The following is a 44,980-nucleotide window of genomic DNA, read 5'->3' on the forward strand; positions in this document are numbered from 1 at the left end:
GACCCCAGGCACGCCGTTCTCCTGTCACCGGTTCCTGTTCTTCGACAGCTCAGAAACCTAGGCAGGGAGCGGCGTGCCGCCACGACAGGCGCGCTCACCTACCCACAGATGTGTCAGGAGAGCCGGTCAGCCGGGGATCCCTGACGACCAGGATCAGCGGGCGTACGCCGCGAGCTCGCCGGCGAGGTCGGCGTTGGCCCGGCCGACGACGAGCGTCCCGTCGCCGGTGTGCTCCAGGGAGCCGATCTCGGCCTCCTGGTGGATGCGGTTGACCAGGTCGCCGCGCTCGTAGGGCAGCAGCACGTCGAACTCGACCTGCGGGCGCGGCAGCTCGGACTCGATGGTCCGCAGCGCCGCCTCGATGCCCTCGCCGGTCTTCGCGCTGACCACCACGCTGTGCGGCTCGCGGGCGCGCAGCCGGCTGATCACCAGCGGGTCGGCGGCGTCGGCCTTGTTGATCACGATGATCTCGGGGACCTTGTCGGCGCCGATCTCGGCGAGCACCTCGCGCACGGCCGCGACCTGGCCCTCGGGGTCGGGGTGCGACCCGTCGACGACGTGCAGCAGCAGGTCGGAGTCGGCGACCTCCTCCAGCGTCGAGCGGAACGCCTCCACGAGGCCGTGCGGGAGGTGCCGGACGAAGCCCACCGTGTCGGACATCGTGTAGATGCGGCCGTCACTGGTCGTCGTGCGCCGGGTGGTGGGGTCGAGGGTCGCGAAGAGCGAGTCCTCGACGAGCACGCCGGCGTCGGTGAGCCGGTTGAGCAGCGAGGACTTGCCGGCGTTGGTGTAGCCGGCGATCGCGACGCTCGGGATGTGGTTGCGGCGGCGCGACTGCCGCTTGACCTCGCGGGTCCCGCGCATCTCCTTGAGCTCGCGGCGCAGCTTGGCGATCTTGGTGTTGATCCGGCGACGGTCGGTCTCGATCTTGGTCTCACCGGGGCCACGGCCACCGATGCCCTCGCCGCCGGCGGCGCGACCGCCGGCCTGGCGCGACAGGTTGCCGCCCCAGCCGCGCAGGCGCTGCTTCATGTACTGCAGCTGGGCCAGCTCGACCTGCGCCTGGCCCTCCTTGCTCTTGGCGTGCTGGGCGAAGATGTCGAGGATCAGCGCGGTCCGGTCGACGACCTTGACCCTGATCTTGTCCTCGAGGTTGCGCAGCTGGCTCGGCGCGAGCTCGCCGTCGCAGATGACGGTGTCGGCGCCGGTGGCCTGGACGATCTCGCGGATCGCCTCGACCTTGCCGCGGCCGATGTAGGTCGCCGGGTCGGGCTTCTGGCGGCGCTGGAAGACCGCCTCGAGGACCTCGGAGCCGGCGGTCTCGGCGAGCAGCGCGAGCTCGGCCATGGAGTTCTCGGCGTCGGTGACCGACCCGTCGGTCCACACGCCGACGAGCACGACCTTCTCCAGGCGGAGCTGGCGGTACTCGACCTCGGTGATGTCCTCGAGCTCGGTGCGCAGGCTCGCGACGCGACGCAGGGCGTGGCGCTCGGCGAGCTCCTGCGCGCCGACGGTGAGCTCCTCGGGGTCGGCCTCGTCGTAGTCCTCGTCGGCGTAGCCGGACTCGAAGCCGTCGTCGAGGTCGTCGTCGAGGTCACCGTCGGAGTCGGGCTCGCCGGTGTCGAGCAGCTCGTCGTCGAGCTGGATGGTGTCGTCGTCCCAGCCGCGGGTGGCGTCGAGCGCGTCACGGAGGTTGAAGTCAGGTGCGTTCGTCATATGCCGTCAAGGGTAGGTCGGCGCGCCGACCTGCGCGAACGACTTTGCTCCGTACGTCTCCCGGTGGACGCCGCGGGTCGGGTCAGCGCCGCACACGCACCTTCGTCGAGCGGCTCGACGCGCACTCGGCCACCCCGGGGGCGTAGCGCCCACGCACGACCACGTAGTAACGGCCCGCGCCGCGAGGCGCGCGGGTGCTGAAGCGTCCCGAGGACCTCGTGCGCAGCACGACCAGCTTGGGGTCGCGGCCGCGCTTCGCGCGCTTGAGCACCACCTCGGCACCGGCGTGGCAGGCGGTGGCGCCGGAGCGTACGCGCCCCTCGAGCCGGCGCCCGTCCTTGGCGAGGCGCACCTTCGTCCCGGCCGCCGGGCACCCGGTCGCCGTGGTGGCGGCGACGAGCCGGCAGCCGTCCACGGTGTCGACGCGGCCGTCCCCGTCGGTGTCGCCGTCGCAGGCGTCGCCGATCCCGTCGGCGTCCCGGTCGGCCTGGTCGGGGTTGGCCACGCCGGTGCAGTTGTCGGTGTGGTCCTCGGCGGCGTCGTCGTCGGCGTCGCACGCGGTGTAGCTGATCCGCACCGACCAGGACTCCACCCGACCGCGGAACCCGGCCCAGTTGTCGACCAGCAACCGCCACTCGCCCTGCGCGGTCGTGCCGTCGTGCTCGGCCAGCGGCTCGTCGGGCCGGTAGGTCCCCGCCAGCGACTCCGGGCCGTACGCGGCTGGCGCCTCGTCGTCCCACGTCAGCGGGGCCACCTGCGGGCCGCTGCCGGTGAAGCGTCGCTGCAGGATGCTGGTCGTGACGTGGGCGAGGCGCACCCTGACCTGCGAGGCGTTGTCGTGGACGAGCGACACCTCGACGTCTACGTCCTCCACGCCGGCGGTGGACGCGGGCGCGACGAGCACGAAGTCGGTCGTCGTGAAGGAGTCGCCGGCGGCGGCCACCGCGCCGCCGGTGCCGGTCGTGGTCACCACGCAGGGCACCGGCGCGGCCACCGCCGTCGGCGCCGGGGTCACGACCGAGACGAAGCCGGCCACCAGGCCGGCCGCGGCCAGCCGGGTCATCAGGGGACGCATCGCGTCAGGCTAGACCTGACCGCGGGCCACAGCCACACCCGCGAGCGGTTCAGGCGCGGTGCCGTCCGGCCGGTGCGGTCGGCTCGCCCACCACGGACGCCTGGTCGAGGAACTCGTCGCACGCCGACCGTACGGCATGGGGTGTGTCCGCGGGGCCGACCACGAGCACCCGTACGCCGGCGCCGTGCAGTCGGTGCACGAGCGGCAGCATCGAGGTCATGTCACCGGCGAGGACCACCTCGTCGACGGAGGCCTCCCGGGCGATGTCGACCGCGTCGATGGCCAGCGCCACCAGCGCCTGGTCGTCGTCGGCGGTGAACTGGTGGAACGAGTGCATGCCCTCCCGGCGCAGCCGCTCGACCCACGAGCCGAGGTCCGCGCGACGCCAGTCGCCGTAGGCGCGGCACACGTTGACCGCACCGCGGTCGCCGAGCCGGGCGAGCAGTCCCGCGGCGACGTCCTCGGGGACTCGGCGGGCGTCGACCAGGACGGCCAGCCGCGTGGCGTGCTCGGTGTCCTCCCCGCCCGGACGGTGCGGCAGGGACGGCGTACGCGTCGCTCGGTCGGACGGCGGGTCCGGGGCGGGCTCGGGCTCGGCGGCCGCCTCCGGTCGCGGCTCGGGCTCGGGCTCGGGCGCGCTCTCGACCGCGTCGTCGCGGTCCTCCGGGTCGTCGGGCGTGCTCAGCGGTGGCGGCGCGACCCGTACGACGGCGCGTCGCGCGCCCACCCAGCGGCGTACGAGCGCGGCCAGCTCACCGTCCCTGGCCGTGCTCTCGACGAGGTCAGGGCCCGCGCGGTGCGGCTCCGCCAGATGTGCCATCGTGTGCCCCCCACAGGCCGGATGCGATGAAGACGTGCCCCTGCACCCTCCACCCTGCTCGCGCTCCGGGGGACCGAATGGCCCAGATCGTGGACGTCGGTCTGGACCAGCAGGACCTACCGCCGCTTGACGCGCACGGTGCGGGACCGGTCCGCCGCGCACAGTGCCTCAGCCGCCGAACCGACGGTCACGTAGTAGCGACCGGAGCGACGCGGTGCCCGGGTCCGGAAGGTCCCGTTGGTGCGCGTGGTCATCACGACGAGCTTGCGGTCCGCCCCGCCGCGCTTGCGCCACAGGGTCACCGGCACCGACGAGCGGCACCCGGTGGCCGGCGACTCGACGACACCGCGCAGCCGGTTGCGCTTGACGCGCTGTCGCAGCTCGACCGTGCGGGCGTACGCGCAGCCGACCGTGCAGCCGGGGGCGGTCGCGGCGGGACCGGTCGGGGTGCCCGGGGCGGTGGGCGTCGTGGTGGGTGTGGGGGTCGGCGTGGGGGTCGCCGGAGGTGCGGCGGGGTCCGTGCCAGGCGCGGCGTCGCAGGCATTGCCGGCGCCGTCGCCGTCCCAGTCGGTCTGGTCGGGGTTGGCGACCGAGGGGCAGTTGTCGACACTGTCGGGAACGCCGTCGCCGTCGGACTCGCAGTCCGTGGCCGTCACCGTGACCTCGAACATGTCCAGCCGGAGGCCCGTACCTCCGAAGCTCTCGACCCAGAGGGTCCAGTCCTCGTCGATCGGACGACCGTCGAAGCGCGACAGCGCCTCACGCGGTTGGACGGCGCCTCCTGTCATGTAGGGGGTCCACCACCCACTGGCCTCGTCGTCGAACGTGAGGTCGATCGAGGCAGTCGACTGGGGTGTGCCCTGGAACAGCTCCGCCCCGGCGCCGAACGAGCTGAGCCCCATCGTCACCATGCTTCCCGAGTAGGCCTCGAACCTGACCCGCACGTTCACGTCGGCCACCATCGCGCCGGGCACCGACGGTCCGTAGGAACTGAGGTTGTACTGCTGCGAGCCCATGACCCGCTCTCCCACGGTCCGCGTGTAGGTCTGCGTGCACGGCACCGCGGCCACGGCCGGCGTACCCGTCGAGACGACGGCGACGGCGCCCGTGAGCACCAGTCCGAGCACGAGTCCGAGCATCGCGCCTGCGCGCGTCAGCATCCCCATGACGTGGGGACTACCCCGTTCGGGCGGACCTCAATCCTGCCCGGTCGACGTCATCCGGGTGGTGTCACTTGGGGGGCATCCGGATGCCGCCGTCGACGCGGATGGTCTCGCCGTTCATGTAGGAGTTGGTCAGGCACTCCACGACCATGCTGGCCAGCTCGTCGGCGCGGCCGAGGCGCTTGGGGAAGAGCACGTTCTGCCCGAGGTTGGCCTTGAACTCGTCGGGGTTCGGGAACGCGTCGTAGATCGGGGTGTCGATGAGCCCGGGGGCGACGGTGTTGAGGCGGATGCCGGCGGCCGAGAGGTCGCGGGCGACGGGCAGGGTCATCCCGACCACGCCGCCCTTGGACGCGGAGTAGGACGCCTGGCCGATCTGGCCGTCGAAGGCGGCGACCGACGCGAGGTTGACGATGGCGCCGCGCTGGCCGTCCTCGTCGGGCTCGTTGCGGCTCATCACGGTCGCGGCCTGGCGGGTCACGTCGAAGGTGCCGATGAGGTTGATCTCGACGACCTTGCGGAAGGCGTCGAGGTCGTGGGCCTGCTCGAGCAGCCCGTCGCGACCGATGGTGCGCTGGGCCCAGCCGATGCCGGCGGAGTTGACGCACGCGCGCAGCGGCGCGATCTCGGCGGCCGCCTCGACGGCGGCGGTGACCTGCGCGGTCCGGGTCACGTCGACGGAGGCGAAGACGCCGCCGATCTCGGCGGCCAGCGCCTCGCCCTTCTCGGCGTTGAGGTCTGCGACGAGGACCGTCGCACCCCGGGCGGCGAGGGCGCGGGCGACGGCGGCACCGATGCCGCTCGCGCCGCCGGTGACGATGGCGGTGGATCCGGTGATGTCCATGCCGCGAAGCCTAGGCGGCCGGCGGGGCCGTGCGAGCACCGGCTCCGGCGGACTTGATTGACGTCAATTCAATCCATGCGGGACTGCTCAGAGGTCGGTCGTCCCCTCCGCGACCAGCACGGCCGGGCCCGTCATGAGCACCCGGTCGTCCTCGGTCCACTCGACGCGGAGCGTGCCCCCGGGCAGGTCCACGCGGTAGACGGTGCCCCGTGGGGCGCCGTCGGCCAGGGCCGTGGCCACGGCGACCGCGCACGCGCCGGTGCCGCACGAGCGGGTCTCCCCCGACCCGCGCTCGTGGACGCGCATCGCGACGTGGTGCTCACCCCGTCGTACGACGAACTCGACGTTGACGCCCTCGGGGTAGACCGCGTCGTCGTGCTCCGGGGGCTCGAGGAGCGGGCCGGCCTCGGCGAGGTTGTCGACGAACGCGACGGCATGGGGGTTGCCCATCGAGACGTGGACGGCGGGCCACGAGCGACCCATCACCGACACCGACGTCTCCCCCAGCACCTGCGGGCGGCCCATGTCGGCGGTCAGCTCGTCGCCGGCGCGGTCGAGGACCTTGACACCGTCGCGGGTCTGGATCCGCATCGGGAACGGCTCCCCCTCGTGCTCGTGGAGGTAGCGCGCGAACACCCGGATCCCGTTGCCGCACATCTCGCTGACCGAGCCGTCGGCGTTGCGGTAGTCCATGAACCAGCCGTCACCGCGGCGTACGGCGCGCAGCACCCCGTCGCCACCGATGCCGGCGCGACGGTCGCACAGCGCCCGCACCCGCTCGGCCGACATCTCCCCGTCGGCACCGCCGTGGACCGTGCCGTCGGGGTCGGGCAGGACCACGAAGTCGTTCTCGGTGCCGTGGCCCTTGAGGAAGCGGTAGCTCACGCGTCCAGTCTGGCAGGTGCCCGGATCAGCGCGGGTCGACCACCTTCGCCGACCCCTTGCCGCGACGACTCGGCTCGGCCACCGCGGTCATCCGCTTGCGCGGTCCGAGCTCGATGGCGGTCGCCGCCCCGATCTCCGCGGCGCTGGTGAACGCGTCACCCGCCGGCACGAGCGTGTGCCCAAGGGCGGTCAGCGCCGGACCGTACGCCGCGATGAACGCCGGCTCGGCCGTGACGTTGGCGGTGTTGCGCTGCGTGGCGCGCGGAGCCGCGACGGCCTCCTCGATCGTCATGCCGAGGTCGATGCGGTTGACCAGCACCTGGATCACCGTCGTGATGATCGTCGAGCCGCCCGGCGAGCCGAGCGCGAGGAACGGCTTGCCGTCCTTGAGCACGATCGTCGGCGACATCGAGCTGCGCGGCCGCTTGCCCGGCTGGATGCGGTTGGGGTCGGCCGGGTCGTAGACGGTCGAGAAGTCGGTCAGCTCGTTGTTGAGCAGGAAGCCGTGGCCCGGCACGACCATGCCCGAGCCGCCGGTCTGCTCGATGGTGAGGGTGTACTCGACGACGTTGCCCCACCGGTCGGCGACGGTCAGGTTGGTGGTGGAGATGTTCTCGGTGTCGGCGTCGGTCGTGCCCTTCGCCGACGACGGCGAGCACACCCCGTCGTACGACGTCACGTCACCCGCGGCGACCGGCTTCTTCGCGGCCTTCGTGGGGTCGAGCGAGCAGGCGCGCTCCGCGGCGAACCGGTCGTCGAGCAGGCGCCGGGTCGGCACGTCGGTGTAGGCCGGGTCCCCGAGGTACTTGCCGCGGTCGGCGAAGGCCAGGGCGCTGGCCTCGAGGTAGTGGTGCAGTGCCTGCTCGGGGGTCATCGCCGACAGGTCGTAGCGCTCGAGGATGTTGAGCGCCTCGCCGACGGTGGTGCCACCGGAGGACGACGGAGCCATGCCGTAGACGTCGTGGCCGCGGTAGGACGACCTCGTCGCCCGCTGGGAGCGGACCTCGTAGTCGCGCAGGTCGCGCGGGGTGAGGTAGCCGGGCGGCACCGGAAGGTCGGTGTTCTTCGTGGTGCGCGGCTCGCGCACCACGTCCGACATCAGCCGTGCGAGACGACCGCGGTAGAACGCCTTCGTGCCCCGCCGTGCGATCGCCTCGTAGGTCTCGGCGAGGTCGGGGTTGCGGAAGATCGAGCCGACCTCCGGGGCGTCGCCACCGCGCAGGAAGAGCTTCCTGGTGTCCTTGAACGCGCGGAAGCGCTCCTCGTTGTCGAGCGTCTGCTGGCGGAAGGTCTCGTCGACCCGGAACCCGCGGCGGGCGACCTTGGTGGCCGGGGCGAGGGACTCGGCCAGCGACCACGTGCCCCACCTCTCCAGCGCCTTGTCCCAGGTCGCCAGGGTGCCGGGCGTGCCGACGCTGACTCCGCTGGTCACCAGCTCGGGGGTGAAGGGGTACGGCTTGCCGGTGTCGGGGTCGATGAAGGCGTCCTGCGGCATCTTGCGCGGGGCGGTCTCGCGGCCGTCGATGGTGCGGACCTTGCCGGACCTGGCGTTGTAGAACACGAAGTAGCCGCCACCGCCGATGCCGGCGCTGTAGGGCTCGGTGACGCCGAGCGTCGCGGCCGCGGCGACGGCGGCGTCGACCGCGTTGCCACCCGCCTTGAGCACCTTGAGCCCAGCCGCGCTGGCCTCGGGGTCGACCGTGCTGATCGCGCCGCCCTTGCCGACCGCGAACGGGTCCTTGACGGTGGGGCGCTCGGACGAGGCGGTCGGCGCCGACGAGGCGGGCGCCGGCTGCGCGGGCGCCGGGGCGGCGAGCAGCGCGGTCGAGACGGCCAGGGCGCCGCCGGCGGCGACGACGGCGGTGACCCGGCGGGCCAGCGGGGACGAGGGGTGGGACGAGGGACGTGACATGGAGGGACCTCCCGAGAGTCGGTCCGCCCACCCTGCTCCTGGTCCGGCGTCTTGTCCACGCCCCCTCGGGTGCGCCTCAGCGCACCACGGCGTAGCGCCCGCACATGAAGTCGCGGTTGCGGGCGACCTCCTCGAGGCGCAGCTCGACGTGGCGCGGCAGGACGGGGGCGCCTCCGCCGAGGGTGACCGGGGCGCACTGGAGCCACACCTCGTCGAGCAGGCCGGCGTCGTGGAGCTGGCCGACGAGCTCACCCCCGCCGACCACCCAGAGGTCCTTGCCGTCGGCGGCCGCGGTCATCTCGGCGTGCACCCGGCGTACGTCGTCGCGGTCGAACCGCACGCTGGGCGGTGCCTCGGGGAAGGTGCGGTGGGTCAGCACCCACGTCGGCAGCGGGCCCCACGGGTCGTCGTCGTGGTCGAGGATCCACTGCCAGGTGGTGGCGCCCATGACGCACGCGCCGATCCGCTCGCGGAAGCCGGGATAGGCCATCGGGCCGTCCTCGTCGAGGTCGCGCGAGGTCAGCCAGTCGAGCGAGTGGTCGGTGGTCGCGATGAAGCCGTCGAGCGAGCAGCCGGTGTAGTAGATCGTCGCCATGCCGTCAGCGTGCCACCGCGCGCCGGTCGTACGCCTGACCGTGCTTGCCCTCCCGGCGCTCACCCGCCGAGGCGTTCGACCGCCTCCACCGCCTTGTCCACCCGCTCGGGGTCGTCGTGCGCGACCCACACGATGCGGGGGTCCTTGCGGAACCAGGAGTCCTGGCGCCGCGCGAAGCGGCGGGTGGCGACCGTGGTCTGCTCGATCGCCTCGGCCAGGCTGCGGTCGCCGGCGAGGTAGCCCATCACCTCGCGGTAGCCGATGGCGCGCGACGCGGTGCGGCCCTCGGCCAGTCCGCGGGCCAGCAGCGCCTCGACCTCCTCGACGAACCCGTCGGCGAACATCTGCTCCACCCGGCGCGCGATCCGCTCGTCGAGCGTCGGGCGGTCGATCTCGACGCCGATCTGCACGGTCAGCGGGTCGGCGTACTCCAGTCGCGGCAGGCTGGCGCTGAACGGGCGGCCGGTGAGCGCGACCACCTCCAGGGCGCGTACGACGCGGCGCCCGTTGTCGGGCAGGATCTGCGCCGCGGCCTCCGGGTCGACGCCGGCGAGGCGCTGGTGCAGGGCGTGGCTGCCGAGGCGCTCGAGCTCGGCCTCGAGCTCGCGGCGCAGCGAGTCGTCGGTGCCGGGGAAGTCGAAGCGATCGACGATCGCACGGGTGTAGAGCGCCGAGCCGCCCACCAGCACCGGGGTGGCGTCGCGCCCGCGGATCTCGGCGATCGCCTCGCGCGCCCAGCCCTGGAACAGCGCGACGGTGGCGGGCTCCGTGACCTCGAACAGGTCGAGCAGGTGGTGGGGGATGCCGCGGCGCTCGGCCTCGGGGAGCTTCGCGGTGCCGACGTCCATGCCGCGGTAGACCTGCATCGCGTCGGTGTTGACCACCTCTCCCCCGAGCCGCTCGGCGAGGTCGAGGCTGAGGCCGGTCTTGCCCGAGGCGGTGGCTCCGACGAGGGCGACGACCGGTCGGGGCCTGGGACGGGACATGCCCCGATTGTCGCAGCGTGGCTAGTCTCGAGGTGTGCCGGAGTCACCACCCGTCGGGGTGGGACGGCTGATCGCGAGGAGGTCCTCATGAGTTTCCTGGACAAGGCGAAGGCCAAGCTCACCCAGGCGGTCGACGAGCACGGCGACAAGATCGCCGAGGGCATCGACAAGGCCGGTGCGTTCGCCAACGAGAAGACCGGCGGCAAGCACGCCGACAAGATCGACAAGGCGACCGGCAAGGCGCGCGACGCGCTCGACTCCCTCGACGGCAAGGACGACGACATCCCGCCGACCCGTCCGTGACCGACCGCTTCGCGCTCGTCCCGGCCTCCTACGTCTACCTCCTCCGCGAGGGCGGCGACGGCACGGAGGTGCTCCTGCAGCAACGCGGCCCGGTGCCCTACATGCCGGGGCACTGGGCCGCTGCCGCCGCCGGCCACGTCGAGCCGGGCGAGACGGCGTACGACGCTGCGCGCCGCGAGGCGCTCGAGGAGCTCGGCATCACGGACCTGTCCCTTGACTTCGCGTTCACGATGCAGCGCAGCCGGTTCGGGCCGGCGGTCGAGGAGCGCGCCGACTTCTTCTTCACCGCGCGGTCGTGGAGCGGCGAGCCGCGGATCGTCGAGGCGGAGAAGGCCACGTCGCTCGGCTGGTTCGGCCTCGGCGCGTTGCCGGAGCCGATGGTGCCGCACGAGGCGTACGCCCTGGCGCACCTGTCGTCGGGCGTCGGCTACCTCGCCTACGGGTGGGGCGACCGCCCGACCGGGGGTGGCCACGCCCCGGCGGCCACGGCAGGATCGGACGGATGACCCAGGGAGGGGAACGATGACCGACAGCGACCTGAGCCCGATGCCCGAGCCCTACGCCGAGGAGCCCCAGCTGGTGCCCGGCGGGGTGGACGCGATCCACGACGACCCGGCCGACAACGGCCTGGCCCGTGACCTCGACCCCGACGGCAACCCCGCCGTCGACGACGTCCTGCCCGACGAGATCTCCGAGCCGGACGACAAGCCCCAGGCCCCGGAGGGCGAGGCCGACGACCAGGAGGCCGCCGCCACCGACGAGTCCGGCGACGGTCCGTCGGCGGGCCAGGAGGCAGAGGACGGCTCGCCGGAGCCGCCGGCCTGAGGTCCCGTACGCAGATCGTGGAGTCCGTGCGTCGGATGTCGGCTCACGGACTCCACGGTCCCGTCGGAACCACCGGTTCACCGGTGGTTCGCACCGACGGGCAGCTCACGCCGCCAGCCCCGTCCACGCGCAGCCGCTGCCGCACGGACGCCCGGGAGGCCAGCCCTCCCGCTCGAGGACGAGCGACACCTTGGCCGCCGTGCTGCACGGCCGGCCGACGACCTGGCCCCACGTGAGGCGGAGCGTGTCCTCGCCGTCCACCGCGGCGTCGAGGTCCCGCTCGAAGTCGCGGTCGCGCTGCTCGGCCGTGTCGTGGAACAGCCGCCCGTCGAGCTCGATGAGCCTGTCGCGCAGCGCGACGTCGCGGTAGACCACGCCGCTCGCGGTCCCGGCGCGCACCTGGCGCCGCCCCGCGGGGAGGCCGTGCGGACGCTCGACGCGCGTGAGGTAGGCGTGCTCCAGCACCGAGCAGGTCCCGTTGGCGACGTCGGCGAGGACCGCCTCGAGGAGCTCGCGACGCGGCGCCCTCCGGCGTCGCGCCAGGGCCTCCTGCATCCTCTCGGCCGTGGTGTGCCTGCCCTGGACGGCGCGCGCGATCGCTCCGACGGCGTCGAGCTCGCCGGCCGTCACGAGCGCCACGTCCAGGGCGGCCTCCTCGTAGCGCATCCGTGGCGGACCCACGTTCCACAGCACCCGGCTCCCGAGGTCGAAGGTCCGCACGACGGTGATGCCGGCGGGCGCGAGCACGCGACGGTCGCGTGCGACCGCGACCTGGATCGGTCCGGCGTCCTCACCGCGGCCGGGGCCGTCCGCCGCCCTCATGGCCGAAGCGCCGTGGAGGGCTGCACCCAGGTCGTCGGCGCGCGGTGCCTCGAGCCGCCGCCGGGTCCCGTGCGAGGCGCAGAACAGCACGGCGGCCCACGCCTGCTGGATCCAGCTCGGCGGGCCGGTGTGGTCGACGTACACACCGGGGAACAGCGGCGTCAGGTCGCGGCGCCGTACGAGTCGGCGCAGGTCGTGTGGCGCGAGGCCCGCGCCCTCCACCTGGCGCCGCGAGATCACGCCGGCCTGCTGGGCGAGGGTCGGTCCGAGACGCTCCATGCCGTACGACGATCCCCGGCGGCGGCGGGCCGCGCGACCCCGTACGCACGATCTGTGGAGAACGTCATCGTGGAGTCCGCGTTCCGAATGCCGGCTCACGGACTCCACGTTCCGGGTGGAACCACCGGTTCACCGGTGATTCCCACCACCCGGGGACCGCGGGCAGCCCTCAGCCGCAGGCAGGCGCAGGAGGCAGGGGCGCAGGTACGCCGACCGCGGGCATCCCGAGCCCCACGGAGGAGGGCGCGGGCGGGGCGGACGTACGCCGCTCCCAGGCGTCACCGGCGCGGGTGCGGCGCACGGACCGGACCGGACCGTCGGCGACGAGGTGGTGGGGCGCGGCGTAGGTGATCTCGACGGTCACCATGTCGCCGGGACGCACGGAGTCCTCGGGCACCTGGGAGAAGTCGGCGGCGAAGTGCACGAGCCGGTTGTCGGGCGCGCGGCCGGACAGGCGGCGCGTCGCAAGGTCCTTGCGGCCCTCGCCCTCGGCGACCATCAGCTCGACGGTGCGCCCGACGAGCGCCTTGTTCTCCGACCAGGCGACGTCCTCGACGACCTCGACGAGCCGCTGGTAGCGGTCCTTGACGACGTCGGCGGGCACCTGGTCCTCGAGCACGGCGGCGGGGGTGCCTGGGCGCTTGGAGTACTGGAAGGTGAAGCACGCCGAGAAGCGCGCGGCCCGCACCACGTCGAGGGTGGCCTGGAAGTCCTCCTCGGTCTCGCCGGGGAAGCCGACGATGATGTCGGTGGTGATCGCGGCGTCCGGGATGGCGGCGCGCACGCGCTCGATGATGCCGAGGTACTTCGACTGGCGGTAGGAGCGCCGCATGTCGCGCAGCACCTTGTCGGAGCCGGACTGCAGCGGCATGTGCAGCGACGGCATCACCGTCGGCGTCTCGGCCATCGCCTCGATCACGTCGTCGGTGAACTCCGCCGGGTGCGGCGAGGTGAAGCGCACCCGCTCGAGGCCCTCGATCTCGCCGCAGGCGCGCAGCAGCTTGGAGAAGGCCTGGCGGTCGCCGAACTCCACGCCGTAGGCGTTGACGTTCTGGCCGAGCAGGGTGACCTCGGTGACGCCCTCGGCGACGAGCGCCTCGACCTCGGCGAGGATGTCGCCGGGGCGGCGGTCCTTCTCCTTGCCGCGCAGCGCCGGGACGATGCAGAAGGTGCACGTGTTGTTGCACCCGACCGAGATCGACACCCACGCGGCGTACGCCGACTCCCGCTTGGTCGGCAGCGTCGAGGGGAAGACCGACAGCGACTCGAGGATCTCGACCTGGGCCTCCTCCTGGACCCGCGCCCGCTCGAGCAGCACCGGCAGCGAGCCGATGTTGTGGGTGCCGAAGACGACGTCGACCCACGGCGCCTTCTTCGTGATGGTGTCGCGGTCCTTCTGGGCCAGGCAGCCGCCGACGGCGATCTGCATGCCGGGCCGCTGAGCCTTGACCGGCGCGAGGTGGCCGAGGTTGCCGTAGAGCTTGTTGTCGGCGTTCTCGCGCACGGCGCAGGTGTTGAAGACGACGACGTCAGGATGGTCGGCCTGCCCCTCGGAGCCGTCCTTGTCGAAGCGGACGTAGCCGGCGTCCTCCAGCAGGCCGCTCAGCCGCTCGGAGTCGTGGACGTTCATCTGGCACCCGTGGGTCTTGACCTCGTAGGTGCGGGCAGCGACGGCTTCCGGGGTGGCGGCGGGTGCAGTGCTCATAGCGGGTCAAGCGTACGGCGGCGTGCGGAGGTGCCCCGCATCGTGCCTGCACGACCGCGCGGGGCGACGGCGCCCGGCACGCGTCCGGACCATCCCGTCTAGTCCAGTCGGGCCATTTCCTCGGATTTGCCACATTGCTCGGTCGAACTTGCCCAAGATCCTCTCGTCAGATACACAAGGCGGTAACACCCGGCGCCCTCCCCCACGGGGCGCCGGGACCGTCCACCGGCCCAGGGAGCCCGCCGTGCAGCTCGAGAGCCAGGCCGACCGTTCCCCGGTAGCCCGCGGGCTGCTCGTCATCGGCCTGGTCGTTACCGTCCTGTTGCTCTCGCTCCTCCCCTCCGACGTCCACGCGGCCGGCAAGAAGGGCGGCAAGCAGTCGACCCGCAGCGGCGCGGTCCGCGCCACGCTTGCCTCGCTCCCCCCGATCGTGCAGCCAGGCACCTCCCCGACGAGCCCGCGCAGCACCGGCAGTCTGGTGGCGACCTTCAGCCCGGCCTCGCCCGGCCAGAAGGTGACCCTCGAGCGCCGCACGGGCAGCGCGTGGAAGGTCGTCGACACCGCCCGCGAGGACGCGTGGGGCTCCGCCGCCTTCGCACCCCGCGCCGGGACCTACCGCGCGAGCACCACCTCCGGCGGCCGCACCTGGACCACCCGCGCGGTGACCACGAGGCGCTGGTCGCCCGCCTTCGAGGACACCTTCTCCGGCACGGACCTCGACCTCTCGGTGTGGAACGACCAGAAGCGCGAGCACGAGAGCGTGTACGCCCCGCGCACCTGCGCCCGGGTCGACCCCGCCGCCCGCCGCGTCGGTGGCGGCGTGCTGCACCTCGGCGTCGCCCTCGACCCCGCGCGCAGCGGCCTGCCGTGCTCGTACACGCACCCCCGCAGCTCGGGCACCAGCCCGTACCTGCTCAACAGCCAGGTCGCGACCGAGCACACGCGCTCGTTCCGCCACGGGATCGTCGCCGCGCGCATCAAGCCGCAGCGCGCCAAGGGCATGCACTCCGGCTTCTGGATGCTGCCGCAGGGCACGACGTACGTCGACGGGGTGCCCGCCGGCGGCACCGAGATCGACGTGATGGAGTTCTTCGGCGAGAACGGTCGCGGCACCGAGACCGTCGGCTCGCACATCCACTACTACGAGCCCGGCTGGAACAAGGTCAGCCTCGGCGACATGTTCCCCAGCCTGCGGCGCTCGCTCAGTGCCCGGCGCTCGTGGTGGCAGGAGTTCCACGTGTTCTCCGTGGAGTGGACCCCCACCGAGTACGTCTTCCGCATCGACGGCCGCGAGTACTACCGCGAGGCCAAGGCCGTCTCGCAGACCCCGCAGTACCTGGTGCTGTCCAACCTCACCTCCGACTACGAGCTCGGCGACCTCACCGCCGACGAGCTCGGCGACACCGCGCAGGTCGACTGGGTGCGGGTCTTCGACGCCACCTCCCACGAGACCTCGCGCGTCACCCACGGCCGCAAGGCGTCCTGACCGCACGGGTCGCCCCCGTCCCTGGGCCCCGCCCACCTAGGCTCACGGCATGCCCCGCCTGCACGCCCTCGAGCTGCTGCCCGACGAGGCCGGGTGCGAGGTCGTACGCCGGCAGTGGCAGGCCCTGCGCGACGCCGGCCTGCCCTCCCAGCTCGACCACCGCGGCGCCACCAACAGCCCGCACGTCACGGTCCTCGCCGCTCCCTCGATCGGCCCCGAGGACGAGCACCGCGCCCGCGAGCTCGTCGCCCCGCTGCTGCCGGCGGACGTCCGGCCCGCAGGCGTCGCGTTGCTCGGCGGCAGCCGCGTCTCGCTCGTACGCCTCGTCGACGTGCCCGACGAGATCGTGCGCGCGGTGCTCGAGCTGCGCTCCCACGTGCCAGGGGTGCAGCACGCCGGATGGCTGCCGCACGTCACCCTCGCGCGGCGCCTGCCGCGCGCCGACGTGGCCGCCGCGCTGGACGCCGTCGGGCACGAGGACACGGTGCTGACCCTCACCGAGCTGCGCCGCTGGGACCCCGAGGCGGGAATCGTCACCACTTTGTGATGGCCCCGACGGGCCGTGGACGATGGCCCGACAGGGCCACGTGCCGATAGGTTGCGGCCATGACCGCGCAGGAAACGGCCCCCGTCAGCGCCGGCCGGGGCGAGCCCCTCGTCGTGCTGAGCGGCGTCCAGAAGCACTTCGGGCAGCTGCACGCACTCAAGGACATCGAGCTCACCGTCACCCGCGGCGAGGTCGTCGTGGTGATCGGTCCGTCCGGGTCCGGCAAGTCCACGCTGTGCCGCACGATCAACCGGCTCGAGACGATCGACGAGGGCACGATCACCCTCGACGGCAAGGACCTGCCGCAGGAGGGCAAGGCGCTCGCCGCGCTGCGCGCCGAGGTCGGCATGGTCTTCCAGAGCTTCAACCTCTTCGCCCACAAGACGATCCTCGAGAACGTCACGCTCGGCCCGATCAAGGTCCGGGGCATGAAGAAGGAGGCGGCGGAGAAGAAGGCGCGCGAGCTGCTCGAGCGCGTCGGCGTCGGCCACCAGGCGGAGAAGTACCCCGCCCAGCTCTCCGGAGGCCAGCAGCAGCGCGTGGCGATCGCCCGCGCCCTGGCCATGGAGCCCAAGGTGATGCTCTTCGACGAGCCGACCTCCGCGCTCGACCCGGAGATGATCAAGGAGGTCCTCGACGTCATGGTCGACCTCGCCCAGCAGGGCATGACGATGATCGTCGTGACCCACGAGATGGGCTTCGCCCGCACCGCCGCCGACCGCGTGGTCTTCATGGCCGACGGCGCCATCGTCGAGGAGAACACCCCCGAGGAGTTCTTCACCAACCCCAGCTCCGACCGCGCGAAGGACTTCCTCGGCAAGATCCTCAAGCACTGAGGACCCACGCACGACCACGCCACAACCACGGGGGCCGGAAGTCATTCCGGCTCGGGACAGAAGGAGAAGCAATGCGATTCATCAGGACCAAGGCGCTCGTCGCCGCGACGGGTCTGGCCCTGTCGCTGGCCGCGTGCGGCGGCGACGACGAGGCGCCTGAGGTCGAGGTGGCGAGCGACACCGACTTCGAGGCCGGCACGACCATGGCCGAGATCGCGGAGGCCGGCACCGTCACCGTCGGCACCAAGTTCGACCAGCCGGGCTTCGGCCTGCAGAACCTCGAGGGCGAGCCCGAGGGCTTCGACGTGGAGGTGGCGAAGATCATCGCCGGCGCCATGGGCATCGCCCCCGAGGACATCGAGTGGAAGGAGAGCACCTCCGACATCCGCGAGCAGGTGATCGAGGACGGCGAGGTCGACTTCGTCGTCGCCACCTACACGATCAACGACGAGCGCAAGGAGCGGATCACCTTCGCCGGCCCCTACTACGAGGCCGGGCAGATGCTGATGGTCGCGGAGGACAACGACTCCATCGAGGGTCCCGAGGACCTCGCGGACAACCCCGACGCCAAGGTCTGCTCGGTGACCGGGTCCACGCCGTCGGAAAACATCAAGGAGTACCTCGCGAGCGAGGACCAGCTCGTGCTGTTCGACGTCTACGACAAGTGCGCCGACGCTCTCGACAACGGCCAGGTGGACGTCGTCACCACCGACAACGTCATCCTGCTCGGCTTCGTCGACGAGTCCGACGGCGCCTTCAAGCTCGTGGGTGAGCAGTTCACCGAGGAGCCCTACGGCATCGGCATCGAGAAGGGTGACGTCGCGTTCTGCGAGTTCATCAACGAGACGCTCGCCGAGAACGAGGACGCCTACCTCGAGGCCTGGGAGGCCACGGCAGGTCAGGTCGAGGGCACCGAGACGCCCGAGCTGCCCGAGCCGGACACCTGCGCCTGATCCATCCACGGTGTGCCGGGGCGGAGGTGTCCGCCCCGGCACCCGTTCGACGTAGAAGGACCTGATGTGGACGCCGTCTTCGACAACCTGGACCTCTTCTGGTCCGGATTCCTGAGGTCGCTCGGGATCTGCCTGTGGGGCATGGTGGGATCGCTCGTGCTCGGGACGTTCATCGCGGCCTGCCGGGTCTCCCCCATCCCCTCGTTGCGCTGGTTCGGCACCTCCTGGGTCACCCTCGTCCGCAACTGCCCCCTCACCGTGGTGCTCTTCTTCATGGCCTTCGGCCTGCCGGAGATCGGCATCAACCAGTCCTACTACGTCTTCGGCGTCGCGGCGCTGGTCATCTACACGAGCGCCTTCGTCTGCGAGGCGATCCGCTCCGGCATCAACTCCGTGTCCGCCGGTCAGGCCGAGGCGGCCCGCTCGATCGGCCTGACCTTCAGCCAGTCGCTCAGCCAGGTCGTGATGCCGCAGGCCTTCCGCAGCATCGTCCCGCCCCTGGGCAGCGTCATCATCGCGATGTTCAAGAACTCCGCGGTCGTGGGTGCGTTCGGCGTCGGCGGCGACCTCTGGTCCGTCTACAAGAACCTGACCAGCGCGCAGGGCTACGACGGCCTGCCCGTCATCACCGGGGTCGCCGTCGGCTACCTGTGCATCACCCTCCCGGCCGCAGCCTTCCTTGCCTACACCGAGCGAAAGGTGGCGATCGCGCGATGAGCAACGTCCTCTACGACGAGCCCGGACCCAAGGCCCGCCGCCGCGCCGCGATCGGCACCGTGGTCGCCGCAGCCATCCTGCTCGGGCTGACCGGTGTCGCCGTCTGGCGGCTGGCCGACCGCGGTCAGTTCGACGCCGAGCTCTGGTCGCCGCTGATCAACCCCGGCGACGACAACTTCGTGCTCGTCTGGCGCCTCCTGGGCAAGGGCCTCCTGGCCACCCTCACCGCGGCCGTGCTGGCGATCTCCCTCTCCCTCGTCATCGGGACCCTCCTCGGGGTGGCCCGGATGATGCTGGGCAAGGGTGGCCGCATCCCCGTCGTCGCCGCGATCGAGCTCTTCCGCGGGCTACCCGTGATCATCTCGATCTTCTACGTCTACATCCTGATCCGGTCCACGGGGATCGACATCTCGTTCCTGCCCGGCAGCGACGGCCTGTGGTTCCTCGTGATCGGCCTGACGCTCTACAACTCGGTGATCATCGCCGAGATCGTGCGCGCCGGGGTCAACTCGCTCCCCCGCGGCCAGAGCGAGGCCGCGCTGGCCATCGGCATGACCCGGTGGAAGTCGATGAAGAACGTCGAGCTGCCGCAGGCCTTCCGGACCATGCTGCCGGCGCTGATCAGCCAGCTGGTCGTGATCCTCAAGGACACCTCGTTGGTGGCCGTGCTGGGGCTCTACACCGAGCTGCTCCGTCGCGGCAACATCATCTCGCTCAACCTCGACAACCCCATCCAGGTGCTCTTCGTGGTCGGCGTGATCTTCATCGTCATCAACTACGGCCTCTCGAAGCTCGCGGAGTTCGTCGAGCGTCGGCTGTCCACCCGCGGCCAGTCCTCCGGCGTACGGCTCGAGACGGGCGCCGCAGCGGCCTGACGCGCAGGCTCAGCGCCTCGGGCTGATCCACAACCGGATCTCGCCCTCGACCACGACGGTGCCGTCGGTGCGTACGCCCCGCACGCGCACCGGCAGGTCGTAGCCCTCGCCGAGCTCGGCGGTCCACTGCTCGGGGTCGGTCTCGGCGATGCAGGTGATGTCGGTGGTGGCCTTGGCGATGTAGTCGACCTCCATCCCCTTGGGGATCCAGCGCCGGTCACGCGGGATGGTCGACTCCGCCAGTGCCCCCATCGCGGCCTCGAGGCCGTTGCACAGCGCGATGGCGTGCACGGTGCCGATGTGGTTGTGCACGCCGCGCCGCTTCGGGATCACCAGCTCGGCGTGGTCGGGCTCGATCACGGTGAAGCGTGGCCGGATGGTGGCGAAGTAGGGCGCCTTGCGGCTGAAGGCGAGCGAGAAGACCCGGTTGCCCATCGGCAGTGCGGAGGTCTTCTTCCAGAGGTCCAGGACGGCAGGCATGTCTTGGATGTTACCCGCCAGTAGGAGATATCTGAGGACGGGGTGGCCGTCCGTCGCCCGGTTTCGCGTCCACCACGTCCTCAGACATCACCCAGCCAGGCGAGGATGCGGTCGGCGGCCTCGTCCGCCGCGAGGTCGGTGTTGTCGACGACCAGGTGCGGCCAGCGGGCGAGCAGGCGCTCGCCCGGCGCGTCGTGGCCGGGCCCCGAGGTCATCCGGTAGTCGGCCTCGAGCTCGCGCACGTTGTTGTCCGACCACTCCACGTCGCGCTTGGACTTCTTCTCGGCCAGGCGGTGCTCGGTGCGGTTGCGTGCGAGCCGGGTGTCGAGGTCGGCGACGAGCTCCACGACCGCGATCCGTTCGCCGTACGGCTCGACGAGGCGCGCGAGGTAGTCGGCCTCGCTCTGCTCGTCCATGCCCATCACGAAGGTGAAGACGAGGTCGGTCCCGGCTGCGGCGGCTTCCTCGACCACCCGCCGGCGCACCTCGGCGTTGAGCGTGCGGAAGGGCGGCGTGCCGTAGTCGAAGACGTCGAGCAGCATCTCGATGCTGTGGTGGTTGTGGAACAGCCGGAAGCCCGACCGGTCGGCGATCGCGCGCCCGACGGTCATCTTGCCCACGGCGGGAGGCCCGAGGATCAGCAGCAGTCGCACCGGGCCGATCGTGCCGCAGGCTGCGCCCTCTCGCACCCTGATATCCGAGGGACGTGACGAACGCGATCGCACGCGGATCCCGTCCACCACGTCCTCAGGTGTCGGCGGAGAGGACCTCCACCCGGTTGCCGTGCGCGTCGTACGTGTGCAGCCGGAGGTGGTCGGGGAAGCTGGTGCGCTGGCTGTCGTCGACCTCGAAGCCGAGCTCGCGCAGGCGGGTCGCGACCGCGTCGAGGTCGTCGACGACGAAGGCCGGGTGCGCCTTCCGGGCGGGGGCGTACGGGTCCTCGACGCCGACGTGCAGCTCGGCGGTCACCTCGCCGGACTCGTCGTACGCGCGGAACCAGCAGCCGCCGCGCGCCACCAGGTCGGCCGGCTTGTCCACCTCGGTCATGCCGAGCGCGTCGGCGTAGAACCGGCGGGCCGCGTCCTCGCCGCCGGGCGGGCAGGCGACCTGCACGTGGTGCAGCCTCATCGGACCGCCAGTCCCTGCGGCTTGCGCGCGACGACGAAGATCCGGCGGAACGGCAGGACGACGCGGCCGGCGGCGTCGGCCGGGTAGGCCTCGCGCAGCAGCGCCTTGAACTCGTCCTCAAAGAGCGGTCGCAGGTCGTCGGGCAGCGCCTGGAGGGTGGGCCGCGCGCCCGTACCGGAGACCCACTCGAAGACGGGATCCTCCCCGGTGAGGACGTGCAGGTAGGTCGTCTCCCACGCGTCGACCTCGCAGCCGAGGTCGAGCAGGACGCGGGCGTACGTCGCGGGGTCGTGGCTGGCGGGCACGCGGGCGTCGCGGACGTGCTCGACGTAGGGCTCCTGAGCGGCGAGGTCCGTACGGGCGGTGTGGCTCGGCTCGTCGAAGTTGCCCGGCACCTGGAAGGCGAGCCACCCGCCGGGGGCGACCCGGTCCAGCAGGCCCGGGAGGAGGTCGAGGTGGTCGGGCACCCACTGCAGCGTCGCATTGGAGACGAGCACGTCGATCGGCGCGCGGAGCGCCAGCGGGTCCGGCTCGGCCCACTCGCGCAGGTCGCCGACCTCCCACCGGATGCCGTCGACCGCGCGGGCCGCCTCGATCATCTCGGGGCTGCTGTCGACGCCCGTCACCCGGGCGCCGCGCCACCGGTCGGCGAGCAGGGCGGTGAGGGTTCCGGGACCGCAGCCGAGGTCGACCACCTCGCGTGGGGTCTCGGCCGGCACCCGAGCGAGCAGGTCGACGAACGGCCGGCCGCGCTCGTCGGCGTACGCCAGGTAGCGGTCGGGGTCCCAGGTGTGGCTCATGTCGTCTCCTCCTCGGTCGCTGGACCGTCACTCCACGTCCCACTCTGGGTAGTTCGGGACGTTCTGGTAGGTCAAGACCCCATTTCTCCTACCAGTTCGTCCCGAACTAGCCAGCGAGCGGCGCGAGATGTCTTGACGTCGAGATAAAGCCACTGTGCGGGACAGGTGTCTCGATGTCAAGATTCTCGATGATCTGGCACACTGTCGTCATGCGTGACGAGGTGGACGACCTGGTCGAGGCGTGGGGCCGCGAGCGCGGTGACCTCGACCTCGCGCCTGTCGAGGTGTTCTCCCGCATCAGCCGGCTGGCTCGTCACCTCGACCTCGCCCGGCGCGACGCCTTCACCGCCCACGGCATCGAGTCGTGGGAGTTCGACGTGCTGGCCGCGCTGCGGCGGGCCGGGAGCCCGTACGAGCTCTCCCCCGGCCGCCTGCTCCGCGAGACGCTCGTGACCAGCGGCACCATGACCAATCGCGTCGACCGGCTGACCGGACGCGGCCTGGTCGAGCGGCTGCCCGACCCCCACGACCGCCGCGGCGTGCTGGTGCGCCTGACGGCCGAGGGCAAGGCCGCGGTCGACGGTGCCTTCGAGGCGCTGCTCGCCGCGGAGGCCGACCTGCTCGCCGACCTCTCGACGGCCGAGCGCGACCGGCTGGCCGGCCTGCTGCGCTCGCTGCTGGCGCCCTTCAGCTGAGCTTGTTGGGGGATACTGACTCCCGGAGGGGGTTGCATCGGCCTCCAGGAGTCAGATTCCCCGCTCGAGCGGGGAATCTGCGGCCAAGGCGCGCGCCTACTCGACGACCTCGGAGGCCTCGAGCCACTCCAGCTCCAGCTCCTCCTTCTCGGCCGCGAGCTCGCCGAGCTGGGTCCCGACGCGCGCGAGCAGGTCGTAGTCGCTGAGGTTGGCCTCCATCTCGGCGTGCAGCTCGGCCTCGCGTGCGGCGATCCGCTCGAGCTGCTTCTCCACCCGGGCCAGGACCTTGCGGGCCGCGCGGTCCTCGGCGGAGCCCGCGCGCGCCTTGGCCGGAGGTGGCGGCACATCGCTCGCAGCAGGGGTGCTGGGCTGCGATGTGCCGCCACCCCCATCCGGTGGTGGCGGCAGATCGCGTACGGAGGACGCCGGCGGCTGCGATGTGCCGCCACCCTCCGCGCCACCCCCTGCGCCGAGCGAGGCGGACGACGCCGAGGCGGCGCGACGCTCGAGGTACTCGTCGACCCCGCGCGGCAGCATCGAGACCTTCCCGTCGCCGAGCAGCGCCCACACCGAGTCGGTGACCCGCTCGAGGAAGTAGCGGTCGTGCGAGACCACGACCAGCGTGCCGGGCCAGCTGTCGAGGAAGTCCTCGAGGACGTTGAGCGTGTCGATGTCGAGGTCGTTGGTCGGCTCGTCGAGGAGCAGCACGTTGGGCTCGCTCAGCAGCAGCTTGAGCAGCTGGAAGCGCCGCCGCTCGCCACCGGACAGGTCGCCGAGACGTGCGGTCAGCCGGTCACCGGTGAAGCCGAACCGTTCGAGCAGCGAGGTCGCGGTGAGCTCCTGGCCGTCGATCGTCTTCGTCACCCGGCGGATCGACTCGACCGTCGGCAGCACGCGCCCCTCGGGGTCGATCTCGTCGAGCGCCTGCGTGAGGTGCTGCATCTCGACGGTCCGCCCGTGCTTGACCCGCCCGACGTCGGGCGCCAGCGCCCCGGAGATGAGCGAGAGCAGGGACGTCTTGCCGGCGCCGTTGACGCCGACGATGCCGATCCGGTCGCCGGGCCCGATCCGCCAGGTCGCGTGGTCGAGCAGCTTCCGCTCGCCGCGGGACAGGTCGACGTCCTCGATGTCGACGACGTCCTTGCCGAGCCGCTGGCTGGCGAAGCGCTGGAGCTCCATCCGGTCACGCGGCGGCGGCACGTCGTCGATCAGCGCGTTGGCGGCGTCGATGCGGAACTTCGGCTTCGACGTACGCGCGGGGGCGCCGCGCCGCAGCCACGCGAGCTCCTTGCGGGCGAGGTTCTGCCGACGCGTCTCGGTGGCCGCGGCCTGCCGCTGGCGCTCGGCCTTCGCCAGGACGTACGCCGCGTAGCCGCCTTCGTAGGAGTCGACCGCGCCGTCGTGGACCTCCCACGTGGTCTGGCACACCGCGTCGAGGAACCACCGGTCGTGGGTCACCACGATGAGCGCCGACGGCAGCGCGACGAGGTGGGAGGCGAGCCAGGCGACCGCCTCGACGTCGAGGTGGTTGGTCGGCTCGTCGAGGACGATCAGGTCGTGGCGCGAGAGCAGCAGGGCAGCCAGCGCGCAGCGCCGGCGCTCACCTCCCGAGAGCCCGACGACCGCGCGGTCGAGGGTCACGCCGGCGAGCAGCTCCTCGACGACCTGCCGGGTGGTCGGGTCGGCGGCCCACTCGTGGTCCTGGCGCCCGCCGAGCACGGCCTCGCGTACGGAGTGGCTGTCGACGAGCTCGTCGCCCTGGTGGAGGTAGCCGATCTCGACGCCGCGGGTGCGCGAGACCCGTCCCGAGTCGGGCTCCTCGAGGCCGGTCATGACCTCGAGCAGGGTGGTCTTGCCGTCGCCGTTGCGGCCCACCACGCCGACCCGCTCCCCCACCGAGATGCCGAGGGAGACGTTGTCGAGCAGCGGCCGCACGCCGTAGGACTTCGAGACGCGCTCGAGGTTGATCAGGTTCGCCATGTCCGGGCGATCCTCTCAGGTGCGCCCCAGCATCGACGGATCGGCGTACGCCCTGACCCGCGCGGTGCGTGAGACACGTTCCGGGCCGCCAGAAGCTGCGTCACCCACCTCTCGGACCGAGACCCTCGACGGAGCGGTGCGTGAGACAGGTTCCCGACCTCGAGAAGCTGTCTCACGCACCGCTCGAGCGGGAGGTTCAGCTGACGGGCTGACCCGCCGCGGGCGCTGAGGCCGAGACGTCGAGCGCGCCGCGCGAGCCGTCGGTGCCGGAGTACTTCTGGATCAGCTGCTCGACGTCGAGCCCTGTCGTGGCCTTGAGCAGCTCCATGGTCTGCACGAGGTTGTTGGTCACCTGCCTGGGCAGCTCGCCGGCGCCGTCGGCCGAGATCACGGTGAGCTTGTCGATCCCACTCATCGGACGGGCGAGCTCGGCGGCGACCTTGGGCATGACCTCGATGAGCATCTGGAGCACGGCGGCCTCGTTGTAGCCGGCGAAGGCGGCGGCCTTCTTGTCCATCGCCTCGGCCTCGGCCTGACCGGCGGCCAGGATCGCGGCGGCCTGCGCGTCGCCCTCGGCGCGCAGCGCGTCGGCCTCGGCGACACGGCGGGCCTTCTCGGCCTCACCGCGCTTGGCGCCCTCGATGGCCTCGGCCTCGGCCAGCGCCGAACGGCGGGACTTCTCGCCCTCACCGGTCAGTCGGGCCTTCTCGGCCTCCGCCTCGGCGTTGGCGATCGAGGACGCCTTGCGGGCCTCGGCCTCGAGGATCTCGGAGTTGCGCCGACCCTGCGCCTCGGTCTCGACACGGTAGCGCTCGGCGTCGGCAGGCTTGCGGACCTCGGTGTCGAGCTGGCGCTCCTTGAGCGCTGCCTGCCGTACGGCGACCTTCTCCTGCTCGAGCAGCACGGCCTGGTCGCGGTCGGCCTGCGCGAGCGGGCCGGCCGCCGCGGCCTGGGCGTTGGCGGCGTCGGTCTCGGCCTTGATCTCGGCATTTTTGAGCGCCAGCGCGCGCTGGGTGATCGCGATCTCCTGCTCGGCGGCGATGCGCGCCTGCTCGGCGGCCTGGCGGGCGTTGGCCTCGGCGATGGAGGCGAGCTGGTTGAGTTTGGCGGCCTCGGGACGACCGAGGTCGGCGAGGTAGGAGCCGTCGTCGGTGATGTCCTGGATCTGGAAGGTGTCGAGGACGAGGCCCTGACCGGTCAGGGACGACTCCGACTCCTCTGCCACGCGCTGGGCGAAGGCCGCGCGGTCGCGGATGATCTGCTCGACCGACATCGAGCCGACGATGGAGCGCAGCGCACCGGCGAGCACCTCCTGGGTGAAGGTCTCGATCTCGCCCTGCTGGCTGAGGAAGCGCTGGCCGGCGGCGCGGATGGAGTCCTCGTTGCCGCCGACCTTGACGAGCGCGACGCCGTCGAGGTTGAGCTTGATGCCCTGCCCCGACACCGCTCCGCGGATCTGCACCGAGATGCGTCGTGAGGACAGGTCGAGGGTGGCGAGGCGCTGGATGAACGGGATGACGAACACGCCGCCGCCCATGACGACCTTCTGGCCGGACAGGTCGGTGGAGATCTCGCCGGTCTCCGGGTTGCGCACCTCGCCCTTGCCCTTGCGCCCGGTGACGATGAAGGACTCGTTGGGCCCGGCCACCTTGTACCGGGTGGTGACGAGCAGGGCCAGCAGCACCAGGAGGACGAGGAGGCCGATCACGGAGGTGACGACCGGGGACAGACCGAACATGGACAGTGCTCCTAGCGAGATGGCGTACGTGGATCGAGAGGTGGTCAGGGCAGGAAGAGCGGTTCGACCTGCACGGCCGTGGGCGAGATGACCTGGGTGACGCTGACCTGGGTGCCGGCCGGCACGGCTGTGCTCGAGCGGGCGTTGAGACGGGTGAGGTGGCCGCCGACGCTGATCGACACGACCCCGAAGCCGCCCTCGGGGATCGCGCTGACGACCGAGCCGATCTTCTCGACCATGTCGGACGTGCGGACCGTGTCGCCGTCGCCGTCCCCGTGGAGGTAGCGCGAGGCCTTCGCCGCCAGGACGCCCAGCACGACGCCGAGCACGACGCCGATGACGACCGCCAGCGACGTCGACCCGGTCGTCTCGAGCGCGATCGCACCCCCGAAGCCGAGGGCACCGAGGAAGGCGGCGAGCGCCTCGGTCGAGAAGAAGCCGGCGCTGAGGCCCTCGAGCGCCCCGTCGAGGACGTCGCCGAGGACCAGCGCGACGAGGAGCAGCACGACGCCGGCGGCCCCCACCACCAGGAACACGGTCACGACGATGCCTCCCCCAGGCGATCAGCGCGACGTCGTCGACGTCGCGCGCACAACATAGCGGTGATGCTTCCCCGTCCGCCGGGGTTCACACCTGCCGGATCAGCCGGGATGGACGACGTGCGCGCCTGCGACGGGTCCCACGGCCGGCAGCACCACGTCGTACGTCGCCGAGAGCCCGGCGGCCACGGCCATGGCCTCGTCGCGGCCGGCGCAGAGGAACACGCAGGTGGGGCCGGAGCCGCTCACCATGCCGCGCAGGGCTCCCTCGGCCTCGCCGCGCTCGATCAGCGTGCCGAGCTCGGGGCGCAGGTCGATCGCGGGCTCCTCGAGGTCGTTGTGCAGCGTGCGCGCCAGGCGTACGGGCTCTCCGGTGGCCAGCGCGGCGAGGAGCCCGGTCGGCTCGGCGGGCTGCGCAGGCGCGTCCGGGTGGAGGCGGTCGAAGTGCCGGTAGACCTCGGGCGTGGACAGCCCGACGGACGCGGGGACGACGACCCACCACCAGGTGCCGAGGTCCTCGATGCGCTCGACGACCTCACCCCGGCCCCGGCCGCGCGCGGTGCCGCCGACGAGCGAGAACGGCACGTCGCTGCCCAGCCGCGCGGCCTGCGCGAGGAGGACCTCGTCGGACTGGTCGAGGACGTGCAGCCGGTCGTGGGCGAGCAGGGCGGCGGCGCCGTCGGCGGAGCCGCCCGCCATCCCGCCGGCGACCGGGACCCGCTTGCTGATCCGCACGGCGTGCGCGTCCCCGCAGGCCACCTCGGCGAGCGCACGCATCGCGATGTTGGAGGCGTCGGTGGGGATGCCGTCCACGTCGACGTACGGCGGGCCCGCGACGGTGAGGGAGTCCTCGCCGGCGACCGACAGCGTGAGGTCGTCGTAGAGGTCGATCGCCTGGTAGACGGTGTCGAGCGGGTGGAAGCCGTCCTCGCGGGGAGCGCCGACCCCGAGGTGGAGGTTGATCTTGGCCGCGGCGCGGACGGTGACGCTCATCGCGTGGCCGCCAGCCCCTCCGCGATGCGGGCGAAGTCCGCGACGTCGAGCACCTCGCCGCGCGCCGTCGGGTCGACGCCCGCGGCCTCCAGCGCCGCGGTGGCCGCCTCGGCCGAGCCCGCCAGCCCGCGCAGCGCGGCACGGACCTGCTTGCGGCGCTGGGCGAAGGCGGCGTCGACGACGGCGAAGACCTGCTCGCGGGTCGCGGTGGTGCTCGGTGGCTCGCGCCGGGTCCAGGCGACGAGGCCGGAGTCGACGTTGGGGGCCGGCCAGAACACGTTGCGCCCGATCGCGCCCGCGCGGCGTACGTCGGCGAACCAGGCCGCCTTCACGCTGGGCACGCCGTAGCTCTTCGACCCCGGTCGCGCGGCCAGCCGGTCCGCGACCTCGGCCTGCACCATCACCAGGCCCCGCTCGAGCGACGGCAGCAGGGTGAGGAGATGGATCAGGACGGGCACGGAGACGTTGTAGGGGAGGTTGGCCACGAGCGCGGTCGGCGGCGGGCCGGGCACCTCCTCGATACGCATCGCGTCGGCCAGCACGACCTCGAAGGCCTCGGCCTGCCCGGGGGCGTACGTCGCGATGGTGGCCGGCAGCCGTTCGGCGAGGACCGGGTCGACCTCGATCGCGATCACCCGGCGCGCGACCTCGAGCAGCGCGAGGGTGAGCGAGCCGAGCCCGGGCCCGACCTCGACGACCACGTCGTCGCCGGTGATGCCCGACTCGCGCACGATGCGGCGCACCGTGTTGGCGTCGATGACGAAGTTCTGCCCGCGCTGCTTGGTGGGTCGCAGGTCGAGCTCGGCCGCCAGGTGACGCACCTCGGCCGGCCCGAGGAGTCTCGGGCCGGCCGGGTTCGTGGTCATGGTGGGCAAGCCTAGTGCGCGCTGTAACGCCGGGTTAATCGCTGTACCCACCCCCTTGCATGGGGGTGGGTACAAGCACGAACCCGGCGTTACAGCGGCGGACGGGAGCTCAGCGCAGGCCGAGCTTGGCCGAACAGCTGGGCCACTGGCCCCAGCCGGCGCGGGCCTGCAGGATCTGCCCGCGCTTGATCTGCTCCTCGCGGCTGTGCTGGTGCGGCAGGCCGGTGCCGCCGACGGAGGCCCAGGTCGCGGCGCTGAACTGGAGGCCGCCGTAGTAGCCGTTGCCGGTGTTGATGGCCCAGTTGCCGCCCGACTCGCACTGCGCGAGGCGGTCCCAGACGGTGTTCCCGCCGGCGAAGTCGGCGCTCGGCTCCTCCTTGGTGCCGACCCTGACGATGGTCGGCACGGCCTTCACCCGCACGTCGGCCCTGACGACCTTGCGGGCGGCGAGCTCGCCGTTGACGAAGCGCAGGCGGTAGGTCACCGCGCGGACGCCGTCCCTGCCGGGCTGGACGACCTCCTCCTCGCCCTCGTACATGCTGGGGTCCTCGCGCTCGACGACGGGCGCGTCGATCGCCTCGCGCCGTACGCGCTTGGTGGCGATCCGGATGTCCGTGACCACGACCTTGTCGCCGTCGGCGATCTCGGTGTCGAGCGAAGGGGTCACCTTGTCGTGCTCGTCGACCTCGAAGTCCATCGACTCCAGCACGTCGGCGACGGTCAGCGCGGTGAGCGTGCGCTTGCGGAGGTCCTTGCCGCCGAGCTTGATCTGCACGACCTTGGGCGTGACGACCTCGAGGGTCATGCCCCGGCGCCCGATCGAGGAGCCACGGCTGGCGGACAGGTCGGCGCCCTCGAAGCGGCGGCCGATCTCGCCGAGCGCGCTGGCGACCTTGGTCGAGTTCACCCAGTAGGTCGTGGTCTCGCCGTCGACGGAGAGCTCGAGCGGCCGGCCGAACTGGACCGCGATGGCCGAGCCGTCGGTGACCGTCTCGTCGACCGACGGTGCGACCAGGTCCTTGTCGGTGACCTCGATGCCCTCGGCCGCGAGCACGTCGGCGACGGTGTCACCGATGGCGCTGACCTGACGGGTCTCCCCGTCGAGGGTGAGGGTCACGTCCTTGCTGAGGGCCGCATATCCGACCGTGGTGCCCGCGACGGCCGCCACGATGACCCCGACGAGGGTCGCCAGAACGGCCTTGGACCTGCTGAGCTGCGCGAAACGAGAGCGCACGATTCTCCGAACGTCGTCCTCCCCGGGCCTCGGGCGACAGCACCCCCCGGCCGGGCGTGCGCGGCGGCCACGGTGGCGCCCGGAGGAGCCTGGGTGGAGCCGTACGACGTGCGAGCGGGGGTCTCGCAGGACCGGCCCGAACCGGTCCTCGTGCTGCCGTAGATCGCTCCCGATCCCGGCCAACAATCACAGAACGATAACGACGATGGCCGGTGACGCAAACTCGAACGCCGAAAATCAGGGGGTGTCCCCGCTCACGCGGCGACCTACCAGGCACCGCCGAAGGCGATTTCGGTGTTGGCGTCGATCGCCCGGCAGAGCTCCTCGAGGTCGGCCTGCAGGACCTCCGCCATGGCGCGCACGGTGAGCGGCACGAGGTAGGACGCGTTGGGTCGGCCGCGGTAGGGCACCGGAGTCAGGTAGGGCGCGTCCGTCTCGACCAGGACCCGGTCGCGCGGCGTCACCGCGAGCGCGTTGCGCAGGGGCGCGGCGTTCTTGAACGTCACCGTGCCGGCGAAGCTCAGGTGGGCGCCGCGGTCCAGGCATCGCCGCGCGAAGTCGTCGTCGCCGGAGAAGCAGTGCATCACCCAGCGCTCGGGCGCGCCCTCCTCGTCGAGGATCCGCAGCACGTCGTCGTGCGCCTCGCGGTCGTGGATGACCAGCGTCTTGTCGAGCCGCTTGGCGATGTCGACGTGGCGCCGGAAGCTCTCCTCCTGCGCGGTCCAGCCCTCCTCGCCCGTACGGCTCTGGGCGTGGCGGAAGCGGTCGAGGCCGGTCTCGCCGACGGCGCGCACCTTGTCGTGCGCGGCGGCGAGCTGCTCGATCTCCTCCAGTGCCGCCTCGAGGTCGCCGGTCGCCGCGAGCCGCGGTGCCTCGTTGGGGTGCAGGGCGACCCCGGCGACGAGCGCGTCGTGCCCGGCGGCGACCTCGACCGCCCACCGTGCGCCCGGCAGGTCGCACCCGATCTGCACGATGCGCGGCACGCCGACGGCAGCAGCGGCCGCGATCGCGTCCTCGGTGGCGACCCAGTCGCCGTCGGCGATGTCGAGGTGGCAGTGGTTGTCCACGACCGGGTGCGGCAGGGGCTCGGGGGCCGGCGGGCGCTCGCGGTCGCGGCGGGCGCCGGAGGTCTCCTCGGTGGCCGCGCGGCTGCGGGTGGGCTGCTCGGTCATGGGCCCGAGGCTAGTCGGGCGGTGCGCGCCCTCAGCGGTGGACGACGTCGTAGACCTCGCGCTTGGGCAGCCCGGCGCGCCGCGCGACCTCGGCGATCGCCTCCTTGCGGGTCGAGCCCGAGGCCTCGAGCGCGGCGACGGCCGTACGCAGGGAGCCGGGGTCGCTGTCCACGGCGGGGGCGCCGCTGGAGCCCTCGACGACGATCGTGACCTCGCCGCGCACGCCGTCCTCGGCCCAGGCGACCAGGTCGGCGAGGGGTCCGCGGCGGACCTCCTCGTGGGTCTTGGTCAGCTCCCGGCAGACCGCGGCACGGCGGTCGTCGCCGAGCGCCTCGGCCATCGCCGCGAGGGCGGCACCGGTGCGGTGCGGCGCCTCGAAGAACACCATCGTCCGCTCCTCGGCGGCGAGCCCGGCGAGGCGGCGCCCGCGCTCCCCCGCCTTGCGCGGCAGGAAGCCCTCGAAGCAGAACCGGTCGACCGGCAGCCCGCTGACGGCGAGCGCGGTGAGCACGGCGCTCGGCCCCGGCACGGCGGTCACGCGGACGTCGTGCTCGACGGCGGCGGCCACGAGCCGGTAGCCCGGGTCGGACACGCTCGGCATGCCGGCGTCGGTCACCAGGACGACGCGCTCCCCGGCGAGCAGCGCCTCGAGGAGCACGGGCGTACGGGCCTGTTCGTTGCCCTCGAAGTAGGACACCACCCGTCCGCCGAGCGTGATCTGGAGGTCGGCGCACAACCGCTTGAGCCTGCGGGTGTCCTCCGCGGCGACCACGTCCGCGCCGGCGAGCTCGGCGGCGAGCCGGGGCGGCGCGTCGCCGGCCTGGCCGATCGGTGTGCCCGCGAGGACCAGGACGCCATCCATGGGTTCACCGTAGATGCTCCCCATGGGTGTTCCCCCACGGCTCCTGCGGTCCTAACGTGGCGAGACCCAGTCACGGACCCCCGGGAGGTCAGTCGCCATGCACGTCAACCGCCGCACCGCCATCAAGGGAGCCGTCGGAGGAGCTCTCGCCGCCGGCCCGTTCGCCGGCTTCACCAACGCCGCTGCCCTGGGCCGCCCAGGGGCCCTGGCCGGCACCGCCGTCGGCTCGCTCGTCCCGGTGGCCGACGAGCGCGACGGCGCCGTCCGGCTCCACCTGCCGTCGGGCTTCTCCTACCGCTCGTTCCACGAGAGCAGCGCGTCGGACCCCGCGATCCTCCCCGACGGCACCCGCCTGCCCGCTCGCCACGACGGCATGGGCGCCTTCGCCGGGCCCGACGGCTCGGTCCTGCTGGTGCGCAACCACGAGGTCAACAACCCGCAGCCGGCCTTCGGCCCGACCAAGCCGTACGACAAGAGGGGCGGCGCCGGCACCACCACGATCCAGGTGACGAGGTACGGCGAGGTGCAGGACGCTTACACCAGCCTGAGCGGCACGATGATGAACTGCAGCGGCGGCCAGATGCCGTGGGGCGCCTGGGTGACCTGCGAGGAGACCGTCAACGGACCCGACGTGGGCCCGGACTTCACCGGCGCGTCCAACGTGCCGCTGCAGAAGCGGCACGGCTACGTCTTCGAGGTGCCGGCGGGGGGCCTCTCCGACGCGCGGCCGCTGCGCAAGGCCGGCCGGTTCGCGCACGAGGCGGTGTCGTACGACCCCGCGGAGGACGTCCTGTACCTGACCGAGGACAACTTCGCGTTCCCGTCCGGCTTCTACCGCTACGTGGCCCGCAAGCGGCGCGACCCGCACCGCCACCTCGACCGCAACGGCCAGCTGCAGATGCTCGCGGTGAAGGGCACGCCGCAGGCGCACCTCGAGGCCCACCAGGACACCACGACGGTGTACGACGTGGTGTGGGTCGACATCGACGAGCCGGACTTCGAGTTCCCCTACACGCCCGGCGAGACCGCGCCCACGAGCAACGACACGGCGATCAACTTCGTCGGCGACCAGGGCCGGGCCAAGGGCGCCGCACACTTCTCCCGCTGCGAGGGGCAGGTCTTCCACGACGGCGTCGTCTACTTCACCGCCACGCAGGGCGGAGGGCCGGCGATGACCGGCCCGGACAACCGCAACGGCTACGGCCGCGGCTGGGGCCAGGTGTGGGCGTACGACACCCGCTCGGCGACGCTGCGGTGCGTCTACCAGTCGGAGAGCCGCGAGGTGCTCGACTTCCCCGACAACGTCACCACCAGCCCCCGCGGGACCCTGGTGCTCTGCGAGGACCACGACGAGGGCAACTACCTGCGCGGGCTGACGACCGACGGCGACCTCTTCTCGATCGCGCGCAACGTCATCGGCGGCGCCGGGAACGACGAGTTCGCCGGGTCGACGTTCAGCCCGGACGGCCACACCCTGTTCGTCAACATCCAGGCCAGCCGCGGGCTCACCTTCGCGATCTGGGGCGACTGGGAGTCGATCGGGGTCTGACCGGCCCCAGAGTCCCTCCGCTTGCCGCCGTGGTGGCGGCACACTGCACGCGGGCGCCCGCCTGACCTGCGATCTGCCGCCACCCTCCTCCGCCGTCCCTGCAAGGTGGCGGCACACTGCACGCAGACGTCCGCCTGACCTGCCATCTGCCGCCACCTCCGAGCGACCCCCGCCGGCGCCGGCCGCGTACGCGTCCTGAGGCGGGTGCACGTCTGGGTAGGGTTCCGGCGTGACCCCGACAGCCGCCGAGCGGAATCGTCCGCGCTGGCGGTCCGAGGACCCGCTGCCGGGCTGGATCGGGGCGATCTGCCTCGCGGGCCTGGCCTTCTTCCTGCGACGCTGGCACCTCGGCACGCCGCACCAGTTCTCCTTCGACGAGACCTACTACGCCAAGGACGCCTGGTCGCTGCTGAACCACGGCTACGTCCGGACCTACGTCGAGGACGCCGACGAGACGATCCTCAACGGCGACCTCACCGGGCTGTTCCAGGACACCCCGTCGATGATCGTGCACCCCGAGGTCGGCAAGTGGCTGATCGCCGGTGGAATCGAGGTCTTCGGGATGGACCCGACGGGCTGGCGCACCGCGTCGGCGGTCGTCGGCTCGCTCATGGTCCTGGTGATGTGCCGCTTCGTGCGGCGGGTCACCGGCTCGACCGTCCTCGGCCTGGTCGGCGGCCTGCTGCTGTCGATCGACGGCCTGCAGCTCGTGTTGTCGCGGCTCGCGCTGCTCGACATCTTCCTCGCGTTCTTCGTGCTGTGCGGCGTCCACTGTGTCGTCGCGGACCGGCAGTGGCTGCGCGACCGGCTCGCCTCCGGGCGGGCCGACAGCCGCTGGCTGTCCTGGTGGCGGCCGTGGCTGTTGCTCGGCGGCGTGGCGTTCGGCCTCGCGTGCGGCACCAAGTGGTCGGGGGCCTACCCCCTGGCCGCCTTCGGGCTGCTCGCCTGGCTGTGGAGCGCCGGTGCGCGGCGGGCGTTCGGCCAGCGCCGGCCGCTGCTGCGCTCGGTCGTGCTCGACGGCGTGCCCGCCTTCGTCTCGCTCGTCGGCGTGGCGCTGGCGACGTACGTGGCGTCGTGGACCGGCTGGCTGGTGCACGCCGAGGCGTACCAGGACTCCTTCAGCAACACCCAGTACACCTCGTACGGCGGGGACGACCCGTGGCCGACCGCGAGCGAGCCCGACGCCGAGGGCCTCGGCGAGGTCACCCAGTCGCTGCGGTCGCTGTGGTCCTACCACCAGGACGTCTACACCTTCCACAGCCACTTCCTCGATGACTCGACCCACGTCTACCAGTCCAGGCCGTCGACCTGGCTCGTGATGGGACGGCCGGTCGGGGTGGATGCCCAGACCGACATCCGGCCCGGCTCGCAGGGCTGCGAGGCACCCGCGGAGTCCAGCTGCATCCGCCAGGTCCTGCTGATCGGCAACCCGGTCATCTGGTGGGGCGGGTGCCTGGCGATGCTCGCCTCGGTGCTGCTGTGGGTCGGCGCCCGCGACTGGCGCCACGGGGTGGCCGTCGCGGGGCTCGCGAGCACCTGGCTGCCCTGGTTCGCCTACGACGACCGGCCGATCTTCTTCTTCTACGCCATCACCTGCCTGCCGTTCCTCGTCCTGTCGGTCGTGCTCGCCATGGGGCACCTGATCGGCACGTCCGACGTGCCGACGCCGAGACGCACGTTCGGGGTGGTCGTCGCCGGCAGCTACACCGTGCTGGCCCTCGTGGCGTTCGCCTGGTTCTGGCCGATCTGGACCGACCAGCTGCTGACGAAGGCGGAGTGGGACGCCCGGATCTGGTTCCAGCGCTGGATCTGACGCCGGCGTCCGACGGGCTGGTCCACCGGGGCCTCAACCCCACAGGTTTGCGCGAGGTTCGGTCAAGATCGGTCGAATCGGCCGGTCGCCCGTTCTCTTTCACCCGGCGCCGCAGGACCATGGACCCACCCCCGCTCACGCAGGGGTCGACGCCATGGGAGGGAGCGTTGCGATGGACTCCACGATGATCCACGTGTGCCTGCAGACCGAGGACGCACCGACCCTGGAGGGTCACGAGGTCGGTGACCGCTGGGTGTGCTCGTGCGGTGACAACTTCGTCTACCGCGAGGGCTTCAACCGCGCGGGATACCCGAGCCTGGAGTGGTGGCCGGCTCCAGCGATCCCGCAGCCCCGCGAGGCCAAGGCCGGGCGTCGCCTGCTGTTCGGTCCACGCAAGGGCTGACCCACGACCGACTCGCCCGTGCCGCTCAGCCGGCCCAGGTCCGGGCGCGCACGAACTCGAGGAACCGCGCCGCCGGCGGCGCCAGCGGCCGCTCGGTGCGCCAGGTGAGGCCGATGGTGCGGGTCGCCGACGGTGAGGCGAGCGCGAGCCCGACCGACCCCGAGAGCCCGGCGAACGCCTCCGGCACGATCGCGACGCCGAGGCCGGCGGCGACGAGGCCCTCGATGGTGGCCAGGTCGGCGCTCTCGAAGGACACCGCCGGGCTGACGCCGGCCTCGTCGAGCAGCGCCTGCACGAGCGCGCTGTGGCCGAACCCGGGCGGCGTGGTCACGAGCTCGTCGCCGGCCAGGTCGGCCAGGTCGACGCGCGTGCGACGCCGCAGCCGGTGCGTCGGCGGGACCACGACGACGAGCCGCTCCCGCTGCACCGGCAGCCAGCCCAGGTCGGACGCGCGCTCCATCGTGAGCCCCAGCTCGACGACGCCGCGGTCGAGGTCGCGACGGATGTGGTGGGCCGGCTCCTGGCTGAGCACGACCTTCACCCCCGGCGCCTCGGCGTGGAAGGCGCGCAGCAGCCGCGGCACCAAGGTGGTGGCCATCGAGTCGAGGAAGGCCAGCCGGACCACGCCCGCGTCGGGGTCGAGACGGTTGGCGAGGTCGGCGCGCAGCTGGTCGTGACGGGCCACGAGGTCGCGCGCCGCGTCGAGGACGACCTGGCCGTCGGGGGTGGCCTCGACGCCCGACGGCGTGCGCTCGAAGACCCGTACGCCCAGCTCGTCCTCCAGGCGAGCCAGCGCCCGAGACAGCGTCGGCTGGCTGGTGCCGAGCGCGGCGGCCGCGCCGGTGACGTGCCCGGTCTCGCCGAGCTGCACGAGCCAGGCCAGGTCGCGGATCAGCACGGCGGCATCATACGCGTCACGCATGACATCTACACCGCACCGACATTGGACGCATGGCGGCCCCGCGCGCACGATGGACCGGGTGACGTCCCGGACCAGGCAGACCGACCTGCCCCTCACCGACGGCGGCCCTGCGCCCTACCGTCCGGGCAGTGCCGGCTACCGCCGCGTGATGCTGGCGGTCTTCGCCGCCGGGATGGCCACCTTCGTCCTGCTCTACGACGTGCAGGCGCTGCTGCCCGAGCTGGTCGTGGCGTTCGACCTGACGCCCGCCCGGGCCACGCTGGCGCTGTCGCTCAGCACCGCCACCCTCGCCGCAGCCCTCCTCGTGGTCGGCCCGCTCTCGGAGCGGGTGGGACGCACGCGGCTGATCCACGCCGCGCTCTGGTCCGCAGCGGTCGTCGGCGTCGCGTGTGCGCTCGCGCCGTCGTGGGAGGCCCTGCTGGGGCTGCGGATGCTCCAGGGCGTCACCCTCGCCGGGCTGCCGGCGGTGGCCACGGCGTACCTCCGCGAGGAGCTGCACCACGGGGCGCACGGGCGGGCTTTCGGGCTCTACATCGCCGGCACCGCCTTCGGCGGGATGGCTGGCCGCGTGGTCACGGCGCCCATCGCCGACGCGGCGGGGTGGCGCTGGGGACTGGGGGCTGCGGCGATCTTCGCGCTGGCCTGCGCGGCGCTGGTCGCCTGGCTGCTGCCTGCCTCCCGGCACTTCGTACGCCGGCCCGCCGGCGCGCGTGCCGTGCTCGCCGGGGCACGGGCCGCGGTCGCCGACCGCGCGCTGCTCGCGCTCTACGTCCTCGGCGCCTGCGGCATCGGCACGATGGTGGCGGTCTTCAACGCCCTCGGCTTCCGGCTCACCTCGGAGCCCTACGGGCTCCCGGTCGGCGCGATCAGTCTCGTCTACCTCGTCTACGCGCTGGGCTCGGTGAGCTCGGCGGCCTCGGGCCGGGTCGCGGACCGCATCGGCCGGCGCGCCGCGATCCCGGTCGGCTGCGGCCTGGCCCTGCTCGGGGTGTGGCTGACCCTGGCGGGCGCGCTGCCGGTGATCGTGCTCGGGATGGCTGCGCTCACCGTCGGGTTCTTCGCCGTCCACGGCATCGCCAGCGGCTGGGTCACCTCGCGCGCCCACCTCGCCGGCGTCGGGACCGCACAGGCCGCGGCGTTCTACGCCTTCGCCTACTACGTCGGCGCCTCGGTCAACGGCTGGCTCGGCGGCGTCGCGTGGAGCCGCGCCGGTTGGCCGGGCGTCGTCGCGCTGGCCTCGGCGCTGCTGCTCACCGTCTGCGCGATGGTGGTCGTGCTGCGACGCACCCCGGCCCTCACAGAACCGGCCTCCGGCAGCTGAGCGGGCCTCACCAGGCGCCGGGGAACCTCGCCGAGCCCGCGATCACCAGCAGCCCCACCACGACGGACGCGCCGGCGGCGATCAGCACGGCCTCGCCGAGGTGGCGCCGTCCCGGCACGACGAGCAGGACCAGCCCGACCAGCCCGGCGAGCACCGGCAGCAGCCACAGCGGCAGCACCGGGCCGAGCACGAGGGCCGCGACGGCGAGCCCGCCCCCGCCGAGCGCGGCCTGGACCAGCGGCACCGGCCGCGACCCGCGCGGCAGCCCGACCTCCGTCACCGGCCCCGACTCCGGGAGCTGGTCGGGGGCCAGCACGCGGAGCAGCAGGGTGACCGTCGCCGGGTCGGCGACCACCACCACGTCACGGAAGCGGTCGGCGACGGCGTGGCGGCGTACGACCTCGTCGAGGCGGTGCCCACGGTCGACGTCGGGGAACCGTACGGGCGCCAGCAGGACCTCGGGGTGGGCCTCGCGCCCCAGGCCCTGCACGATGCGCTTGCCCTCGGCGGTGGGCGCGGTGAGCACCACCGCCGACGAACCCATCCGCGCGCGCACGCGCTGCACCTCGGCGGCGTCGGCCCGGGTGCTGACCACGAGGATCCGCTGGTAGTCCGTCACGAGGGAGACGGTAGCCCCGGCCGCGCAGTGCGACGATGCCGGCATGAAGCCGGTCTCGGCTGGAGGTCCGGCGGAGGGCGAGTGGCGGCACGTCGCCTGACGAGCCGTGTCAAGGGACCTTCGGCCCGAGGTCGGACTGCTGGCAGGCCCTGTCGGGACGTCCTGCTCGCCCGGCAGGCTGGGCGGACCGGGGGCCAGACGCTCCCCGCAGAGATCGGAGCAGGGGGCTGATCCCAGCACCCAGGAAGCGTCGTGCACCAAGAACCGCCCGCCAGCTGCTCGTCGCAGGTGGCGGGCGGTTCGTGTGGGTGGTGGAGCTGAGGGGATTCGAACCCCTGACCTTCTCATTGCGAACGAGACGCGCTACCAACTGCGCCACAGCCCCATGCGCCTCACGGCGCGTCGCCAAGATACACGAGCCCCGAGAGGCCCGACGAATCGGCCCGGGTCGGCCCTGATCGGGTCAGGCGCCGCTGGCCCGGCGGGTCCCGTGCTCGTCCTGCTCGGCCTCGCGAGCGGCCCGGGCGGACTGCTCGACCGAGCGGGCGAGGGCAGAGTCCTCGTCGTTGCGACCGCTCGACCACACGCCGGTGGAGTCGAGGTCGATGGTCGAGACCGTACGCCGCTGGGCGGCCGGCTTGTTGACGTAGGTGGGGAGCGTGGTCGGCACCATGTCCCAGCCGCCGACGACGGGGATCTCGCCGGTGACCACGGCCGGGGCGTCGGCCGCCGGGGTCGACTGCGACGGCTCCGGCGCCACGGGCGCGGCGGGGACCCGCGGCTGGGGCGGCGTCACGGGCAGTTCTCCGGTGAGGTCGTCGGCCTGCTCCTCCTCCAGCGGCGGGAGGCCGATCTCGATCGCGGCGCGGGTCGCACGGCGGCGACGCTCGGCGCGTACGGAGACCCGGCAGGCGACGAGCCAGGCGACGAGCACGCCGGCGGGAGCGGCGACCCACGGCCAGGTGATGACCGATGCGGCGGCGAGGCCGATGACGACGGCGTTGGCCAGCACCACGAGGGCCAGCACGGTGCGGCGGCGCTTGGCGGCGCGGCGGGCGGAGGCACGCTCCGCGGCAGGGCGGGAAGCGGGCGTCAGCGGTCGCGGCGTACGGGCGGCGGGGGCGGTGACCTCCCGGGTCACCGTGGTGGTCACGGACGCGCTGACGGTCTCCTCGACCGGGCCGGCGAGCGGCGCGGGCGTCGCGTGGGCCTTGGTCTCCACCGGCGGGCGCAGGGACGCGCGGATCGGCGAGACGACGAGGCGCGCGTTGCGCCGGTCGACGGGCTCGCGGCGGGCCAGGACCCGCATGGTGTGGGAGAACTTCTCCACGGATCGGCTGCGGACGACCTCGTCGTGGTGCTTGAGGGCCTTGGGGATCAGGTAGACGGCCCACGCCACGGCAAGGGCGACGAAGATGAGAGCGCTCAGGTCCACGTCCGAAGCGTAGGAGCGTGGAGCGCAACCGGGGCGGATGTCAAGTGGTGTGTCGCAGAACTACTGGTGTGACTGGTGTGTCGAGAGTCGGGCGAGGACCCCTTCGGGTGCCTCCTCGGCGGTGACGGCGAAGATCCGGTGGTCGCGCCATGCGCCGTCGATGTGCAGGAAGCGCGGTGCGTAGCCGACCTGCTCGAGGCCGAGCTTCTCCACCACGCGCAGGGAGTTGGTGTTCTCCGGGCGCACGCAGATCTCCACCCGGTGCAGGCGGACCGGGCCGAGGCAGTGGTCGATCACCAGGCCCACGGCACGCGGGGCGACCCCGCGCCCGGCGACGTCGGCGGAGACCCAGTAGCCGATGGAGGCCCACTGCGCCGACCCGCGAGCGACGTTGCTGACCGTCACCTGGCCGGCGAACCTGCCCTCGACCTCGATGACGAAGGGCAGGCACTGGCCCTGCTTGGCCTGGTGGAGCAGCGACCGGGTGACGGCCTTGTAGGACGACGGGCGCGGGGGCGCACCCGGGGGGACGGTGGCGTCCCACGGCCGCAGCCAGTCGTGGTTGCGCGCGCGCACCTCCTGCCACTCGTCGGCGTCGGCGCGCCGCAGCGAGCGGACCACCACGCCGTCGGACTCCAGGCGCGCCGGCCACCCGGGCGCGCCGTCGGCGGCGCTCAGTGGTCGCTCCCGACGACCTGCTCCACGGCGTGGCGCACGACCGGCTCGAGGACGCCGAGCCCGTCCTTGACGCCGCCGCGCGAGCCGGGGAGGTTGACCACCAGGCAGTCGCCGACGAGACCGGCGAGCCCGCGCGAGAGCATCGCGGTCGGCACGCCCTTCGCGACACCGGCGGCACGGATCGCCTCGGCGATCCCGGGCACCTCGCGCTCGAGCAGCGCGGCGGTCGCCTCAGGGGTGCGGTCGGTCGGGGTGAGGCCGGTGCCGCCGGTGGTGAGGACCAGGCGTGCGCCCCCCGCCACGGCGGCGGAGATCGCCTCGCGTACCGGGTCTCCGTCGGGCACCACGGCAGGCTCGCCGCACGCGAAGCCCTGCGCGCGCAGCCACTCGACGATCAGCGGCCCGGTCTCGTCGGCGTACGTCCCGGCCGCGGCGCGGTTGGAGGCGACGACGACGGCGGCGGGCAGGCTCATCGCGCCCAGTCCCCGGACTGGCCGCCGCTCTTGGTCTCGACCCGGATGTCGGTGATCACCGCGGCCTTGTCGACGGCCTTGACCATGTCGACGACGGTGAGCGCGGCGACCGACACCGCGGTCAGGGCCTCCATCTCGACGCCGGTGCGGTCGGTGGTGCGGACGGTGGCGCTGATGTCGACGGAGGCGTCGGTGACCTCGAGGTCGACCGTCACGCCCGAGATCGCGAGGGGGTGGCACAGCGGGACGAGCGCAGGGGTCTGCTTGGCGCCCATGATCCCGGCGATGCGGGCCACCGCGAGCGCGTCGCCCTTGGGCACGCCCTCGCCGCGCAGCAGCTCCACGACGGCCGGGCTCACGAGCACGCGACCGGTCGCGGACGCCGTACGGGCCGTCACCGGCTTGTAGCCGACGTCCACCATGCGCGCGGCGCCGGTCTCGTCGACGTGGGTGAGCCGGCCCTCAGCCCGGTCGTGGGTGGATGCCATCAGAACTCCTCGTCGAGCTTGCGGATCGCGACCATCTCGCCTGCGGGGATGGAGATGGTCTCGGCCGGCACCTCGATGAGGCAGTTGGCGGTGGCGAGGTCGCCGATCAGGTGCGAGCCGTGGCCGCCGACCGGCGAGACGAACGTGCCTCCACGGTCGGTCTCGTAGACCCCGCGCACCAGCTGCACCTTGCCCTCGGGCGACGAGAGGCCGTGGGTGAGCCGCGCCCGGCCGGCGGGGCGTACGTAGGGCAGCTTGCCCATCATCCGGCGGATCGCGGGCAGCACGAACATCTCGAAGGAGACGTAGGAGGAGACGGGGTTGCCGGGGAGCGTGAAGACCGGGGTGTCGTCCTCACCGATCGTGCCGAAGCCCTGGGGCTTGCCGGGCTGCATGCCGACGCCGCCGAACCACATCGACCCGTGGTGCGACAGCGACTCCTTGACCACGTCGTAGTCGCCCTCGCTCACTCCCCCGCTGGTGACGACGAGGTCGGCGCGCACGAGCTGGTCGCTGAGCGCCTCGGTGAAGGCGTGCGTCTCGTCGGGCACGATGCCGACCCGGTAGGCGATGGCGCCGGCTGCGCGGGCGGCCGCGGCCAGCAGGTAGGAGTTGCCGTCGTAGATCGAGTCGTGGCCCAGCGGCGTGCCGGGGTCGCGGAGCTCGGAGCCGGTGGAGATCACCACGACGCGCGGGCGCGGGCGCGTGCGTACGGTCGCCCGTCCCACCGCGGCGAGCATGCCGAGGTGGCGGGGGCCCAGGACGGTGCCCTCCTCGAGGAGCATGTCGCCCTCGGCGATGTCGTCGCCGGTGGGCCGGATGTGCTGGCCGGCGGCCGCGGGACGGTCGATGCGGACCCGGGCCACGCCGCGGTCGGTCCACTCGTAGGGCACGACCGCGGTCGCCCCCGCCGGCACCGGGGCGCCGGTCATGATCTTGACCGCGGTGCCGGGCGACAGCGCCAGGATCGAGGACTGGCCGGCACCGATCTCGCCGACGACCGGCAGGGTGACCGGCTCGTCCTCGGTGGCGGAGGCGACGTCCTCGGCGACCACGGCGTAGCCGTCCATGGAGGAGTTGTCGAAGCTCGGCAGCGAGATGGGCGCGACGACGTCCTCGGCCAGCGCCAGCCCGAGCGCCTCCATGAGCGGCTGCGGGAAGGCCTGGAGCGGGGAGATCGTGGCGAGGATGCGCTCGACGTAGTCGGCGACCGGCAGCAGGTCAGCCATCGGTCTCCCGGGTCGGGGCGTCGTCGGCGTCCTGCTCGCCCAGCACGGTGCCGCCCTCGACCCGCTGGGCCGAGGACGCCTCCAGCGAGACGTCGCCGACGACGCGGACCTTGGGACCGAAGGTCCAGTCGCCGTCGACGGTGAACGACTCGGCCTCGCGCAGCGACGGCGCCCCCTCGGGGAAGCGCTTGTCGAAGTCGCCGACCAGCTTGTAGAAGTCGCCGTCGAGGGAGACGAACGGCACCCCGTCGCCGGCTTGGTCGAGCACGAAGTCCTTGCCGATGTCATAGACGTCGGAGCGCAGCACGAGCAGGTCGTCGGTGGTCTTCACCGGGACGAACCGGTCGCGGCCGACCTCGATCGTGCGGGCGCCCTCGAAGACCTCGATCGCGGCGCCCATCGCGGTCTCGATCTGGATGACCTCGGGCGTGCTGCTGTCGGCCGGGTCGAGGTGCTTGACGTTCCTGATCAGCGGCAGGCCGAGGATGCCGCCGCGCGCGTCGAGGGCCTCGACCATCGCCCGGATGTCGAACCAGAGGTTGTTGGTGGAGGCGTACCGGTGCCGGTCGAGGTCGCTCAGCGCCTCCTTGTCGACGTCGAGCGTCTGGGCCGACTCCCGCAGCACGATGCGCCCGTCGGCCTTGCGCCGGGCGAAGTGCCCACCCTTGCGGTCCGACGGCGTACGCCGCACGGCCTCGATCGCGAACGGCGCGCCGCTCTGGGCGAACCAGCCGGCCACGCGTGCGTCGGGCACCGCGCCGAGGTTGTCGGAGTTGGAGACGAAGACGTAGCGGTAGCCGGCCTCGAGCAGCTGCGTCAGCAGGCCGGTGCCGCGCAGCGCGGTGTAGATGTCGCCGTGGCCGGGCGGGCACCACTCGAGGTCGGGCGCCTTCGGGTACGCCGCGGGCATCAGGTCGGCGGCGAGGAGCTTGGGCTCCTTGTTCTGCAGGAACTCCAGCGGCAGGCCCTCGACGGGCAGGTCCTCGTAGCGGGCGAGGGCGGCCATCGTGTCGGCAGAGGTGCGGAACGAGTTCATGAACATCAACGGCAGCGGTGCGTCGTACTGCTTGCGCAGGTGCAGCACCTGCCGGGCGATGATGTCGAGGAAGCTCAGGCCCCGGCGCACGCACAGCAGCGACTTGGCGCGGTCCATGCCCATCGACGTGCCGAGGCCGCCGTTGAGCTTGATGACCGCGGTGGCGCGGATCGCGTCGGCGGCCACGTCCTCGGGGACCTCGACGTCGTCGAGGGACTCCATGTCGAGCGGCTCGATCGAGTCCTCGGTGATCATGCCGGTCTCGCCGTGCTCCAGCAGCCGGTAGTAGTGGGCGAAGGTGTCGATCGCGACCTCGTCCACCCCGGCCTGACGCATCTTCTCGCGTGCGAGATCGAGCCCTTGGGGGTTGCCCTTGCTTGCCATGCTTCGATCGTAGGCTGCCGGGGTGGGAGCACGACACTCGCCGGCCAAGACCGCCCTGCGCGACCAGGTGCGGGCCGCGCGCAGGCGCCGCCCGCTGGGTGCCGCCGCGCAGTTCGCCACCGACGTCGCCGGGGTCGCTCTGGCCTGGGCACCGGTCCGCGACGCCGCCACCGTCGCGGCGTACGTCTCGGTCGGCAGCGAGCCCGGCACCGGCCTGCTGCTCGACGCCCTCGTGGCCGCCGGCAAACGGGTCGTGCTGCCGGTCGTGCTGCCGGACCTCGACCTCGACTGGGCGGTCTACGACGGGCCCGGGAGCCTGGCCCCGGCGACCCGCGGGCTGCTCGAGCCGGCCGGCCCGCGGCTGGGCCGCGAGGCGATCGCGACCGCCGACGTGGTGCTCGTGCCCGGCCTCGGGGTCTCCTGCTCGGGTGCACGGCTCGGGCAGGGCGGCGGCTGCTACGACCGCGCGCTCCCCCGCGTACCTGCCGGCACCCCCGTCGCCGTGGTGCTCTTCGACGACGAGGTGGGCCTCCCCGTGCCCGCCGACGCCCACGACGTGCGGGTGGGCTTCGCCCTGACCGCGGGCGGGGTGCTGCCGTTGTCGCAACCACCGGTTACCCGGTGATTCATCGGGTTATCACCGGTTGCAACGGACTGGAAGTTCACCGATCACCGGTTGACCGGCTCTCCTGACTGATGTGTGGGTCATGCTCGGCTTGGGAGGGCTGGTCTGTAGGGGCCGCGGCTGAGCATCGCGAGCGCGATGAGGGGTTGGGGTGAGTGGAAGCCGAACGCGATG

The 44,980-nt window shown here is 72.6% G+C and carries 45 protein-coding genes, 1 tRNA gene and 1 pseudogene; 15 read left to right on the top strand and 32 right to left on the bottom strand.

The genetic code is table 11. The annotated features are described in order from the left end of the window. Positions 1 to 153: 153 nt before the first annotated feature. From hflX to miaA, 9 genes and pseudogenes are all read right to left on the bottom strand, one after another. Positions 154 to 1,716, bottom strand: a complete 1,563-nt coding sequence (gene hflX, locus IE200_RS19145) for a GTPase HflX (RefSeq protein ID WP_229856842.1) — start codon at positions 1,714 to 1,716, stop codon at positions 154 to 156. Positions 1,717 to 1,798: 82 nt separating this feature from the next. Further along, positions 1,799 to 2,791, bottom strand: coding sequence for a thrombospondin type 3 repeat-containing protein (locus tag IE200_RS19150; RefSeq protein ID WP_191281088.1), 993 nt, complete (start codon positions 2,789 to 2,791; stop codon positions 1,799 to 1,801). Between the two features lie 49 nt (positions 2,792 to 2,840). After that, complete coding sequence (locus tag IE200_RS19155) at positions 2,841 to 3,611, bottom strand: NYN domain-containing protein (protein WP_191281089.1); 771 nt, start codon at positions 3,609 to 3,611, stop codon at positions 2,841 to 2,843. A gap of 503 nt (positions 3,612 to 4,114) precedes the next feature. Next, positions 4,115 to 4,243 (bottom strand): annotated as a pseudogene (locus IE200_RS20950) (thrombospondin type 3 repeat-containing protein); the annotation flags it as partial. A 598-nt stretch (positions 4,244 to 4,841) separates the two neighbouring features. Continuing rightward, positions 4,842 to 5,618: an SDR family oxidoreductase gene (locus tag IE200_RS19165; RefSeq protein ID WP_191281090.1), complete on the bottom strand. Its 777-nt coding sequence runs from the start codon at positions 5,616 to 5,618 to the stop codon at positions 4,842 to 4,844. Positions 5,619 to 5,705: 87 nt separating this feature from the next. Further along, a complete protein-coding gene (dapF, locus tag IE200_RS19170; protein ID WP_191281091.1) occupies positions 5,706 to 6,503 on the bottom strand; it encodes a diaminopimelate epimerase in 798 nt (265 codons plus the stop codon). A gap of 25 nt (positions 6,504 to 6,528) precedes the next feature. After that, a complete protein-coding gene (ggt, locus tag IE200_RS19175) occupies positions 6,529 to 8,415 on the bottom strand; it encodes a gamma-glutamyltransferase (RefSeq protein ID WP_191281092.1) in 1,887 nt (628 codons plus the stop codon). A 76-nt stretch (positions 8,416 to 8,491) separates the two neighbouring features. Next, positions 8,492 to 9,010, bottom strand: coding sequence for a dihydrofolate reductase family protein (locus tag IE200_RS19180; protein ID WP_191281093.1), 519 nt, complete (start codon positions 9,008 to 9,010; stop codon positions 8,492 to 8,494). Positions 9,011 to 9,069: 59 nt separating this feature from the next. Further along, a complete protein-coding gene (miaA, locus tag IE200_RS19185) occupies positions 9,070 to 9,996 on the bottom strand; it encodes a tRNA (adenosine(37)-N6)-dimethylallyltransferase MiaA (RefSeq protein ID WP_191281094.1) in 927 nt (308 codons plus the stop codon). An 87-nt stretch (positions 9,997 to 10,083) separates the two neighbouring features. Between miaA and IE200_RS19190 the strand changes: the two genes are divergently transcribed. Genes IE200_RS19190 through IE200_RS19200 form a run of 3 tightly spaced genes read left to right on the top strand, consistent with a single transcriptional unit; the run spans position 10,084 to position 11,124 of the window. Further along, complete coding sequence (locus IE200_RS19190) at positions 10,084 to 10,299, top strand: antitoxin (RefSeq protein WP_191281095.1); 216 nt, start codon at positions 10,084 to 10,086, stop codon at positions 10,297 to 10,299. After that, complete coding sequence (locus tag IE200_RS19195; protein WP_191281096.1) at positions 10,296 to 10,805, top strand: NUDIX domain-containing protein; 510 nt, start codon at positions 10,296 to 10,298, stop codon at positions 10,803 to 10,805. The genes IE200_RS19190 and IE200_RS19195 overlap by 4 nt, the downstream gene beginning before the upstream one ends. A gap of 16 nt (positions 10,806 to 10,821) precedes the next feature. Then, positions 10,822 to 11,124, top strand: coding sequence for a hypothetical protein (locus tag IE200_RS19200; RefSeq protein ID WP_191281097.1), 303 nt, complete (start codon positions 10,822 to 10,824; stop codon positions 11,122 to 11,124). 105 nt (positions 11,125 to 11,229) lie between these two features. Here the strand turns inward: IE200_RS19200 and IE200_RS19205 are convergent, their stop codons facing one another. Both IE200_RS19205 and miaB read right to left on the bottom strand, forming a co-directional pair. Then, on the bottom strand, positions 11,230 to 12,225 hold the full coding sequence (locus IE200_RS19205) for a type IV toxin-antitoxin system AbiEi family antitoxin domain-containing protein (RefSeq protein ID WP_191281098.1): 996 nt from the start codon (positions 12,223 to 12,225) through the stop codon (positions 11,230 to 11,232). Between the two features lie 169 nt (positions 12,226 to 12,394). Then, on the bottom strand, positions 12,395 to 13,930 hold the full coding sequence (miaB, locus tag IE200_RS19210; RefSeq protein WP_191281099.1) for a tRNA (N6-isopentenyl adenosine(37)-C2)-methylthiotransferase MiaB: 1,536 nt from the start codon (positions 13,928 to 13,930) through the stop codon (positions 12,395 to 12,397). 244 nt (positions 13,931 to 14,174) lie between these two features. Between miaB and IE200_RS19215 the strand changes: the two genes are divergently transcribed. The 6 genes from IE200_RS19215 (at position 14,175) to IE200_RS19240 (ending at position 19,344) form a co-directional block, all read left to right on the top strand. Further along, positions 14,175 to 15,416 (top strand): glycoside hydrolase family 16 protein, encoded by a 1,242-nt coding sequence (locus tag IE200_RS19215; RefSeq protein ID WP_191281100.1) that lies wholly within the window; start codon positions 14,175 to 14,177, stop codon positions 15,414 to 15,416. A gap of 49 nt (positions 15,417 to 15,465) precedes the next feature. Beyond that, on the top strand, positions 15,466 to 15,963 hold the full coding sequence (locus IE200_RS19220; RefSeq protein ID WP_191281101.1) for a 2'-5' RNA ligase family protein: 498 nt from the start codon (positions 15,466 to 15,468) through the stop codon (positions 15,961 to 15,963). A 59-nt stretch (positions 15,964 to 16,022) separates the two neighbouring features. Next, positions 16,023 to 16,799, top strand: a complete 777-nt coding sequence (locus IE200_RS19225; protein ID WP_191281102.1) for an amino acid ABC transporter ATP-binding protein — start codon at positions 16,023 to 16,025, stop codon at positions 16,797 to 16,799. 71 nt (positions 16,800 to 16,870) lie between these two features. Further along, entirely contained in the window at positions 16,871 to 17,752 is an 882-nt protein-coding gene (locus tag IE200_RS19230; protein WP_191281103.1) for a glutamate ABC transporter substrate-binding protein, read from the top strand. Between the two features lie 66 nt (positions 17,753 to 17,818). Beyond that, the gene (locus IE200_RS19235) at positions 17,819 to 18,469 is read left to right on the top strand and encodes an amino acid ABC transporter permease (protein ID WP_191281104.1); all 651 of its coding nucleotides are present in this window, start codon (positions 17,819 to 17,821) and stop codon (positions 18,467 to 18,469) included. Next, the gene (locus tag IE200_RS19240; protein ID WP_191281105.1) at positions 18,466 to 19,344 is read left to right on the top strand and encodes an amino acid ABC transporter permease; all 879 of its coding nucleotides are present in this window, start codon (positions 18,466 to 18,468) and stop codon (positions 19,342 to 19,344) included. The genes IE200_RS19235 and IE200_RS19240 overlap by 4 nt, the downstream gene beginning before the upstream one ends. Before the next feature lie 9 nt (positions 19,345 to 19,353). Here IE200_RS19240 and IE200_RS19245 read toward each other — a convergent pair whose 3' ends face one another. The 4 genes from IE200_RS19245 to IE200_RS19260 all read right to left on the bottom strand — a co-directional run bounded on the left by IE200_RS19245 (position 19,354) and on the right by IE200_RS19260 (position 21,752). After that, entirely contained in the window at positions 19,354 to 19,824 is a 471-nt protein-coding gene (locus IE200_RS19245) for a hotdog fold domain-containing protein (protein ID WP_191281106.1), read from the bottom strand. Positions 19,825 to 19,904: 80 nt separating this feature from the next. Further along, positions 19,905 to 20,513, bottom strand: a complete 609-nt coding sequence (locus tag IE200_RS19250) for an AAA family ATPase (RefSeq protein WP_229856843.1) — start codon at positions 20,511 to 20,513, stop codon at positions 19,905 to 19,907. 58 nt (positions 20,514 to 20,571) lie between these two features. Continuing rightward, positions 20,572 to 20,952, bottom strand: a complete 381-nt coding sequence (locus tag IE200_RS19255; RefSeq protein WP_191281107.1) for a VOC family protein — start codon at positions 20,950 to 20,952, stop codon at positions 20,572 to 20,574. Then, entirely contained in the window at positions 20,949 to 21,752 is an 804-nt protein-coding gene (locus IE200_RS19260; protein WP_191281108.1) for a trans-aconitate 2-methyltransferase, read from the bottom strand. The genes IE200_RS19255 and IE200_RS19260 overlap by 4 nt, the downstream gene beginning before the upstream one ends. Positions 21,753 to 21,961: 209 nt before the next feature. On the opposite strand from IE200_RS19260, the gene IE200_RS19265 reads away from it, so the two are divergent. Then, on the top strand, positions 21,962 to 22,447 hold the full coding sequence (locus IE200_RS19265; protein WP_191281109.1) for a MarR family winged helix-turn-helix transcriptional regulator: 486 nt from the start codon (positions 21,962 to 21,964) through the stop codon (positions 22,445 to 22,447). 96 nt (positions 22,448 to 22,543) lie between these two features. Here the strand turns inward: IE200_RS19265 and IE200_RS19270 are convergent, their stop codons facing one another. From IE200_RS19270 to rsmI, 8 genes are all read right to left on the bottom strand, one after another. After that, positions 22,544 to 24,427, bottom strand: coding sequence for an ABC-F family ATP-binding cassette domain-containing protein (locus IE200_RS19270; RefSeq protein WP_191281110.1), 1,884 nt, complete (start codon positions 24,425 to 24,427; stop codon positions 22,544 to 22,546). 196 nt (positions 24,428 to 24,623) lie between these two features. After that, the gene (locus IE200_RS19275) at positions 24,624 to 26,165 is read right to left on the bottom strand and encodes a flotillin family protein (protein ID WP_191281111.1); all 1,542 of its coding nucleotides are present in this window, start codon (positions 26,163 to 26,165) and stop codon (positions 24,624 to 24,626) included. A gap of 44 nt (positions 26,166 to 26,209) precedes the next feature. Beyond that, entirely contained in the window at positions 26,210 to 26,707 is a 498-nt protein-coding gene (locus IE200_RS19280) for a hypothetical protein (protein ID WP_191281112.1), read from the bottom strand. A 99-nt stretch (positions 26,708 to 26,806) separates the two neighbouring features. Further along, positions 26,807 to 27,697, bottom strand: coding sequence for a 4-(cytidine 5'-diphospho)-2-C-methyl-D-erythritol kinase (locus tag IE200_RS19285; RefSeq protein WP_191281113.1), 891 nt, complete (start codon positions 27,695 to 27,697; stop codon positions 26,807 to 26,809). Continuing rightward, positions 27,694 to 28,563: a 16S rRNA (adenine(1518)-N(6)/adenine(1519)-N(6))-dimethyltransferase RsmA gene (gene rsmA / locus IE200_RS19290; RefSeq protein ID WP_191281114.1), complete on the bottom strand. Its 870-nt coding sequence runs from the start codon at positions 28,561 to 28,563 to the stop codon at positions 27,694 to 27,696. Before rsmA ends, IE200_RS19285 begins: the two co-directional genes overlap by 4 nt. 109 nt (positions 28,564 to 28,672) lie before the next feature. Next, positions 28,673 to 29,797 carry a resuscitation-promoting factor gene (locus IE200_RS21140; protein ID WP_308433034.1) on the bottom strand — a complete coding sequence of 375 codons (1,125 nt, stop codon included), beginning with the start codon at positions 29,795 to 29,797 and terminating at the stop codon, positions 28,673 to 28,675. Between the two features lie 266 nt (positions 29,798 to 30,063). Further along, positions 30,064 to 30,969, bottom strand: coding sequence for a TatD family hydrolase (locus IE200_RS19300; RefSeq protein WP_191281115.1), 906 nt, complete (start codon positions 30,967 to 30,969; stop codon positions 30,064 to 30,066). A gap of 31 nt (positions 30,970 to 31,000) precedes the next feature. Further along, complete coding sequence (rsmI, locus tag IE200_RS19305) at positions 31,001 to 31,831, bottom strand: 16S rRNA (cytidine(1402)-2'-O)-methyltransferase (RefSeq protein ID WP_191281116.1); 831 nt, start codon at positions 31,829 to 31,831, stop codon at positions 31,001 to 31,003. 97 nt (positions 31,832 to 31,928) lie between these two features. Between rsmI and IE200_RS19310 the strand changes: the two genes are divergently transcribed. The 3 genes from IE200_RS19310 (at position 31,929) to IE200_RS19320 (ending at position 35,596) form a co-directional block, all read left to right on the top strand. Further along, positions 31,929 to 33,380: a PhoX family protein gene (locus IE200_RS19310; RefSeq protein ID WP_191281117.1), complete on the top strand. Its 1,452-nt coding sequence runs from the start codon at positions 31,929 to 31,931 to the stop codon at positions 33,378 to 33,380. Between the two features lie 229 nt (positions 33,381 to 33,609). Then, positions 33,610 to 35,193, top strand: coding sequence for a dolichyl-phosphate-mannose--protein mannosyltransferase (locus IE200_RS19315; protein ID WP_191281118.1), 1,584 nt, complete (start codon positions 33,610 to 33,612; stop codon positions 35,191 to 35,193). Positions 35,194 to 35,365: 172 nt separating this feature from the next. Beyond that, positions 35,366 to 35,596: a hypothetical protein gene (locus IE200_RS19320; protein ID WP_191281119.1), complete on the top strand. Its 231-nt coding sequence runs from the start codon at positions 35,366 to 35,368 to the stop codon at positions 35,594 to 35,596. 25 nt (positions 35,597 to 35,621) lie between these two features. On the opposite strand, the gene IE200_RS19325 is transcribed toward IE200_RS19320, so the two are convergent. Beyond that, on the bottom strand, positions 35,622 to 36,494 hold the full coding sequence (locus tag IE200_RS19325; RefSeq protein ID WP_191281120.1) for a LysR family transcriptional regulator: 873 nt from the start codon (positions 36,492 to 36,494) through the stop codon (positions 35,622 to 35,624). 82 nt (positions 36,495 to 36,576) lie between these two features. Between IE200_RS19325 and IE200_RS19330 the strand changes: the two genes are divergently transcribed. Beyond that, positions 36,577 to 37,839 (top strand): MFS transporter, encoded by a 1,263-nt coding sequence (locus tag IE200_RS19330; protein ID WP_229856844.1) that lies wholly within the window; start codon positions 36,577 to 36,579, stop codon positions 37,837 to 37,839. A gap of 7 nt (positions 37,840 to 37,846) precedes the next feature. On the opposite strand, the gene IE200_RS19335 is transcribed toward IE200_RS19330, so the two are convergent. The 8 genes from IE200_RS19335 to IE200_RS19370 all read right to left on the bottom strand — a co-directional run bounded on the left by IE200_RS19335 (position 37,847) and on the right by IE200_RS19370 (position 44,181). Further along, a complete protein-coding gene (locus IE200_RS19335) occupies positions 37,847 to 38,458 on the bottom strand; it encodes a hypothetical protein (RefSeq protein WP_191281122.1) in 612 nt (203 codons plus the stop codon). Between the two features lie 309 nt (positions 38,459 to 38,767). Beyond that, a tRNA-Ala gene (locus IE200_RS19340) sits at positions 38,768 to 38,843 on the bottom strand. A 78-nt stretch (positions 38,844 to 38,921) separates the two neighbouring features. Continuing rightward, a complete protein-coding gene (gene sepX / locus IE200_RS19345) occupies positions 38,922 to 39,893 on the bottom strand; it encodes a divisome protein SepX/GlpR (protein WP_191281123.1) in 972 nt (323 codons plus the stop codon). A gap of 60 nt (positions 39,894 to 39,953) precedes the next feature. Further along, positions 39,954 to 40,517: a GNAT family N-acetyltransferase gene (locus IE200_RS19350; protein WP_229856845.1), complete on the bottom strand. Its 564-nt coding sequence runs from the start codon at positions 40,515 to 40,517 to the stop codon at positions 39,954 to 39,956. A 50-nt stretch (positions 40,518 to 40,567) separates the two neighbouring features. Then, positions 40,568 to 41,044: a MogA/MoaB family molybdenum cofactor biosynthesis protein gene (locus IE200_RS19355; RefSeq protein ID WP_191281124.1), complete on the bottom strand. Its 477-nt coding sequence runs from the start codon at positions 41,042 to 41,044 to the stop codon at positions 40,568 to 40,570. Beyond that, the gene (moaC, locus tag IE200_RS19360) at positions 41,041 to 41,532 is read right to left on the bottom strand and encodes a cyclic pyranopterin monophosphate synthase MoaC (RefSeq protein WP_191281125.1); all 492 of its coding nucleotides are present in this window, start codon (positions 41,530 to 41,532) and stop codon (positions 41,041 to 41,043) included. Before moaC ends, IE200_RS19355 begins: the two co-directional genes overlap by 4 nt. Next, positions 41,532 to 42,761 carry a molybdotransferase-like divisome protein Glp gene (gene glp, locus IE200_RS19365; protein ID WP_191281126.1) on the bottom strand — a complete coding sequence of 410 codons (1,230 nt, stop codon included), beginning with the start codon at positions 42,759 to 42,761 and terminating at the stop codon, positions 41,532 to 41,534. The genes moaC and glp overlap by 1 nt, the downstream gene beginning before the upstream one ends. Further along, positions 42,754 to 44,181: a UTP--glucose-1-phosphate uridylyltransferase gene (locus IE200_RS19370; RefSeq protein WP_191281127.1), complete on the bottom strand. Its 1,428-nt coding sequence runs from the start codon at positions 44,179 to 44,181 to the stop codon at positions 42,754 to 42,756. The genes glp and IE200_RS19370 overlap by 8 nt, the downstream gene beginning before the upstream one ends. Positions 44,182 to 44,203: 22 nt before the next feature. Between IE200_RS19370 and IE200_RS19375 the strand changes: the two genes are divergently transcribed. Further along, entirely contained in the window at positions 44,204 to 44,806 is a 603-nt protein-coding gene (locus tag IE200_RS19375; protein WP_191281128.1) for a 5-formyltetrahydrofolate cyclo-ligase, read from the top strand. The last annotated feature ends 174 nt before the right edge of the window (positions 44,807 to 44,980 follow it).

It is taken from the genome of Nocardioides flavus (ex Wang et al. 2016), assembly GCF_014653115.1.
GTDB lineage: Bacteria > Actinomycetota > Actinomycetes > Propionibacteriales > Nocardioidaceae > Nocardioides > Nocardioides flavus.

Bases quoted from the DNA above. Each gene is read 5' to 3' on its own strand.
- hflX (WP_229856842.1), bottom strand. From the start codon at position 1,716: ATGACGAACGCACCTGACTTCAACCTCCGTGACGCGCTCGACGCCACC.
- IE200_RS19150 (WP_191281088.1), bottom strand. From the start codon at position 2,791: ATGCGTCCCCTGATGACCCGGCTGGCCGCGGCCGGCCTGGTGGCCGGC.
- IE200_RS19155 (WP_191281089.1), bottom strand. From the start codon at position 3,611: ATGGCACATCTGGCGGAGCCGCACCGCGCGGGCCCTGACCTCGTCGAG.
- IE200_RS19165 (WP_191281090.1), bottom strand. From the start codon at position 5,618: ATGGACATCACCGGATCCACCGCCATCGTCACCGGCGGCGCGAGCGGC.
- ggt (WP_191281092.1), bottom strand. From the start codon at position 8,415: ATGTCACGTCCCTCGTCCCACCCCTCGTCCCCGCTGGCCCGCCGGGTC.
- IE200_RS19180 (WP_191281093.1), bottom strand. From the start codon at position 9,010: ATGGCGACGATCTACTACACCGGCTGCTCGCTCGACGGCTTCATCGCG.
- miaA (WP_191281094.1), bottom strand. From the start codon at position 9,996: ATGTCCCGTCCCAGGCCCCGACCGGTCGTCGCCCTCGTCGGAGCCACC.
- IE200_RS19190 (WP_191281095.1), top strand. From the start codon at position 10,084: ATGAGTTTCCTGGACAAGGCGAAGGCCAAGCTCACCCAGGCGGTCGAC.
- IE200_RS19200 (WP_191281097.1), top strand. From the start codon at position 10,822: ATGACCGACAGCGACCTGAGCCCGATGCCCGAGCCCTACGCCGAGGAG.
- IE200_RS19205 (WP_191281098.1), bottom strand. From the start codon at position 12,225: ATGGAGCGTCTCGGACCGACCCTCGCCCAGCAGGCCGGCGTGATCTCG.
- miaB (WP_191281099.1), bottom strand. From the start codon at position 13,930: ATGAGCACTGCACCCGCCGCCACCCCGGAAGCCGTCGCTGCCCGCACC.
- IE200_RS19220 (WP_191281101.1), top strand. From the start codon at position 15,466: ATGCCCCGCCTGCACGCCCTCGAGCTGCTGCCCGACGAGGCCGGGTGC.
- IE200_RS19225 (WP_191281102.1), top strand. From the start codon at position 16,023: ATGACCGCGCAGGAAACGGCCCCCGTCAGCGCCGGCCGGGGCGAGCCC.
- IE200_RS19230 (WP_191281103.1), top strand. From the start codon at position 16,871: ATGCGATTCATCAGGACCAAGGCGCTCGTCGCCGCGACGGGTCTGGCC.
- IE200_RS19240 (WP_191281105.1), top strand. From the start codon at position 18,466: ATGAGCAACGTCCTCTACGACGAGCCCGGACCCAAGGCCCGCCGCCGC.
- IE200_RS19245 (WP_191281106.1), bottom strand. From the start codon at position 19,824: ATGCCTGCCGTCCTGGACCTCTGGAAGAAGACCTCCGCACTGCCGATG.
- IE200_RS19255 (WP_191281107.1), bottom strand. From the start codon at position 20,952: ATGAGGCTGCACCACGTGCAGGTCGCCTGCCCGCCCGGCGGCGAGGAC.
- IE200_RS19260 (WP_191281108.1), bottom strand. From the start codon at position 21,752: ATGAGCCACACCTGGGACCCCGACCGCTACCTGGCGTACGCCGACGAG.
- IE200_RS19265 (WP_191281109.1), top strand. From the start codon at position 21,962: ATGCGTGACGAGGTGGACGACCTGGTCGAGGCGTGGGGCCGCGAGCGC.
- IE200_RS19270 (WP_191281110.1), bottom strand. From the start codon at position 24,427: ATGGCGAACCTGATCAACCTCGAGCGCGTCTCGAAGTCCTACGGCGTG.
- IE200_RS19275 (WP_191281111.1), bottom strand. From the start codon at position 26,165: ATGTTCGGTCTGTCCCCGGTCGTCACCTCCGTGATCGGCCTCCTCGTC.
- IE200_RS19285 (WP_191281113.1), bottom strand. From the start codon at position 27,697: ATGAGCGTCACCGTCCGCGCCGCGGCCAAGATCAACCTCCACCTCGGG.
- rsmA (WP_191281114.1), bottom strand. From the start codon at position 28,563: ATGACCACGAACCCGGCCGGCCCGAGACTCCTCGGGCCGGCCGAGGTG.
- IE200_RS19300 (WP_191281115.1), bottom strand. From the start codon at position 30,969: ATGACCGAGCAGCCCACCCGCAGCCGCGCGGCCACCGAGGAGACCTCC.
- rsmI (WP_191281116.1), bottom strand. From the start codon at position 31,831: ATGGATGGCGTCCTGGTCCTCGCGGGCACACCGATCGGCCAGGCCGGC.
- IE200_RS19310 (WP_191281117.1), top strand. From the start codon at position 31,929: ATGCACGTCAACCGCCGCACCGCCATCAAGGGAGCCGTCGGAGGAGCT.
- IE200_RS19320 (WP_191281119.1), top strand. From the start codon at position 35,366: ATGGACTCCACGATGATCCACGTGTGCCTGCAGACCGAGGACGCACCG.
- IE200_RS19355 (WP_191281124.1), bottom strand. From the start codon at position 41,044: ATGAGCCTGCCCGCCGCCGTCGTCGTCGCCTCCAACCGCGCCGCGGCC.
- moaC (WP_191281125.1), bottom strand. From the start codon at position 41,532: ATGGCATCCACCCACGACCGGGCTGAGGGCCGGCTCACCCACGTCGAC.
- glp (WP_191281126.1), bottom strand. From the start codon at position 42,761: ATGGCTGACCTGCTGCCGGTCGCCGACTACGTCGAGCGCATCCTCGCC.
- IE200_RS19370 (WP_191281127.1), bottom strand. From the start codon at position 44,181: ATGGCAAGCAAGGGCAACCCCCAAGGGCTCGATCTCGCACGCGAGAAG.